Here is a 57,671-nt window from a genome sequence, read left to right on the forward strand (position 1 = left end):
GTTAAACACAGTTGCCTATAAATTGGGTGCAATGATAAATTATTTGCCTGTTTGTTGCTCGTGCGGGGTGTTTGGGGGGATACCAGCGTTCGGTTCCCTGGGCAAATGTAAAGGCGACGCTCCGTTCGGTGTTTTATGCCTTGATTAGCCAGCATAGATTAGTAAACAATAGCCAAGTGGGAATATATACTTTGCCAATTTAGTCGGAATTAGAATAATGTACGAAGCTGAACTCATTAAAAAACAATGGAGAGGCTTGGAAAACCCCTGATCTTGCCTTCCGGCAAATAATACCAAGATCGCCAGACCAGCTATAATAATCCCTATAGTTACTTCCTTTAAACCGTTTCTGAATATCATAAAATCTATTTAAAATGCAAATATAAAGGCGACGTTCAATGTTCGGTTCGCTATTCGGTAAAAATCAACTAATAGAAACATATGGTTTCCCGTCAGCGTCCAGGAAAATGTTTACTTCATAATCTGCAACAGCAGATATGTGTACATCCTGCGCCTTCAATTCCTTCAGAATTTCCTTTAAGTTATCTATCAGATGCATCTGGTCAGAGGTAAATATAGCAGATTGATCACTCATAAGGTTTTAAGTTCAAAGGTAACAAAATGATCCAGTTAATGTAATCTCTGCTTCCTGCTTTTTATTAATCTTTTAATGAATGATTTTATCAGATGAATAATGAAACAGCATTTCTTGTTACTTCAGGATTTAGATACGAGCAGCAGAAGGGAAGTAAAATCCGTTCTCCGGAAATCTTTAATAAACGAGATACTTTCACATGTTTCAATGAAGCTATATTAGCTTTAAACAAGATTCCAGATTACTACTTCAGTGCTGCATTGGCTACTCAATTTCAACTGGATAAATCACTGGATTATGCCGCAGTTCATGACAGTGATGGTGTAATAAATGTAACGAAGATTTATTTGGGATATGCCAGCAATAGAGAGCCGGGTGTATATGTTACTTTACACGGTATATCTCCTGAAGAATATAACAAAGCTGCCGGAGATGATCTAGCTAAATATCCATTTTTACAAGTTGGAACTACCATCGCCTATAAGGTGATGTCTTATGAGCAAATGGAAAAGGAAATTTTGTCCTTCCGGCAAACTCAACGTAATCCAAGATATGTACGGTCTACAAATGGACAGAGACGCAATATGAGATAGTATTTAACTTATAGTCCGAAAAGGAAATGGGCAATGCGGGAGCGCAACCCATCAGCGATAGGACTATTGCGGGAATAACCCACAGACCGCCTTCAATTTTTGGGGCGGTTTGCCTTTTGATGACGATAGCTGTAGCCTATTTTTGCTTTCTTGTTCACCATTTTTTCTCCGCGAATGTACGACCTGCCTTTCCGTTCTCAACAAGGGCTTTCGCGGCGATATACTCACTGCGTTCCGCTATTTATAGCTTGCGCACGATCACCTGATATACGGCTCCCACTAAACAAGGTTGGGATGTGGCCCCCGTAATATGACTAAATTTAAACTAACTTTGGCGGCGCTATCAACCAAATAAATGCCACTTCTTTACGCTACATACAAAGAGGAAATAAAGCCATTGGTCGAGAAATTACCAGAGGAAAAGCTGCTTTTTGCCGCTGTCTGGACAGCGGATTATCTTGATAGGCAGTACGGAATCTACTTCAATCACATTGGGCATAAAGAAGAAAGAGACGTATTGCAAAATGCAATTGCATTTTTATGGAATGTCGTTGATGATGCCGCTGCAATCAACCTCACTGAACAACGAAGGCATTTGAAATTGGTACGGAATATTGATATTGATAACCTCGATTTTGCTATACCTGATCAATGCGGCATTTTAAAAATAATGGAGGCAACTGAAAGTGCCCTCGTTTTTGTAAAAAATAAGAATGTCAATAATGTAGTAGACATCGGCTGGCATCCGATCGAAGTGCTCAATTCAGTAAAAGATAGCGTCATCCCCTGGTACGAAACCCCGCCAAATTACGAGATAGATGATCCCTTTTTTAAGGAAGAACTGACTGCTCAAATGAGGTTGTATAGTTTCCTCAATTCCAATGAACCCGTTAGCAGCGCTGAGAAGAAAATCTTTAGACTTTGATACATAACCGATACTTGAACCTATACGCTGGTATAGGTTATTCTAAATAGGGATGCTGATAATAGCGTCGTCCTTTTCCATTAGCAAGCGCCTCTGATAATTTGTAATAACTCCTATTGCCGCCTCACACGAGGCGGCTTTTTTATTGGTCCCGTGCCGCAAGCGTCACTGGGTCTCTAATCATTTTCAAAAGAAAAGAGAAAAAAGAAAACAAAAGTACGGGGTGGGCTAACGAAAAACAAGGCCGGGGTCCCGCAAGAAATATTACCTCCCCAGAGCCTTGCCGGCTCCGGAAAGGTAATATTTCATGCCCCCAACCTTGTTTTTCGTTAGCCCACCCCGGAGAGATAAGCTTTCTTTTTCTCTTTTTTCTTTTGAAAATGATCACGCCAAAAAAACACACAAATGAAACATCCTGAAAAATCAAATGCGCCGCTGCCATTAGCAAAGATCATGGCTACATCCTGGGCAATTCAAGCCGAAACGCATGTATCACGCAGCCGCGCGTTGTGCTATGCCTGGGGCATCTTCCTCAATGAAAATGTCATGCTTTACCGCTTGGTTTCAAAGCACAGCACCCGTGCCAAACCCCAAGTTTCTACAAGCAACCTCACACTTTTTATTTAATCACGTTTAACCCTGGCGTATGCCGCCGCCAGTCAAAAATAAACGGCTATTATATGGCAGATAATATAAATTTTAATCAAATCACAGGAAAACACGCTTTTTACTCTGTACGTCAAAAGGCATGGCACGAAAAAGGTTACATAGCGGATAAGTATCAACGTAGTGGGGATGTACTGGAAGCCTCACAACTCAATTTTGAAGTAGCTAAACGGCCTTTGATAACCTACGATACTATCGGAGAGGAACCAAATGAATTAATTGTACCAGATGTTAAAGTGCCTGACTTTTTCGCTACTGTGCGCACCGATACAAATCAGCCGCTTGGTGTGGTAGGAAGTGGTTACGAGGTAATCCAGAATATTGATGCATTTAGCTTTTTTGATTGCATCGCGGGACCTGAGAATATCTACTACGAAACAGCAGGTGCATTAGGCAAAGGTGAGCGTATTTTTATTACTGCTAAATTACCCTCTTATATTACTGTTGCGGGGATAGATACAATGGAAAACTATCTATTCCTTACTACATCACACGACGGCAGCGGCTCAATTGTGGCTGCGTTTACTCCCGTGCGTATCGTGTGTAACAATACCTTAAACGCAGCTTTAGGCAATTGTTCAAATAAAATTAAAATACGGCATACCGCTAATGCAAAGGACAGGTTAAAAGAAGCACACCGCGTAATGGGTATGGTAAACAAATGTACACCTGCCATCTCTGACACTTTTAACCACTGGGCAAAAATTAGTATAACAGACCAGCAGGTAAAGGAATTGATTACGCTTGCCTTAGCACCTAACCAGGAGACAATTACCAATATTAAAAAAGGCGAGTGGGAAGAAGTAAGTACCCGGTTTAAAAATCAACTGGGAGACGCTTTTTCTTATGCATTCGGTAGTGATACGCAATTGATAGAATCAACAAAAGGTAAGTTATTTGGGGCTTACAATGCAGTTACCGGCTACTTTCAAAATGTCGCAAAGTATGATAATCCTTCCGACCAGGTTAACGCCATTTTATACGGAGGTACAGCCGAAAAGAAAGCCCAAAAAGCATTTAATCTGTGTGAATCATTCGCGCAGTATGGCGCTGATGCACTGCAATTTAATTAACCCCATAACCGGGGGCATAGCCCCCGGTTAATTCCAATATCATATAAATCGTTCCCAATGGCTAAACATGCCTTATACGTCATCGTTAGGGTGATGGTAGACTCCGCATTGCCTGACAAAAAGCAGATTATTAACCAATTCGAAAAACAAAGCGAAGAAATCAGTTTTCCCGGTTCGCCAGACATAGAAATCCTAAATGTCAGGTGGATAGATACCTGGCCGAAAGATCCGGCATCCGGGGAGCCTTGGACATTGTAAACAATTTAATCACTATAAAAAATATTATTATGAAACACAATTTTGAACAACGCAAGCAGAACCGCATTGATAATGCTATTGAACAATCTGAAAAGAATACCCGTTTGTCGGTGCAGCAATATAATGAAGCGGATAAAATAGCATCATTTATTCCAATGGGCCAGCCGATTTTGATAGGGCATCATTCAGAAAAAAGGCACCGCCGCGACCTGGATCGAATACACAATTTACACGGCCAGTCCATTAAATCAACTGAAAAGGCCGCCTATTATGCTGATAAGGCAAAAACCATTGAAAGCAACACCGCTATTTTCTCCGATGATCCGCAGGCGCTGGATAAACTTCGTACAAAATTAAAGGAGTATGAAGACCTGCAAACCTATATGAAGGCTGTTAATAAGTGCATCAAAAAGAAGGATAAAGAAGCATTTTTAAAGTTACCCGGAAGCAGTGAAGAGAAATGGATCGATTTAAATACTCCAGATTGTTGTAAACAAATAGGTTTCCCTCATTACAAATTGACAAATAACGGTGCCGAAATTAGAAGATTGAAAGCACGTATTAAGCAATTAGAGAACGTGGAGAAATGGGAATCTTCCGAATCAGAACACAATGGCGTTACACTTAGAATAAACGTGGAAGCCAACCGCGTACAATTGTTATTCCCAGGTAAACCGGAAGAAAAAATCAGATCTATTTTAAAATCCCATTGTTTTCGTTGGACACCTTCAGAAAAGGCTTGGCAGCGGCATTTAAACGGTTCCGGCATCTACGCCGCAAAATCTGCTTTGCGTGACATTGCTAATAAAACGCTTCCACAAAAAGAAGAACCTGCACAGGGGGACGTATTGCCAGACAGTCAGGATTGAAATAGCACATATATATACCGGCCCATGCGGGCCGGTATATAACCAGATGTAAACCTTAAAACCGGCAGCGTTCCCGGTCACCCCCTGAGCGCACCTTTTTTATGGCTTGGAGTATATCAATATCACCGGATGGCTGGAATGATATATATGATGCATGTCACGCCAGTGAAAAGCATTTTTTATTAGATGCTATCAATGAAACTGCCTCACAAAAGGGATTTCCTGGTATATCAGACGCCGCTGCGGAAGAAATTGCACAGGAAGCATTGGCTAATCTGGTCTTTCAGATTATCCAGGAAACGGATACGTGTGATAACGGCGGCGGCAAATATTGGATTGATCCCAAAGGATTTTATAAAATAGATTTATCAGAAAGCGGAAAGAGTGAATCAGCTTACTAAGTGAGCTATCTCACAGGCATGGTGTGAAATCAGCTTTTAGATTTATTTTTTACAACTAGTTGTTAACCGTTATCCTGACGGAAATAATCAGGTACATCATTTATGAAGCCTCTAATTATTGGTGAATATTACACCGTTATAGATAAACTATTACCCAATTATAAAACCCGTCGTTGGCATATGAAAGTTACCGGATACAATGTTGATTTGTCCTGCTTTGAAATAAAGAGCAGTTTAGCGGGAGACTCGATTTATTTAGCCAATGGGCAGCATTTTAAAAACTCCTTAATCATAGAAGGGACAGAGTTCCCATTTAAAACTGAAATTGATTTTGGTATTTCCGCTATTCAGCCAGTTTATTTCTTTATCACTACAGATTACGAGGGGTTAAGGTCTATACTCTTAGAAAAATGTATTAGCCTTTCCAATGACCTGTTAATGCGCATTTATTATCGGCCGTACCTTCCTTCAGATCGCAGACTTTGGTGGTTTGCCCCTTTTGAACGTCTATTTTAACAGTTCCCAGGCAAAGGCTGCAAATGCTGAAACCCATTAGCCCCGGCCAGCGGGCCGGGGATTACTTTCTTTGAATCCGCAAAGAAAGTAACAAAGAAACGGCATTCGCTCGTTTCCATTCTTTTTCAACACTCATTACACATCACATCCCTGCTGAGGGAATAAATGATTATTGTTATGTCCAGTATTGATAATATTCAATCTACTATAGTGCCTATTACCGAAAGCGGTAATTATAATCTTCATGATTATGATAAATATATAGTCGCGTTTTCGGGCGGCAAAGATTCTACAGCCTGTTTTTTATACTTGTTGGATCAAGGTATCCCATTGTCTAAAATTGAATTATGGCACCATGACATTGACGGACGGGAACAGACGTTAATGGATTGGGAGGTTACACCAGCTTATTGCCGGGCGTTTGCGGAAGCATTCAACGTCCCGATTTATTTTTCCTGGAAGCAAGGTGGATTTAGGAGGGAAATGTTACGGGAGAACGCTTTAACGGCTCCGGTTAATTTCGAATGTCCAGACGGCAGCATTCAAACAACTGGCGGCAAAACCGGCAAACCTAATACAAGGTTACGTTTCCCGCAGGTTACACCTGATTTATCATTGCGCTGGTGTTCTTCTTACCTTAAAATTGATGTTGGCGTTAAGGCATTGGTAAACCAGAATAGATTTAACGGGAAACGTACACTATTTATATCCGGTGAACGGGGAGAGGAAAGCCCTGCCAGGGCAAAATATAAAATGTGGGAAACTGACAAAGCGGATTGCCGTTATCGTGAGACATTCTCTAAAACTGTAACCCATACTAGCAACGGAATGGCCCAAACCAAAGTGCGTAGAATCATAAGAGGCAAAAAACACCGACATGTCGATAGGTACAGGCCCATTTTAAACTGGAAAGAAAAACAGGTGTGGGATATTATCAAAGCACATAGAGTACGGGTACATCCTTGTTATTACCTTGGGTACTCTCGTTGCTCCTGTAAGTTCTGCATTTTTGGCAATCCTGATCAATTTGCAACCAGCTATAGAATAAGCCCCGATCAAGGTAATGCCCTGATGGCTTATGAAGAACAGTTTGGGGTGACCATGAAACGAAATACCACGCTGGCTGCTTGTATTGATTCTGGAAAACCATTTGTCAACCTTGATGATGAAAATGTCATAGTTGCAACCTCTTATACTTATGATCTGCCTGTTAGAATGAGCCAGAGCGAACATTGGTTGCTACCTGTTGGAGCATATAAAAGAGGTTGTTCAGAAAGGTAATGGCATTTGTTACAAACGCCGCAGTATCGCTATCCTGGCGATACTGCGCTGGCAGCGGCTGCAAATGTATCAGCCTTACTTTCTTTGACATCCGCAAAGAAAGTAACAAAGAAACGGTGGTAACAGGATATTGAACATCTTTCCCAAAATCGGCCATTAAGACCCCAATACGTCGTTGGTGGTTATATCAATTATAAGATTAAGTTGAAGTCAATTCCAAGATGACGTATTTCGGCTTAATCGTTTATACCACAGAGTGAATGTGCTTTATTGTTTCTTGGGAATAGGTAATTCCCTCTATATTAATCTGATTTTCTTCTTTCATTTTTGGGATAATTGGTCTATTGAAACCAGTATATACAGGTGGTTAAGTTAGGTGAGATCTTTCATTAAGGGAAAATGACTCTTTGGTTGTGTATAGGGATTTTACAGGATTCTATTACGTTAAACACTGTTTTGATGTGATAAATAATTTTAATATGAAATCGAAATTAAATCGTAGTCATTTGTCATTAATGATTGTTTTGAATCAATGTCGTTAACCTCGGATTAACTATTTAGGAATAAAAAATTGTATTACTTTCAAAAAGTTTTTATCGAATCTGTACCTAAAGGATCAACCCCCTATATGAAGTTAATCTCATTCATCCCGATTGCCTTTGTGCTACTTCCATGCCTTGTTAGTGCTCAGGACAGTATAAAGAACCAAATTAGATACGTAAGATATGTTGAACAATCAACAGGGGCTTACGAAAAAAAGATAAGCCAATATTCCCAAAAGATGCTAAGGAAATTTAGCAGGCAAGAACGAAAGATTAAAAACAAACTTGTGAAATTGGACCACCAAAAGGCAAAAGAGCTTTTTGCGAGCGACGTTCAGTCCTATTCAAATGCCGTAAAAAGTAAAGTGTATTCCAAAATTCCTTTTAGCGGTCATCTGGATACCGCGCAATTATCCCTGCAATTTTTGCAAAAAAATGGCTTTGCAAATCAGTATCTGGATCAGGCCCGGAAAAACCAGGAGGCGCTACAAGGTAAGCTAAAAGTTACCGAGGATATTCAAGCCTATATACAGAGTAGAAAGCGGCAACTTCAAGAACAATTAATACAGTATACGCAGTTCTCTAAAAACCTGCAAAGTCTAAGTAAACAAGCCTATTACTATAAGGAGCAGTTAGCGGAATATAAATCAACTTATGAGAACCCCTCTAAGATTGAAAGGAAGGCCCTTAGTGAACTCAAGAAACTACCTGCCTATAATGAATTCGTTAAAAATAATTCCATTGTTGGCAGCTTATTTAATCTAGGTGAAGATTACAACAACACCCGTTCCCTCGAAGGTTTACAGGTTAGAACGCAGGTGGAAGAAATAGTCCAGACCCGTGTAGGTACTGATCCTAATGCCCGTGCGGCTATAAGTCAACAGCTGGAACAGGCGAAAGACAAGCTATCGGAATTAAAGAATAAGTATCCGGAACTAAATAGCGCCGCAGAAATGCCGGATTTTAAACCTAATCCAATGAAAACAAAGCCCTTCCTGAAACGCCTGGAATTCGGCGGAAATATTCAATTTCAAAAGAATAGTTCCTATTACCCTACAATAACTGATATAGCCGGTCAGGTTGGGTATAAGTTTAATAAAAATGGAAGCATTGGAATAGGTATTAGTTACAAACTTGGTTTGGGAAGTGGTTGGAACCACATTGCGTTTTCTCACCAGGGAATCGGCCTTCGATCCTATATAGACCATCGAATTAAAGGCAGTTTCTACGTAACCGGGGGCTATGAAAAGAACTACTTCCAGCCCTTTTCCCATGTGTCTGAACTTTATCGTTCACATCACTGGACTGAAAGTGCGCTTTTGGGGATTTCTAAAAAGTACAAGATTAACGCTAAAATGAAGGGCAACCTTCAGTTATTATATGATTTTATCCCGCAAGACAAATCCAAAACCAATCACCTTAAAGTCCGTCTAGGCTATAATTTTTAAATGTTATATCTATGAAGTTAATTCCATTATCATTGATCTTATCGATGTTGGTCTCCGTGTGTTTAGCCCAAACCAGTGCGCCGCCCGTCGATTTAATCAATGTCAAAACTGTATCTCCGGAAGTTGCATCGATTGGCAAGTTTGGCAATATTCCTGTTTCCCTGACGACCGGTGTTCCCGAAATATCAATTCCAATTTACACCGTTGAAATAGCGGGAATTGTTTTACCTGTTTCATTAAATTATCATAGTTCAGGCATACGTGTGGACGAAGTTTCCAGTAGCGTCGGGATAGGATGGGCTTTAACTGGAACAGGAATGATTTCCAGAAATGTAATTGGTTTGCCAGATGAAACGCCGACCAATGGTTATATAAATGCCCCGGCAGCAAATGATGTTGTAATGGCTGGAAGTGGCAGTTCAACTTACAGACAATATCTGTTTAATGTTCACAGCAATCTTGCTGATGCTGAACCGGATGTATTTCAGTATAGCTTTTTGGGACAAGCTGGAAAGTTCATATTCAGGCATGATGGCAGCGTAATGCAAATACCGGCTTCCAATAACGTTATTCAATTTACTGGGGGAAACTTTGTTATAACCGACGTAAACGGCATTAAATATATATTCGATCAGAAGCAATCAGCAAGTAGTACTCAGGATAATGTAGCTTATACCAGTGAATGGATGCTAACGAAATTAATAGCCGCCAATTCAATTGATACTGTCTTTTTTACTTATGAAACTACCTGTAATACGTCCTATAGCCAAATAGTTAACGGAACCTTTACCATTGGAATGACAGATGGCAGCTGCGGTATGCAAGACGCCGGAGGAAATAGTTATGCCACATTTTCTGCAAGCCTTGGTACACAAGCTAAAGATTACTATCAGACTATAACTCATAATGAGTCATATATTAAAGAAATAAAATGGAGAGGTGGTAAGATTTCTTTTACCAACGTATGTGATAGACAAGATGTTAGAGGTTCTGGAGAAAGGATGTCTGAGATCGGCGTTTTTGCTGAAAAAAATGGGGTTTACACACAGATAAAGCGCTGGAAAATGAATCAAAGTTATTTTTTCAGTAACCCATATTCAACTACCGTCTCAGACGTGAAATTATATAGACTTAGACTGGATTCTGTTTCAATGCTGTCTGTTGGTTCGACAGCCCAACCATCTGTTTACCGAATGGAGTATGACACAGGAATGATGGCTCCAAGGGAAAGTTTTGCGATGGATCGATGGGGTTTTAATAATGGTAAGTTTAGCCAGAGTGGTACAATGGCTATACAATCAACTATTTACAATATGAATTACTACTCTTTTGGTAGTGCCAATAGAGAAATCGATTCTTCGGCTATGCTGGCTTGTACTTTGAAGAAGATACAATATCCTACCAAAGGTACTAGTGTATTTGATTATGAGCCACATCGTTATAAAACTAACCTGACTTCTAAAAGCCCACAAACGGCAAGTTGTTTTGTTACAGGAGGTGTCCAGGTTTCAAATACTACCACCTTTGCGGTCAGTTCCAGTGCCACCTATTTTACCTGTACGCCTTATATCTCAAAAACGAATACTAGCCAGGGATTTACGGATCGCCCGCGTATCATAATTAAGGATGTGGCTACAGGAGATACAGTATTTAGCAGGATTGAGACACCGGCTTCATTAGGCAATGAAGGAACAGCCTACAATCCTGGGATCATAGCGATTTCATTGCAACCAAGCCATACGTATAAAATTGATATAAATATTTACACAACCAATAGTAGCGTTAATGCAAGTGTTATGCTAAACTGGGTGGATACGACTTCCGCGATTCCCGATGTAAAGAAAGGAGGGGGGCTTCGTGTAAAACAGATTACCAATTATGATTTGAGTGGCCGGTTTTTAAATAGGCAAACTTATGAATACGGAGATAGTGGTATTGGCGTAATTCTTACACCTCAGTATTATCAGGATATAAATTTCGAAAAAATTGTTAGCAAGGTTGGTTGTACTGGTGGTACAATGGACCCGGCTTGTGTTGACTTTTCCGAGGAAAACCCATCTTTTAATCCTGTCGGATATTCTTATATTTTCCACTCTAATAGTATTTACCCCACTACTCAATACACCGGTAGTCCGGTTTTATATAGGAAAGTCACAAAATATGAAGTCGATTCAGTAGGTATTCCTAATGGGAAACGGGTTTTGTATTATGATATATATCAGGACGGTTCCACGATTTCCAATAATGGAGTTAGTGATCCGCTGCCTTCGGAATATTTTGTAAATGGGATCTATCTTATTTCTAATAACTGGAAAAATGGCTATCAGACCGGAGAGGATATATATAAATATATTGGTGGAAGTTATGTCCTTCAATCCAGAAAGAGAATTTCCTACCAGATAGCTAAGGCTGATCAACAGTATGTTTTGAAGATAAAACCGCGCTATAGGTCAAGCGGTTGTGAAAGCGCCCTTTCGTATGAAGCAAGTTGTTATGCCGTTCCCATTACCTCGGGAATAATGCTGCCGACGATTGTTTCAGATAGCATTTTTGATGATGCGGGTAATTTTTTCTCAAAGATTGAAGCTATGGACTTTAATAGCAACCTTTTGATCAATTCGCGTCAGAGAGTTGAAAGTAATGGGGATACCCTTCTGGAAACTGTTCAATACCCTAGTGAACTTGCGGCCTCCGGAAATGTGTTTCAGAAGATGGTTACTAGAAATATACTTAGCCCTAAGATCAAAGAACAGAAATCAATAAATGGTAAAAACGTAACAACCATCTTGCGAAATTATGTTGATTATTTTGGTGATTCTAAGTTGTTTCTGCCATTGAATACTGAAGTGAAGATCGGGAATTATTCATCTGAAGTGAGGGCTAGATTTAACTATTTTGACCAATTTGGAAATGTTGCTCAACAGCAAAAAGACAGTGACGTTTTCAACTCTGTAATTTGGGACTATCGTTCAACACTTCCTATTGCGAAAGTGTCTAATGCTGCGGTAGCAGACATTGCCTATACTAGTTTTGAAGCTGATGGAAGTGGATCATGGACCGGTGTAATCTCCGCCAATATTACAAGCGGGGTCGGTATAACTGGTACGAATACCTATTCATTAACGACAGCTGGATTGACCAAAACAGGGTTAACTTCTTCTTTATCCTACGTTGTGTCATATTGGAGTAAAAACGGGCCATATACTGTAGCTGGAACAAGCCCCGTTGTAACTGGAAGATCGGTGGTAAGAGCTGGTAATTCCTGGACTTATTATGAACATTTGGTAACAGGTGTTACGTCGATCAAAGTTGCTGGTACGGGAGCAATAGATGAATTAAGATTATTTCCAACTACGGCACAAATGGAAACCTTCTGTTATGCTCCTGGAATCGGGATTATTTCAAGAACCGATTCAAAAGGGTTGACTGCCTATTATGAATATGATGGGTTAGGCCGCCTTCAGATTGTCCGGGATCAGGACAATAATATTCTTCAAACATTCGACTACAACTTCAAACAATAATAACCCCACCTATGAATAGACAACTATATAGCAAATCTTTATTTTGCTTACTTATACTCATAGTTTTTTCTATATCTGTTGTAGCTCAACGGGGTAACATTTCTCCTTCTACACAGAGCATATTCAGCGGAGGCACGGCGTCAATAATAAGCATAGGAGGACCAGACATATCCGGATATAGTTATAAATGGCAACGATCATCTAACAATGTTGATTTTTATGTCATTTCCGGTGAAACTTCAACCTCATATAATCCTAGCGGAGCCACTCAAACCTGGTATTACAGGGTATATTTCACCAGTAATAGCAACGGGAGTACAGATGTTAGCCCCGTAGCTTCTGTGTTGGTGGCCAATCATTTGGCTGCTGGTACGACTTATCCGTCTTCATCGACCATTAACTACAATACGAGTCCCGGTCAGCTCTCTAATAGTGGTGTTACAGGGGGGATTGGTACGCTGCAATACCAATGGCAACAAAGTAGTGATGGAGCGTCTTTTACTGATATATCAGGGGCAACAGCTGTTAATTATACTCCTTCAGCCTTGACAGCGACTACTTATTATCGGTTAAAGGCTGTAAAGGGGACGGAAACGGTATATAGCAATATCAGCCAGATAACGGTGTATCCGCAGTTGATCTCAGGTAGTTTGTCTCCGTCCAGCCAAAACATTAATTATAACACGGCTTTTGATACCCTGCGATATTCCGTGCCAACCGGCGGCAATGGCAGTTATTCTATTGTTTGGCAATACTCATATAATAACTCCACCTGGACTACCATGAATGGTACTATCGGTCTTATGAAATGGACTGCCGGGCAGGCCACTCAAACGACATATTTCCGTGTCTGGACAAGTAGTAACGGGGTAGATGTTTACAGTAATTCTGTAGTTGTTAATGTTTATCCGCAATTGGTATCTGGATCTGTTTCTGCTGCAACTTCCAATGTAAACTATAATACAGCTACTACGCTTTCAGCTACCAGCCCATCAGGCGGGAATAGTACATTTTCTTATCAATGGCAGATTTCATCGGATAATAGTTCCTGGAGTAATGTGAGTGGTGCCAATGCGCTAACTTATGTCACTCCCAATCTGACAGCAACCAGGTACTATAGGATAGTTACGACGAGTAACGGAGTCTCTGTTACGAGCAACACGGTATCTGTAAATGTTTACCCTCAACTAACAGCCGTTTTGTCATGGGCTGGTAACTATATAAATTACAATACATCGCCGGGTTCAATTACCAACACAGTAAGCGGTGGTAATGGCTCATATAGCTATCAATGGCAGAAATCAACTGATAATGCTACCTGGCAGAATATCAGCGGAGCAACCGCCCAAAACTACTCTCCCGGTGCTATGACAAGTACCAGCTATTTTAGAGTGAATGTCACAAGTAACGGTGTAAATGTTGCCAGTAATTCCATTTTGATAAATGTATATCCCGCTCTAACTCCGGGGACTCTGTCTTTTGCAACAAGTGATATAATTGTAGGCTCTTCCCCCGGTCAGATAACTGGTACAGCAGCTACGGGCGGAAACGGCACCTATTCTTATCAGTGGTATAGTTCAACTGATGGAGGAACGACATGGGTGACTATTAGTGGTGCCACCTCGTTAAATTATACCCCACCTGCTCTTGGTGTGTCTACTACTTTTAGGAGAACCGTTTTAAGTAATGGAGCATCCTCTAACTCCAATACGGCTTCCTTCTATGTTTATGATGCTATCGTTCCAGCAGATCTTAAGCCCGATACCATTGTGTATAGCACTGGTCTTAGTTTAACATCGAATGCGCCACAGGGAGGAACTGGCGTCTATAGTTACAATTGGCAGTCATCGAATGATGCTATAACCTGGGGAAATATAACGAGTGCATCTTCTTTATCTTATCAAGTCCCCGAAATTACAGCTAAGACCTTCTATAGATTGAAAATTATAAGTTCCAGTTTCACGGCATACAGTGATACGGTTTGCGTTTATATGCCGCTTAATTCAGGAACCATCGGTTTAAATACAGCTGTTATAGCATCGGGAGGAAGTGTGTCGTTATCAAGTCTACTTGCGGCTAATGGTGGATTGTGCAGTAACTATAGTTACCAGTATCAAAGCTCCCAGGATAACCTTGCATGGTCAAACATCGCCTCAACGACGATCAATAATATTACTAAGGTGACTTGGTTCAGGCGATTGGTCCAGTGTGGTAATTCGATCATTGCGTCTAATGTGGTTAGGGTGAAAATAAAGGATTTAACAGATACGTTCAGCCCAGATACGACGACCGCCGCCGTTGCTGGTTCCCAAACGACCGCTGTTATTCCTTCTTATACTGGATATAATTCAGCCAATATGAATTATGAAAAGACAAGAACCATCATCAAGCCAGGAGTAACAGACTTAGCAACTGCCAGCGGCTTATCCAATCCCAATGATGTTTTACAGACTACTAAATTTTTTGATGGCCTTGGAAATCTGATTCAAACAGTTGAGAAACAGTCAACTTCAAATCTTACAGATTTTGTATCGATTAGTGTTTATGATGCTTATGGACGGGAAAATCGTAAGTTTTTACCTTATACTGATAATTTGACTTCAGGCGACTTTAGGACCGATGCTAACTCTAAGCAATCTGTCTATTATAAAAACTTACTAGGCACAAGGGAAGACTATTTTTATAGTGATACTGTTTACGAGAACTCTCCACTTAATCGGATAATCAAATCAACAGCACCCGGACGAAGTTGGACTGGTAATGGAATCGGCAGGAAAAGTGGCTATAGGGCAAATACGGTCTATGACTCCGTGCTGATTTGGAGGATCGATCCGGACAGCGCATCCTTACCATTGCAGAAAGGGTTTTACAAACCAGGAACTTTAATAGTTAGTGAATTTATCGATGAGAACGACAATTCTGTTGTTGAATTCAAAGATAGGTCCGGAAAGCTCATACTTACTAAAGAACTGGTCTCAGATCACCTTAATGCTGGATTAAATGGGTGGAATTGCACCTATCAAATCTACGATTATCTTGATAGGCTTAGGTTTGTCGTTCCTTCAAAGGCTGTTGAATTGATAAAAGGTAACTGGACCGTTACCCTGGCTATTGCAAATGATCTTTGCTACCAGTATCGATATGACATGAGAAGTCGGCCAGCGGTGAAGAAGTTCCCGGGAGCAGATTCTGTGTCAATAATATATGATAAAAGAGATAGGAAAATTGCATTTAGGGATGGCAATTTAAGACAAATCGGTTTATGGAAACTCTACTATTATGATACCCAAAACCGGGAGGTTTTGCAGGCACTGGTAAATTCACAACTTTCTAGACAGGCGTTATCAGATTCAATTTCAAGCTATGCGTTTAATCCAGTTAACCCAGTTCCATTTATTGATACTACAATAATAAGTAAACAGGTATATACCTTCTACGATGGATATGCTTTTCAGGGAGCAGCAGCATATGTCGTATCTGACCTATCTAAACCTCAGGGAGGATCGAATCTGTATGTTGAAAGTCTTCCCAGTGCTAGTAGTAAAATGACCAGAGGGCTTGTTACAGGGTATCGTGAGCAAATAGATTATGATGGTCAGTTTGTAATGACAACCAACTATTATAATGAAAGAGCCAGGAAAATACAAACCATTAGAGACAATACCCAGGGAGGTAAAGACATACTGTACAATCTGTTTAATTTTAAAGGGGAACTAATTTCAACTTATCTAAAGCACACGAACCCCAAAAGTACTGCTACGCCTCAGGTTACTTTACTTACTATGTACCATCGGGATAGAATAGGGAGAATTGATACAGTTAGAAAACAGGTAAATGATGATCCTATATACTCCAAGGTGTTATCAATCAGTAGTTACAATGAGTTGGAACAGATTATTCAAAAACGGCTGGGTGTTTCTGGAAGCGGACAACTTGAGACGCAAAATTATGAATATAATGTACGTGGCTGGTTACGAGGTATAAATAGGTCATTCGTAAACTCTGCTTCAAGTACCTCTAATTGGTTTGGTCAGGAAATCAGTTATGATTATGGATTTGATGGAGTTCAGCTCAATGGTAATATGGCAGGGCAGAAATGGAAAGGGCGCGGCGATAGAATCAGTCGGTCTTATGGATACAACTATGATAATCTCAATCGGCTGTTGCTGGCAAATTTTAACCAGCAAAATCCTGGGGCCAGTATTTGGACGAAGGATAAAGTGGACTTTACGACAAGCAGTCTGAGTTATGATGCAATGGGGAACCTGCTAAGTATGAAACAAATGGGTATGAATGGTGTGACAATCCAGCCGGTGGATAGTTTAAGGTATGGGTACTTATCCAACGGGAATAAACTGAGATTTGTTACTGATAAGTATAACAATCCTCGAAGTAAACTTGGTGACTTTAAAGAGATTGTTAGTGACACAACGCAGGATTACTATTATAATGGATCAGGAAGTTTATCAAAGGATAAGAATAAAAACATTGATACTATTCTTTACAACCATAATAATAAGGTGTCCGCCGTATGGGTTAAAAACAAAGGGAAAATCTTCTTCCAATATCGAGGTGGGGATGAAAAGGTATCAAAACTAATATCAGATACTTCAAGCGGTGGTAAATATCAGTGGATTCATTATATTGGAGATTTCGTTTACGAGGCAGGAGCAGATGGAGTAGATACACTTAAGTCCATTGAAACTGAAGAAGGACGTATTCGACCCATTTACAAAACAGGAAGTGCCGTCGGTTATACCTTTGATTACTATATTAAAGATAACCAGGGTAATATTAGGGTTGTGCTTGGTACTAAATCTGATACTGCTGTTTATGCAGCGACAATGGAAACAAGTGCGTCGAGTTTTGAAAATGCGTTATTTTCAAATATTGATAATACTCGATTTGCAAAGCCTTCGTACTATCCCACGGACAACACCACTAATCCTAACGATTATGTTAGTAAATTAAATACAAATAGTAACAAAATCGGTCCTTCCCTGGTTTTGCGTGTGATGGCAGGAGACACCATTTCTATAGCATGTAAGGCACTGTATAAAGATAATAGTGCAAGTACATCTGCCTCTACGTCTTCAGCAATGGTTAGCTCAATCTTATCCGCGTTTTCAGGTGGAGGTATTGTTGATGGGGTTCATAATGGTACTGGTGCAACAGCTCCTATTTCAATCTTAACACCAAGCATATATGATAATCTTAAAGCAAAAGATCCAACAGAGAATTTATCCGATAAGCCAAAGGCTTATTTGAATTTCGCCTTGTTCGATGACCAGTTTAATTTAGTTGACGAGAACAGTGGGGTTAGGCAGGTTAAGGGCGTAAAGGATTCCTTGAATTCACTGATTGTCGGTAAGACAGCAATTGCCAAAACCGGCTTTATTTACATCTATCTTTCAAACGAAAGCGCCCAGGATGTTCTTTTTGATAATCTAATCGTATCACATATAAGTGGTCCTCTCTTAGAAGAAACTCATTACTATCCACACGGAGGAACCCTTGTAGGGATTAGCTCAAAAGCGTTGAAAAGTAATTCCTATTTTGAGAATAAGCGGAGGTACAATGGTAAGGAATTGCAATTTAATGAGATGAAGGATGGAAGTGGAACTGAATGGTATGACTTCGGGTCAAGAATGTATGAATATCAAATTGGCAGGTGGAATGTTTTGGACCCTAAAATTGAGAAGTTCTATAGTTATAGTCCTTATGTCTATAATTATAACAATCCTATCAATAATTTAGATCCCAACGGTGAAGAGGCTTATACCCTTGTAGGATCAGCCGCTCAAACGGCATTCAGAATGATGCAAATGATAATGGGAGGTGCACCAATTCTTGGAATGCGCATACATTTTGTTTTTGAATCTAAGACACCAAATATTTACCATAACACTGTTGAGGCAATAAAAATGGGAAAGCCTTATCTATTAACTTGGGACTCTGATGGAGATGCAAAAAGACGTACCTTGGCTTTAAGACATTACAATGGTCCTGATCCAATAAAAGATGTTGAATCGTTAGATGAATATCCATTTGCGAGTTCCGAAGAAGGAGGATTTTATTTAGGTTCTTACGCTCGTGTTCAAGCCGTACCTAAGGGAGAAAATTTGTCACAAGGGGCTAGCCTTGCAGCATTACGTTTAAAGAAAGGAGATAAAGTCTTAGTCATACCTATTAGTAGAAATGGTGAGGTTCCTAAAGCATTCCAGAGCGTTTTAGAAAATGATGATAAATTGGATGTGCTTCTTGGTTTTATTCAAATATTAAGTATATTGGCACAGGAGGTTACGATACCACCAATTCCGAGCTCACTACAGCCATATCCCATGCCAGCACTTAATCCTGGACCTTTAAATTTATAAATAAATGAATGTAATAGAATCTTTAAACAGATTGCTAAATCTACTGGAAAAGTTTAACCACCCTATAGTTAATTTGCTTTCTCCTGGCTTAACTAGGGAGGGAGTAATCCAAAAGCTGAACTTCTTAGATAGGGATATACCAGAAATTATTATAGACCTCTTTGAATGGAGGCAAGGAGTGAATTATTCTGATGAGAAACGTCCATATATGGTCAATAATCTTTGGCCAATGGGTACTTTTTATTCACTGGATGATTGTATCAGTTCTTACAAAAGTCGTTTGGGTGCGAATGTTGATCCTAAATATTTTCCAATCTTTTCCAACATTGGGGGTGATTATTGGTGTTTAAATATGGATGACGGTTACAATAGTTTTGTTTATTTATTCGCACCGCAACTTACCTTGTCATCTGAGCCTATGTCCCAATATGATTCGCTGGAAAAGTTTGTGGAATCAGTTATAGCTGCGCTTAATGAAGGAATATATTCCTATGATGATGGCGAGTGGATAATTAGTGATAACTACTTTCAATTTTTCAAAGAACTTAATCCTAATTCCGATTATTGGGATAGGTCTAAAAGAGAAAATGACGAGGATGATTTTGACGAATTTGATCCAGAGGATCTCAGTGATGATGATTATTGATAGTAGATTGTCTTTTTTAACTACAAGTTAAAAAATAGGATGCCTACGGCCTTTTGGCCGTTAATTTCTACACTACTTCGATAAACGTTAAAGAAAAGCTAGGCATGAAACAAGTCTAGCTTTTCTTGTTATTAATTGATAATCAAATTTTTTACTTCGGCTAGTTAAACATACAGGTAAATAAATTCATATTTTCTAATTCGAAAGTTATATCGCTACAACCTCAGCAATTACAATATAAGGTCCTACAGAGAAAGTCATTTAACATCCTACACATTCCGGTCATAGTAAGTATTCTTCCTATTAATTCGACTTCCATCGTCTCACCTTGTTAGATACAACGCTGACTGTTTTCCACAAGACGTTTAATTCACATGCAATCCTCTGAATTGATTTTTGGAGGCAGTTTGATATTTGGAATAGATCTATTTTAGGTATTGTTATTCAGTTAGTTGTGTAACAAATTAGGTTACTTAAAACTTGGGAACGGCTGTTGAATTTTGTATATTTGATGATCTTACATGGAGAGCAACACGGCAAAGGACGTGTTATGTCGGAAAAAAGGTTATTACCTCGTGAGGGTGAGTTGGAAATGATTGATAGGATAGCGGCAATAGTGGCCCAGAAATTATTATCGCAACAAGATGAACAAAAGGCACAGTTATATTTAGAACAGGCACAACGAAATTACAGCTCTAATATTCCAACCACCTTAGCAGCAGCCAATAAAGCAGAACGTATTATCAACAGTGCTCAGTATCAAGAGCGTGAGGGACTGAAAAAGCGGATTATGAAAATTGCCAGGAGTTTGGGGTTTACAGCCGAGTACGCTAATACTTGTGATGACGTAATGGGCATTGATGTTACCTTGGAAAGATTCGGCTTATGTATAGCCTGCTTTATTTTTAATTGTGGTAGCTTATCATGTGATTCCACGGTAATCGAAAAATGTATTCATTCAAACTTTGATCATATATTAATTTGTACTCCCGGTAAAGTTTCAATAGAATTACTTCACGAAAAATTGGGTGGACTTATAAGCAAGGTTGCAATCATTGCTATCGACGGGCTGCCTGAATTACTAAGAAATATCAGTCTGCCAAATTTTAGAACTGAGATGGATTTTAAAGGCCGGAAAGTGCTTGTTGAATACAACAGAATATCAAAGGATGAAAGTGATCTTAAGAGTAATACTATTATGCGTGTGCTTTCAAATTCTATAATGAAAAAGGGAGCATAGAATAGATTACTTCCATTGTAACAACTTAAAATAAAATAAATAATTAATATTTATTGGCAAGAATACTAATTAATGGTGTAATCATATTAAATACATCTATTAGTTTTTTGTCAAAAAAATTAGAGACGTATGGAAGAAAAAAAATCTGTTGGAATATGGATTCGTGTTAGCACGGAAGATCAAGCGAGGGGTGATTCTCCTGAACACCATGAGGAACGTGCTCGTATGTATTGCAAGTTGAATGGTTGGGATGTTGTGACTGTGTATCATTTGGAGGCTGTTTCGGGAAAGTCGGTCATTGATCAACCTGAGGCTTTACGAATGATGAAAGACGTTAAGGAAGGTAGAATCCAAGCCTTGGTTTTTTCTAAACTTGCCCGGCTGGCTCGTAACACCAGAGAGCTTTTATCATTTGCTGATTATTTTAATGAACACAAGGCCGATCTAGTTTCTTTACAGGAAAAAATTGATACCGGCACGCCAGCGGGCAGATTATTCTATACCATTATTGCGGCGATGGCACAATGGGAGAGAGAAGAAATTGCCAGTCGCGTGGCTGCGTCAGTTCCTGTAAGGGCCAAATTAGGCAAGCCATTAGGCGGAGTTGCGCCATTTGGGTACACTTGGGGCGATGATCCCAGCAAAAAACAGTTGTCTATTGATGAAAATGAAGCCCCCATAAGAAAGTTAATGTATGAAATCTTCTCAAGAACTAAGCGAAAGAAAGCTACAGCTAAACAACTGAATGAGCTAGGTTATCGTACCAGAAAGGGAGAAAGATTTTCAGATACAACCATAGATAGATTGCTGAAAGATCCAATAGCGAAGGGGATTAGAAGGGCTAACTACACCAAAAGTAGGGGTGATAATAAAACATGGGATCTGAAACCTACCTCTGAATGGGTTCTTACCGAATGTCCAAGTATTGTATCTGAAGAACTATGGGAGGAATGTAACGCCATTTTGGAGCAGCAATATAAGAAACGAAATAAGCCGGGCAGACAGGCTAAATTTCTGCTTAGTGGTATTATGCAATGCACATGCCATGCGAAAATGTATGTCTATCATGGCGTAGATACCTATCACTGTAGAAAATGTAAGAATAAAATTTCAGTTCGTGACATTGATTATGTGTTCGAAGTGCAGCTAAAGAACTTTTTGTTTACCGATTTAGAGATCGATGTTTATCAGAAGCAGACTGAAATGACAATCAATGAGAAGGCTAATCTTTTAAATGCTGCTCAAGTTGAAATTGAGGATTTGACAGTGCGAACCACAGAATTGCTCAATATGAGATTAAAAAAGGAGATCTCACAAGAAGATTTTGTCAGGTTTTATGAACCAGACAATACCCGTTTAAAGGGGTTACAGCGACACACAGCAGAACTTCAGGGAGAAATCGACGCCTTGACTGTTCACCTTGCTTCTTCTCAAACTGTTCTTTCTGACGCTAAGGACTTATATAATAGATGGTCCGATCTCGAGTTTTCGGAAAAGCGGACTATTGTAGAGACTATTACCGATGAAATTATCGTTGGAAGTGACGACATACATATCAAATTGGCCTATCTGCCTAAACACACTTTTTTTGATGATAACGTAAAAAGGCAACGCAACCTCAGGGGTTCATACTGGCAACAAGCATAAAGGCGGCCGGGAATACCAGCGATGCGTTTGCGCGCGAAACAGCTATCTTCCGCTCTTCCATAGGCTGACGAAGTGTTTCCAATGCTGAACGTCTGAATTCCGGCAGTTCATCAAGAAAAAGAATGCCGTTATGTGCGAGGGATATTTCTCCCGGTTGTGGCTGACTGCCACCTCCGGCCAGCGCTTTATCGCTGATAGAATGATGAGGGGCGCGAAAAGGGCGCTGTTGTATCAGTGAAGTGTGCTTGCTTAGCTTTCCGGCTACACTATAGATCTTAGTAGTTTCCAGTGCCTCTTCCAGGAGCAGCGGTGGCAGTATGCCCGGCATACGCCTCGCCAGCATGGTCTTGCCTGCCCCCGGAGGGCCTATAAGTAATACATTATGTCCGCCGGCTGCAGCTATCTCCAGCGCTCTTTTAACCGGCTCCTGTCCCTTTACTTCACTAAGGTCCGCCGTTTCGCTCAATGCGGGAGGTAGCTGTAAAACCGGCACAGGAGAAACAGGTGTTAGTGTTATGATTCCGCGAAAGAACTGAATCACCTGTTGCAGGGTTTTCACTCCAAAAACATTGATCCCTGCGACTATTGCCGCCTCCTCCGCATTTGCTGCAGGCAGTATCAATCCCTTAAAACCTTCGGCCTTCGCCTGCAACGCCATAGATAATGCTCCTTTAACGGGCTGTATACATCCGTCAAGACTTAGCTCACCCATAATAACATAATCAGCAAGAACAGCCTCTTCTGCAGGTTTCGCAGCGCCGGCCATCCTTTCCATGCCAGCCAGTTGCTCTACGCCTGCCATTTGTGCCGCGTTTACCATCTTCTCCGTGCCTGTTACTTGCTTAGGGCCTGCAACCGTCTTTTCTGCGTCTACCATTTGCTTTACGCCTGCCATTTGTGCCGCGTTTGCGATCTTCTCTGTGCCTGTAACTGCTGCCTCTCTGCCCGCCACCTTCTCTGCATTTCCCAGCTGTTCTGTAGCTCCCAGTATGCCAATGGCAATAGGTAAGTCGAAAGCGCTGCCGCTTTTCCTGATATTCGCCGGGGCCATGTTAACGATAAGTTTGGTGCGCGGCATATACAAACCATTGTTCTTAATGGCGCTTTCTATCCGCTGGAGACTTTCTTTTACTGCATTGTCGGGAAGACCTACTATAAAATACTTTAAGCCGGCGCTTACATTTACTTCTATAGTAATGGTGGTGGCGTCTACGCCGTAAACGGCGCTTCCATAGGTTTTTACGAGCATAGGTAGCAACTTTATAGTGTGAACTCTACTTTACACTATAAATATAAACCCGTTTTTCTGCTTTTACCGCTGGCGGGCTAACCATATACCCCTTATACAATAAATAAAATATGATAACTGTGCCACCAGGAAGGCTAAACGAATTGGAAAGAGTAGGCGTTGTCTTTGGGTTTCTTTTGCTATAAGATTCTCCAATTCTAAGGCTGTCAGGGAGCCGAATGGTAAAGTTTCCGGAAGTATAAGTCTGGGAAACAGTACTAATACAATTCCAGGTATTGTCAATAATAAATAAGCAACAAAGATTCCCCAGTCTGTTTTAGTAGCAGGCTGCCTCGAAAGCCAATATCCGGTAAGGGCAAATAACGCTACTACTGCTACCAATTGAATGCTGGCTAAAGGTTTAGGCGAAGCTGCGGTGATATGCCAGCCAGGAACCGAAGAGCTTATCAAACCGAAGAATACCGGCAACATAAACAGCGATACTACCAGTACCATTACCAAAGGGATATAGGGCGCTTTCATAATGAAATAGATAACAGAATGGTGGATGTAGGGGATAATGTAGTTGATTTACAGCTTTTCAAGCATCGCAACCACCCCTTCCTTGCGGAGAATGAGGAAACCCAGCCGGTCGTTGCTGATACCTTCTTTTAGCTGGTAATTGAATACCAGCTGGTCGTCCTGCACCTGGGTCTCGAAATAGCGGAACTGGATATTGGGATATTTTTCCAATGCTTCGCCTATTTCGTAAAGGTGCGTGGAAAGAATAAACAGGGCGTTCTTCATTTTACGCAGGCCTTCTATTACGGCGGTACTGCATTTCATGGCATCCTGTACATTGGTGCCTTTGAACAGCTCGTCGATGAGTATGAGCCATTTTTTGCCATCATTGATCTTCTCGATCGTTTTGCGGATCCGCTGTACTTCGTTGAAGAAATAACTCTCGCCCTTGATAATATTATCTACTACCTGTATGTTGCTGAGCAGCCCATCGAACGTACTCAGTTTCATGGAAGAGGCGGGTACGCCCATGCCAATATGAGCCAGGTAAACCGATACGCCCACGGCTTTAATGAAAGTGCTTTTGCCGGCCATATTGGCGCCTGTGAGAAACAGGAAGTTCTGGTCCTGTACAAGCGAAACATTGTACGCAACAGGTGTTTCCAGCAATGGATGGTAAAGATCTGTCGCCGAAATGGTGGGCACCTCACTGTCGATGAAGGCGGGAAAGCTGTATTTGTATTCAAGACAGGCGCCGGAGAGACTGCTATAGGCATCCAGCTTGCTGTAAATATCTATCAGCTCCCTGGCCTGATTTTTAAAATAATGGCGCAGGTAACGCGCTAAATAAAGAACGCGGGCAGGGGCCAGGTCGCGCTTAGTGCCAAGCGCCGTCATGGTCTGTACCATTTCGGAGTTCAGCAGTTCCTTTATCCTGTTCAGGGTCTTTTCCAGGATAGGAGGGTTGTCTTCGCCGGAAAGCAGCTGCGCCAGCTGTTGCATCCCCTGCACAAAGTCGATAAAGTGTCGGACCGAATAACGCACCAGCGCATAATCCGGTCCGTTAAATAACTTGTAAAGAAAACTGTTGGTAACGTTGGCATGGGCAGGTATATCATTCACCGCAGTTTCATAGAAACGCTCTATCACCATAATGGTACCATTAGAGATGATAGGCGGCCAGTTGTTATAAACCTGCATCAGCTTTTGCAACAATAGCTGCGTTTCCCTGATCTCGTTTATATCATGCAGGGGATGTTGCAGTAAGACCCTTAACCACTCTTTTCCGCCGATAGAACGGGTAAAATCAAGATGGTGAAAAACCGATAACTCCTCTTCTGAATGAAACAGCGAAAGGTCCTGGATAGTGGTTTTATCTGCCTGCATATCGTTTGTATTGGATTGGGGGGAATGGTTATATGTTAGCGATCGAATCTCAACCGCATACCCTTATTAGATTCATCGAATATACCATTTCCATAAACCAAATGACCATTTATAAAAGTATGTGTCACCGAAGCCGGGAACCGGAATCCTTCAAGCGGGCTCCATCCGCACTGGTACAATATATTTCCTTTTGACACTTCGTAAGGCTGGTTCATATTCACCAGAACCAGGTCGGCATAATAACCTTCCCTGATAAAGCCTCTTTTTTCGATCTGGTAGCAGATAGCTACGGCATGGCTCATTTTCTCCACTACCTTTTCGATGCTTATTTTTCCCTGTTGTACATAATGCAACATCATAAGCAGGGAGTGCTGTACAAGCGGCAATCCTGCATGCGACTGCTCATAAGCGCCACTTTTCTCTTCTATGGTATGCGGCGCATGATCGGTAGCGATAACGTCGAGCCGGTCGTTAAGCAGGCCATGCCATAAAGCCTCGCGGTTATGGGGGGCCTTAATGGCCGGGTTGCATTTTATTTTATTGCCCAGTTGTGCATAGTCGTCGCTGGTAAAATGCAGGTGGTGAACGCACACTTCTGCCGTGATCCGCTTTTCGGCCAGCGGTATCATATTAGTAAACAACTGTAGTTCTTTCGCGGTAGTGATATGCAGGATATGAAGCCTGGCATTATGCTTCTTGGCAAACTGGATGGCCCGGAAGGAGGATTCGAAACAGGCTTCTTCATCACGGATGACAGGGTGGTCAGACGGCTCCAGTTCACCCTTTTCGGCCTTCAGCTTTGCTGTATTGGCTTTGATGATAGCTTCGTCTTCACAGTGTGTGGCAATAAGCAGTTCACTGTTGCCAAATACCTTCTCCAGCATCAGCGGGCTGTCGACCAGCAGGTTGCCGGTAGAGGAACCCATGAATATTTTAACGCCGCATACCTCGTTCTTTTTTTCGTTGGTTCGCAGCACCTCATCAATATTATCATTGGAGGTTCCCATATAAAACGAGTAATTGGCAAGCGAAGTACGGGCGCCGATAGCATATTTATCTTCCAGCAATTCCTGAGTGAAAACAGGCGGTTTGGTATTAGGCATTTCCATAAAGCTGGTTACACCTCCCGCTACGGCTGCTTTCGCCTCGCTATAAATGGTTGCTTTATGTGTAAGCCCCGGTTCGCGGAAATGCACCTGGTCGTCAATTGCACCTGGCAGCAGATATTGCCCCGACCCGTCAATTTCCGTTACAGCTTCTTTTATGGCTATGGTACCGCCAACTTTCGCTATAATACCATCTTTAATATAAACATCACCCTCTACAATTGTATTGTCGGAAACAATCCGCGTATTCCTTATCAGATAATTCATATGGCAAAGTAAGGAATAGATGGTAGATGATAGAGGGCTGGTCGTAGAAAAAAAGCCGGGACCGGCAGAATAACGTGATGTTTCCGGAGGCTTATTGATAGGTTGTGCTAAGTTGTTTAGTAGAGTATAGGATGAGTAAACAATGAAGCCGGAAAAATGCTCCTGCTACCCTGCTTTATGCTAAAAAAGTTTATCACAAAAAGCCCGGTAAGGATGTTTAGTCTTCGAGGTTCAATGTAAAGAAGATCATTCTCGACTGCAGTTTATCGAATACGCTGGAGTACTTGAGGTTGGCATCGCGGCTGTGGATATTGGCGAGGCCGCTGCTGAACCGGATCTCAGGGGAAAGCGTTACAAAGCGCAGGTAAAAGTTAAAGCCTATGCCCACGTCAATGCCGTAATCATATTTCTTCAGTTTAACCAGGTTTTCGGCATTACGTGCGGCGGAGTTGCTGGCGAGGTCTATATCGTACTTCATACCTGCCAGCAGGTAAGTACGGAAATTGCCGATCCGGTCGGAGCTGAATTTAAAATGAAACGGGAAACTTACGATCGTAGAAGGCATCTGGCGGGTTTCAATTTCCTTTTCGCCAAATACGGTGTTGGGGTTTTTAAGCGTGTAGGTAAAGTATTTGGCGCCGCCGATGATAAGCTGCGGGTTGCCGCGTAATTCCCACCACTGGTTCAGGCGCAGGGTAGCCAGCAGGCCAAGGGCGATACCTCCTTTGGCGCCGGGTTCGGCCACAAGTATACTGTCGTTTGCCAGGAAATGAGGGTTCTTGGAAGTATGAATATAGGAGGTGTTATAAGCAAGGCTTATCCCGAAATAGTAATTGTAACTATCGTGATCGGGGCGGTTAAGTCCTTCTCTTATACGGGTTTGGGCATGTACCGCCAGGGTTGCCACCAATACCAATAAAATAGCAGTTAAGATACGAATCGGAAACAATACAGTCTTTTTTAGAGTCGCGGCCATTCACAAATATATGACGCGGATAACAAACGTGTTTTCCTGGGAAATATTGTGTTTCCCTGGCCTATATCGTCCTTTTCCTGCTATTTGCTTCCGCAGTAATAACAGCAGATGCCCATGGTAAGCGCTTTATAGTGAGTAGTGCTGTAACCTGCTTCGTTCATGATCCGGATCAGTTGTTCGCGCTCGGGAAATGCCTGCATCGAGTTGTTGAGATACTGGTAAGCGTCTTTGTTCCGTGCCAGCAGCTTGCCGATGCCTGGTGCAATGAAATTCATGTAGATATTGTACACGCCTTTGAAAAGAGGCTGCTTTGGACGTGAAAATTCGAGGATCACCAGTTTGCCGCCGGGTTTTAATACGCGATACATTTCTTTGAGGCCCTTTTCGAGGTTTTGAAAGTTGCGCACGCCAAAAGCAACTGTAATGGCATCAAAAGTATTGTCGGGGTAACTGATGGTTTCACTGTCGCCTTTATGAAGGGTGATGCCATTGGTGAGTCCCAGTTTCTCAATTTTCTGGCGGCCGTGTTCCAGCATACCTTCAGAAATATCGATACCCGTTATTTTATCGGGATGTAACTGGTGCCAGGTCATAATGGCTACATCTCCTGTTCCGGTGGCAACGTCAAGTATGTTTTTGGGTTTCAGGGGCGCCAGCTGCGCAATGGCCTTTTTACGCCAGGTTACATCTATACCCCCGCTTAAAAAGCGATTCATGAAGTCGTACCGCCCGGCAATGCTGTCGAACATGCTGGCCACCTGTTGCTTTTTCTCTTCTTCACTATTCTGGTACGGTACGATGTGGTCGTGTGCATATTTTGCCATAGTTTGCGAAGGTAAGATGTATCTGCTAATGGGGATTCGTATTTTGCAGGAAAGCTGTACACCCCTTATTTCAGGGTAGGCGGTAATTTGGAATTTGGGAGGGGATATTCGTAATTGCCCTGATTTTGAATTTGAAATTTTTATATTTGATGCTTGCGGAAGGTATTTTCGCAAACAATGGAACGGTTTTGGGCGGTTTTACCCCTTGATTAATACAATCACTAGTATAAAAAATAGGAATGCAAACAGGAGAAGATATTCGCCGCCTTAATGAACAAATACAACAGGCAGCAGGATTTGTTGAAGTACTGCGTGAAGAACTGGGTAAAGTGGTCGTAGGGCAGCAGTATATGGTTGACAGGCTTTTAATAGGGCTGCTCAGTAATGGCCACGTTCTGCTGGAAGGGGTTCCCGGACTTGCAAAAACGCTCACCATTAAATCGCTGGCCCAGGCCGTTGCCGCCAAGTTCAGCCGTATCCAGTTTACGCCCGATCTGTTACCTGCCGACGTTGTTGGTACTATGATCTATAACCAGCAAAGCCACGAATTTGTTGTGCGTAAAGGTCCTGTTTTCGCAAACTTTATTCTCGCGGATGAAATTAACCGTGCTCCCGCAAAAGTACAGAGCGCGCTGCTCGAAGCCATGCAGGAAAGGCAGGTGACCATTGGCGATAAAACCTACCAGCTCGACGATCCGTTTCTGGTACTTGCTACCCAAAACCCGCAGGAACAGGAAGGTACCTATCCGCTTCCCGAAGCGCAGGTGGATCGTTTCATGCTTAAAGTAGTGGTGGGTTATCCCGATAAAAAAGACGAACAAATGATCATCCGCCAGCAGGTACAGGGCATTAAAGGCCCTTCTGTAAATGCTGTGGTAAGGGTACATGAACTGCTCAAAGGCCGTGAGCTCACCAAGCAGGTGTACATGGATGAAAAAATTGAACAATACATTGTAGATATCGTATTCGCCACCCGTTTCCCCGATCAGTACGGACTGGCGAAAATGAAACGTTTCATCAGCTTCGGTGGTTCGCCCCGCGCCAGCATTTCACTGGCCCTGGCAGCCAAGGCGCATGCTTTTATGCAAAAACGTGGTTTTGTGATCCCCGATGATGTTAAAGCCATTTCTAAAGACGTGTTACGTCACCGCGTTGGTTTAACTTACGAAGCCGAAGCGGAAAATATTGCCTCAGAACAGATCGTTGAAGATATTATAAGAACTGTACAGGTGCCATGATGACTCCCCAGGATATCATAAGAAAAGTGCGCGAGCTCGAAATAAAAAGTAAGCGCCTGACAGACCATATGTTTGCAGGGGAGTACCATACTGCCTTCAAGGGCCGTGGTATGACCTTTAAAGAGGTACGTGAATACCAGGCCGGCGATGATCCGCGGTTTATAGACTGGAACGTATCGGCGCGTATGGGACATGCATTCAGCAAGGTGTTCGAGGAAGAAAGAGAGCTTACGATCTACCTGTTGGTTGATGTAAGCGCCAGCAGCCTGTTTGGTACTTTCAAACAAACAAAAATTGAACTGATCACTGCCATCTGTGCCGTACTTGCGTTCTCGGCCGTTGGCAACAACGATAAGGCCAGCCTGATTTCATTCAGCGATAAGGTAGATAAATACATGCCGCCTAAAAAGGGCCGCGACCATGTACTCCATATCATTGAAGAACTATTACGTTTTACCCCCAACGCTGCCAATACCCGGCTGCTGAAGGCCCTGGAATTCGTGACAAACGTGTCGAAACATAAAAGTATCATCTTCATCCTCAGCGATTTTGCCGATGCGGGTTACAAAGATGTTTTGAAAGTAGCAGCAAGGAGGCATGATATCATTGGCATACAGGTATATGACCGCCGCGACAAACAGCTGCCGCGTATGGGTTTGATACAGGTGCGCGATGCAGAGAATGGTGATATGGTTTGGCTCGATACCAATGATCTGGCAACCCGTACCTATTATAATGAGCAATTCCTGAAGATGAAAAATGAAGCAAAGACTGCTTTCCGCGATGCGGGATGCGACCTGCTTCAGATTGCTACAGGTGAAGACTATGTAAAAGCATTACAGGAATTTTTTATCAGACGCGCATGACACGAATGTATAAGATAACCCAAACCAATAGTGTACTGTCCGTTGTTTTTCACGTTGTGGTTTTTCTGCTGCTTGGCTCCGGCCTTGCAAAAGCACAGCGGGTAACTGCCGAATTCGACAGGGAAAAGATTGCGATTGGCCAGCAGGCGATCCTTCAGCTGAAACTCGAAGATTTCAACCCGCGTATCTTTTCGTTAGACGAATGGTTTGTGGTGCCTGATACTGTCAATAACCTGGAATGTATCAAGCGCGAAAAAATAGATACCATTATTATTGGTGGCTATGCTACTTACGTGCAGAAGTGTATGATCACTTCTTTCGATTCAGGTACCTGGCATATGCCCGAGTTACAGATTGCCATCCGTTCAAAAGACGATCTGAAACCGGTGATACTCACCACCAAGCCTTTGACGCTGGATGTGACGCCTGTAGATGTATCGGGTCTTAAAGACTATCACCCGCTGAAGGAGATCCAGGAAGTGAAGGTTTCCGGCGATCTGTGGCTGATCATTTTACTGGGTATCATAGCGCTTATCTCAGGATTTATATTACGCTGGTTTATAAGAATACGGAAAAGGGTACGTAAAAAAGCGGCCATCACCCGTATGCGTAAAAAAGGCCGTACGCCATTATATCGCGCCCTGCAGCAGCTGGCGGCGCTGAAAAAAGAGGTGCCGGTATTACAGCCAACAGCGCTGAAAGAGTACTATACCCAGATCGATGATATCTGTCGCGTATACCTGTCTGAGATGTACCTCATTCAAACCCTGCAGAAAACATCAGATGAAATAATGGTGACCCTGAAAAAGTACATTGCTTCCGATGGTGCGCGCAGGGAAATTCATACGATCCTCGAGCTCTGCGATTCCGTTAAGTTTGCCAAATACCAACCGATTTCTGTGGAAGAACAGGTGACAGCAGTAGATAAAGCCGCTGTTTGCCTGCAACAGATCAACAAAACATATAGGAAGAGAAAGCAAAATGTTAATTGATTGGCTACAAAATATAGAGTTCGCTTATAAGTGGGTCTTTGCCTTTCTTATACTATTGCCCATCGTAATATGGGAATATGTGCGCAGCAACCACAAACAGCAGGCGGCCATGATCATTACCACCACGCACTTCCTGCATGGCAAGGTAAGAAGCTGGAGAGCTACGTTGCGGCATGTACCTTTCATCCTTCGCTGTTTGTCGGTGGTATTGTTCATTTTTGCGCTGGCCCGCCCGCAAACGCGCTATTCCGAAAGTGAGGCTACGGGCGAAGGCATCGATATCATTCTTTGTTTTGATATCAGCGGTAGTATGACTGCCGATGACCTGCCGCCCAACCGCCTGGAATCGGCAAAAAGAGTGGCGAGGGATTTCGTAAAAGGCCGCCGCGGCGACCAGATTGGTATCACCATCTTCAGTAACCAGAGCTTTACACTTTGTCCCTTAACCATCGATCATAATACAGTATTGTCGCAGATCGCCAGTATCCAGCCTGGTTACCTCAAAGATGAAGGTACTGCCATTGGATCGGGCCTTGCAACCAGCGTAGACAGGCTCAGGGCAGGTAAGTCGAAGTCGAAAGTGGTGGTGTTATTAACTGACGGTGTTGATTTCGGCGGCACCATTCCGCCCAATATTGCCAAGGAAATGGCGCGTTTGTATAAAGTGAAAGTATATACCATTGGGGTAGGGGCCGAAAAAGAGGTGAATGAAGTCATCAGCTCGCCCCTGGGGCCTGTATCGCAGCACAAACGGCTCGAATACAACGAAAGCCTGTTGAAAGAACTGGCCCAGGCTACCGGCGGGCAATATTTCCATGCCCTGGACACCAGTTCGCTGCAGAAGATCTACAGCAGCATCAACCTGATGGAAAAGTCGCGTATACAGGTAACTTCATATGAGAAACATTCCGATAAGTATCGTCCCTTTTTGTTGGCGGCGCTGATAGCGCTGGTGCTGGAAGTGTTCATCCGTTATGCTGTATTTAAACGATTCCCTTAAAAATATGCAAATGCTGGCCGGTGCTTGCTATCTTGCAGTTATTGTGGTACATGTTGCCGCGTTCTTTTTATAAAAGGGAAGTCTGTGCATGCAGGGATTAATTTATAAATCTACAGGTAGCTGGTATATAGTGAGAGCCGATGACGGCAGGTTTTTTAACGCCCGTATAAAAGGAGTGTTCAAGATCGATGGATTAACGTCGACCAACCCGATTGCTGTTGGTGATGAGGTGGAAATGATACCGGAGAACGAAACTGAGAACACGGCTACTATCACTGCTATTTACGACCGGCGGAATTACATTGTGCGCAGCTCGCCCCACAATAAACACCAGCAGCATATTGTTGCCTCCAACCTGGATCAAAGCCTTTTGTTCGCCACATTACGTGAGCCCCGTACCTCTTCCGGTTTCATCGACCGTTTCCTGGTTTCGGCGGAAGCCTATCATATCCCTGCGATCATTGTATTCAATAAATGCGATCTCTACAGGAAAAAGGAAATGCAGCAGTACGAAGAGCTGCTGGAGCGGTATACCGCCATTGGTTACGGTGTCATGAAAGTTAGTATGCAAACCGGCGAAGGTTTGCCCGAATTGCAGGAGGTGTTAAAAGACAAGATCACCCTGCTCAGCGGGCATAGCGGCGTAGGCAAATCCACTTTTATCAATACGCTGTTTCCTGAAAAGAAGCTGAAAACACAGGAAGTAAGCGAATGGAGCGGAAAAGGGATGCATACCACCACTTTTGCGGAAATGTTTGATCTGTATTTCGGGGGGAAAGTCATAGACACACCGGGCATCAGGGAATTTGGGCTCACCAATATTTCAAGGCAGGAACTTTCGCATTACTTCCCGGAAATGCGCGAACTGTTACAGGATTGCCAGTTTAACAATTGTTTGCATATCAATGAACCGGGATGTGCTGTGAAAGAAGCCACAGAGAATGGTGATATCGCCATGGAACGGTATGTGAACTACTATGCCATGCTCGAAACCATCAGCGATAAAAAATACTGATCTAGCGTGCTCTTAGTGTAGACGCCAGTTCTTCTACTGCTTCATTCCCCCTGGTAGAATGCGGGATCAGTGAAATACCATTGTAGATATTATACTGCAGCGTAAGTTCGCGACCGCGATACCTGAAGTTCCAGTCGATATTGTCGGCCTCATCCGTTTTACCGGTAAAGCGCACCTTTTTGTGGTTGCTCAACTGTTGGGTAAAAGAATAGAACTGGTTTAAGGTGCCGGTTTCTTCGATTACCGCCGGCGTTGGTGTTGTTAGTGTGCTGTGATATTTAGTTTTCATAAGTGACCCCCTTTTTCTTATAGTGTCGTCAATATTTGCCAAGCCTGTACTTAGGCTCTTTTTTCAGTTTTTTCGTCGCTTTGGGGTCGTTGCTGATTGCACTTAGCCTCTCTGCTCCTACATTTCTCCCATTACTGGGACATCCATATTTCACTTTACAGGACACGAACGTAAGTGCAAAGATCATGCTAATAATAAGGGTAGCCCGCTTGTATGGTATTACCATTATGTGAAAATTTAAGCAGTTAGTTTTGGTTGAAAGCAGGCTACCCTGATATAATGACAACATTTTTTTCATTTCGCTGCATTGATATCAGAAAACCATGAAGAATATTTTAAATAATTGTTAGCAATGCGTTCTATCTCGCCGTGCGTCTTGTCTTTAGGAAGTTCCTTTACCTTTTTTGCCGGTACGCCTGCATAAATGCAGCCTGCTTCAACAATGGTTCCTTCCAGTACCACGGCGCCTGCGGCTATTATCGCATTAGGATGGACTTCGCACCGGTCCATGACGATGGCGCCCATTCCTACAAGCACGTTGTCATGTAAAGTACAACCGTGTACAATGGCATTATGTCCGATAGAGACATTGTTACCGATCACGGTTGGATGTTTTTCGTAGGTACAGTGGATCACCGCGCCGTCCTGTACATTTACCTTGTTGCCCATTTTTATGAAATGAACGTCGGCACGGACTACTGCATTAAACCAGAAGCTGCAGTCGTCACCGGCCTGGAGATCGCCTATAAGGGTGGCGTTGGGTGCTACAAAACAGTTGTTGCCGAGAGCGGGAGTTTTACCGAGAACCGGAATAATGGTGGCCATAATAATGAGGATAAATGATGAGGTTGTAAATGTAGGCTACCGGGAGCGAACAGCCGAAAAAAACCGAACTTCGCTGCCCCGGAATCATTACCGGATACCCCGTTTTTTAAAACGTTGTGAACAATGAACAACAGGCAATTATTTCTGCGGCATGTGGCTCAGACCTCGCCGGCGCCGATAGCGCTTGAGATGGTAAGGGCGGAAGGCATTTACCAGTACGATGCTGCCGGTAAAGCGTATATTGATCTTATCTCTGGTTTCAGCGTGTGCAATATTGGCCATAGTCATCCTAAGGTAGTGAAGGCAGTACAGGAGCAGGCGGCGGCCTATATGCATCTCATTGTGTATGGCGAATTCATAGAAACGCCGCAGGTGCATTATGCCAAAATGCTGGCGGACCTGCTGCCGGCCTCTCTCAGCAGCATCTATTTTGTGAATAGTGGCGCCGAAGCTACTGAAGGGGCCATGAAACTCGCCAAAAGGGTAACCGGCCGTTCACAGATCATTGCTTTCAATAATGCCTATCATGGCAGCACCCAGGGGGCATTGAGCGTTATGGGCAGTGAATACTGGCGCAATGCTTTCCGCCCGTTGTTACCTGGCGTACTGCACGAAAATTACAATACACAGGAAGCCCTGGACGCCATCACTGCCGAAACAGCCTGCGTCATTGCCGAAACGGTTCAGGCCGAAAGCGGCCTGAATAAGCCAAATGAAGCCTGGTTGCAGGCCCTGCGGTGCAAATGTACCGAAACGGGCGCCCTGCTCATTTTTGACGAAATACAGGCTGGTTTTGGCCGTACGGGCAGCCTCTGGGCCTTTGAACAATATGGAGTGGTTCCGGATATACTGCTGCTTGGTAAAGCCCTTGGAGGCGGCATGCCTCTTGGCGCGTTCATTTCGTCGAAGGAATTCATGGACCAGCTTATCCAGGACCCGGTATTGGGTCATATCACCACGTTTGGCGGTCATCCTGTGAGTTGCGCCGCAGGCAAAGCGGCCCTTGAAGTGCTGCTCGACGGCAACTTTACCGGTGAAGTACAGGCAAAGGAAAAGATCCTGCAGGAGCGTTTGCAGCACCCGGCTATCTTACAACTGCGCACTGCGGGCCTTTGGGCGGCTGTTGAATTCGACAGCTTTGAAACCAACCATAAAGTAATTAAACGTTGTATAGAAATGGGGATGGTTACAGACTGGTTCCTGTTCAACGCCAGCAGCATGCGTATAGCGCCGCCGCTTATAACAACTACGGAACAGATACACGAGATCTGCGACCGCGTTATTGCGGCCGTCAGTGACCTATAGAAAATGCTGTCACTTATGCATCGATGGCCGGAAATCAATCCCGGAGACTGATGATTACCGTGTTGCCGGGCGATTACCCTGTGATAGGCGATTACCCTGTGATGGGCGATTACCCTGTGATGGGCGATTACCCTGTGATAGGGAAACGAAGTGCCGGGAGCAGGATTATCCGTGCACTTCGTTTCCCGGCTCGTTTTCTTTCATCGCCTGGTATTCGGACGGCGTCATTTTCATCTGGCTTTTAAACACTTTTGTAAAGTAATTGGGAGACGCGAAGCCCAGCTCATAGGCGATCTCATTTATGGAGAGCCCCTTTTTTTCAAGTAGTTCCCTGGCCTTTTCAATCTTAACCGACCGTATGAATTCAACAGGTGTTTTACCGGTATACTCCAGTACTTTATTATAAAGGGATGCCCTGCTCATAAACAGGTGGCTGCTGAGCGATTCTACCGATAGCTCAGGATTGTCGAGGTTCTGGTAGATATGCGATAGCATTTCCTGCAGGAACTTGTCTTTCAGAGACGTGGTTTCTGTTTCCGGAAGTGCAACGATGACCTGTTTGGAGTAGGTTTCCCTAAAGGATTGATTGAGGAGCAGTATGTTGTTTATTTTGGCATGGAGCACCGCAAAGTCGAACGGCTTTGTCATGTAGTCGATCGCGCCTGTTTCAAGTCCGTCCAACGCTCCCGCAGGGGTATTTGCTGCCGTAAGTAATATTACGGGAATATGGCGTGTTCTTTTGTCGGCTTTTAGTTTCTGCACCAGTTCATGGCCGTTCATAACAGGCATCTGTATATCGCAAACAATAATATCGGGGTGATGAAACAACGTTCGTTGCCATCCTTCTTTGCCATTGGCTGCTTCAAACACGCGGTATTCTTCGTGCAGTCCTTCTCTCAGGTAGCAGCGGAAATCATCTTCATCATCGATGATCAGGATGGATGGCTTGCTATCCTGTAAAGGCTGCTTCCCGTGTTCGGCCAAACCGGCATTGGTGTCGGCTTCCCCTGGTTTATCAACAAGCTGAAGGGGTAACCGGAAGCTGAAATTGCTGCCTGCTCCTTCGCGGCTTTCAACGATGATAGTGCCTCCATGCAGTTCTACAAACTCTTTGGTGATAGATAACCCGATGCCGCTGCCATGATTGATCACCTGCGCATCTGTTGCATGCTGAAAAAAGCTATCGAACACATGGGGCAGGGCCTGTTGCGGAATACCTATTCCCGAGTCCATTACAGATACGATAACCGTCGTAAAACCCGGCCTGGCGTTCTCCGGTTCTTCGCGGATGTTAACGGAGATGTTGCCGTTTTCAGGAGTAAATTTGAACGCGTTAGATAACAAATTAAACAACACCCTTTCCAGCTTGTTGCTATCGAAAAGAACTGCTGGCAATGAAGCGGCGGCATGGCATCCGAAGCCGATCTTTTTTTGCCGGGCAAGATCGCTGAAGGAATCGCATATTTCCTGGACGAATGACACAAAATCTCCTTCACTTACATGCAGTTTCAGTTCTCCTTCTTCCATCTGCCGGAAATCCAGCAATTGGTTTACCAGGTTGAGCAGCCGTCTCGAATTGCGGCGGATCAGGTTCAGCTGAATGCTGGAAAATTGTTCAGTAGCCTGCTTCAGCAGCGTATCTACCGGCCCATTGATCAGCGATATGGGCGTCCGGAACTCATGGCTTAAGTTGGTAAGGAATTTTATTTTCAGCTGGTCGAGCTTGTGGAGGTATTCCGCTTCTTTCTGTTGTCTTTCTATCAATTGTTTTGCTTCCTTTCGTTCCTGTTCCAAAGCAAACTGCATCCGGAGTTTCTGAATACCCCTGTGACGCAGGTACAATATAATACCTACTATAATGAGCAGGTAAACCAGGTATGCGTAAATTGTGCGGTAGAAGGGAGGGATCACCGTTACTGCAATGGAAACGCCATCGTTATTCCATACGCCATCGTTATTGCAGGCCCTTACCCTGAAAGTATAGTTGCCCGGCGGCACATTGGCATAGTAGGCGCTATGATCTTTGCCTGCGCTAACCCATGTTTTATCGAACCCTTCCAGCTGGTATTCATACCTGTTGGCTTCGGGGACAGTATAACTTAGTGCTTCAAAACCTATTGCAAAAGTCTGCTTGTACTTAAGCCTGATGTGTTTGGCGACCTGTATAGAGCTGTCGATGATGGCGCCGGAACTATTAACGGGTTCGTTATCGGCTTTCAGGCTGGTTAATACCACGCGGGGAGGAGTGGTATTGGTTTTCAGCGTACCGGGGTTAAAATGATTAAAGCCATTCTGACCTCCGAAAAATATTTCGCCATCAGCCAGCATAATGCCGGAGCCGGGCAGAAAGGCGCCTACCTGCAGACCGTTATTTTGCGTAAAGTTTTTAAAATTCCTGCTGACGGGATCGTAACAACTCAGCCCGCTATTGGTGCTTATCCATATTTTTCCCTGCTGGTCTTCTATAATGGTATGAATGGTGGCATTGGCAAGCCCGTTTTTTTCATTCAGCACTTCAAACCGGTTGCTTCCTTTTCTTAACATACCTATTCCATTGCCACCTGTGCCTGCCCATATATTGCCGTGACTGTCTTCCATCAACGATACCACATAATCGCTCGGAAGACCGCTGTCGGATTTCCTGTAAAAGGTAGATCGTTGCGATGCGGGATCAAAGACCGATAACCCGGAACCGAAACTACCGATCCAGATCCGCCCGTCACGGGCTTCTTTTAAACAGCGGATATAATTACTGGGGGGAACGGAAGCCGCTGTATTATCGGGGTCGTACAGGTGTTTAACAACTTCGTTACCTCCCGGTTTTATAATGTTGATACCGCCTCCATTGGTGCCTACCCAGGTATTACCCTGTGCATCTTCCTGTATACAGAAGATGTCATTACTGTTGAGATCACTGCTTTGTGTCCCTTTTTCATAATGCCGGCAACTTCCTGTTGCAGGATTATAATGATAGAGTCCGTTCGAGAAAGTGCCTGCCCATATGGTGCTACCGCTTCCCGGTGCAAGGGCAAGGATGGCTAAACCATGTTTATCGTTCTTATTGATAACAGGCAGTTGAATGGCATCGAGCAGGCCTGTATTGCGGTGATATAACTGCAGGCCGCCGCCATCGGACCCAAGCAGTACATCGTTTTTATGGCTTACAAAAGAAGTGACCTGCCGCGAACGAAGACCTTTGGGATCGAAGGCGTTATATTCCTTGCTATTGAAGTTGTTGGCATTTTCATTAAACATATTGAGCCCGCCCCTGAAAGTGCCTATCCAGTATAATCCGTTCCTGCCAATTGAAATGGAACGGATAGACATGCTGCTGATACTGGCGGAATTTCGTTCATCGGGCTGAAGATTCACCAGTTTGCCTGTTGTTATATCTAATATATCGAGCCCCCTGTCGGTACCTATCCACAGCCGGTTACGGTTATCGGCGGCAATAGTTGAAATAAAATCATTACTGATGCGGTAGAGTGGGTTGTTTGCGCTGTAGTTCCGGAATTCTTTTTCTCCGGGCAGCGCCATGGCAAGTCCATTGTCGGTAGCAAGCCAGATATTACCCTGTTTGTCTTCCACTATTTTATTGACGCCATTATCGGGAAGGCTTGTGCTGTTGCCCGGCTGGTGTGTAAAATGCTGCAACCGGTTTGCGGCGGGATCGAAAAAAAACAAACCCGTTGTTGTGCCTACCCATGCCCGGTGTTTACTATCCTCGAGAAAGCAGAGGCTTACCTTTTTGTCGACTGCTTTTCGCAGGCGTTCATATTTCGTGTTTTCGACAAGCTGCCTGGTTGCAGGGTTAATGGTATTCAGCGCACCAAAGCTTGTGATCCATACTAAATTATCGGAGCTGCCTTTAATGGAATTGACTACCGCGCTAATATAAATAGGTCCTGTTGCCTTATAATTAAAAACGGAATCCTTGCCCCGGTCGTAATAACAAAGTCCGCCGCCATTGGTTCCAATCCAGATACGACCATCCCTGCCTTCATAAAGCGAGGTAACGTGGTTCACACCCAGGTCGTTATTATTGCCGGGTATGTGCCGGTAGATCCTGAAATTGATGCCGTCGAACCTGTTGAGCCCGTCTTCGGTGGCCAGCCATAGAAATCCGTAGCTATCCTGCAGTATATCATATACAGTGGGCGATGATAGTCCCTGGCTGGTAGTATGCTTTGTAAAAAGCCAGGGTGATTGCTGACCGGCAGCAATGTTGCATAAATGGATCGATATTATCAGCAGGCTGATTCCGGCAATTTTGAATGCGTTCATATGGCAAGAAAACAGGTAGTTTCTAAGTGATGGTAAACGCCAGTTTACAACAACGGATCATTGGATGGCGATATGCAAGCTTTTATTGTGATAACTGCAATATCATAACTTCCTGTGATTTTTCCAACCGTTATCTATAATTTTTACAACGGCGTTGTTGGTATTCAACTTATTGGATTTCAAGTTGTTGTGTGCTGTTGTGCTGTATTGTTTTTTCTTTTAGACATTATTACCCTTTTTTTCCCGATTTGTATAACAAGGGGGGAAAATGCTTCTGATAAATTTGTTCATTCTAAAAAACGAATTGCCAGATAAACCTGTATTGCTTATGAAATCGGAACGATGCTTGCCAACGGACCTTTGCTGTTCAATTCCTATTAGTGTTGTTATAACATTTATTGAAAAGCTTATTTCCCGCTTTTTTTATTAACTGTTGCATTTGTGTTTAGCGTGCGGCAGTATTTCATTTTTTCATTTTGAGATGCTCTTCCCGGAGCGTCAAGAGAATTGCTTTGCCTTATTCAAATTATTTAAATCAAAAAGCTCAACATGATTCCTTTTATCAAACCGGGGAAATGGTTGTTGCTGGTAGTCATCCTCATCAATGCTGCCTTCTTCAGTTTCCCTGCTGCAGCCCAGGAGCCCCGTACTGTGCGGGGATTGGTAGTGGATGTCCGGAACAGTCCTGTAGAAAATGTATCTGTCCGGGTCAAAACAACCAATATCAGTACTAAAACAGATGTAGAGGGTAAATTTTCTTTACGGGTTCCCGGTGGAAAAAAGATCCTGATCCTGGATTATATAGGAAAGGCTTCCCAGGAAATCAATATCGGACAACAAGATAATATTGTCATCACTTTAAAAGACAGTACAGCTGACCTGGATGAAGTGGTAGTAGTAGGTTATGGAAAACAGAAAAAAGAAAGTGTAGTTGCCGCTGTTGCCCAAACAACGGGGAAAGTATTGGAACGCGCCGGAGGCGTATCGAGCATTGGTGCGGCGCTTACCGGTAATGTTCCGGGCCTTATCACGGCGGGAAGTACCGGTTTGCCGGGACAGGAAGATCCTCAAATCCTCATCCGAGGCCGAAGCACGTGGAATAATTCTGAACCGCTGATCCTTGTGGATGGTGTGGAAAGACCCATGAACAGCGTTGACATCGGTTCTGTTGAAACCGTTTCTGTATTGAAAGACGCTTCTGCTACTGCCGTATTCGGCTCCAGGGGTGGTAATGGCGTTATCATTATTACCACCAAACGGGGGCAGGCCGGCAAGGCATCCATAAGAGGTACTGTGAACACCATTGTGAAGGCGCCTTCGAAACTGCCGGGGAAATATGATTCCTATGATGCGTTACGAATAAAGAATGAAGCTATAGAATATGAGCTCGCGCAGAAGCCTGAATCATGGGCCGATTATATTCCCATGGATATATTAAATAAATACAGGTATCCGGCCAACCTGGCGGAATCGGAACGTTATCCCAATGTAGACTGGGTAAAAGCGCTTTTTAAAGACTATGCAACTTCCAACAACGTCAACATCAATGTAAGTGGTGGTACCAAGCTGGTGAAATATTTTACCAGCGCCGATTTTCTTCACGAAGGCGACTTATTTAAAACCTACAACAACAATCGCGGTTATAATCCTGGGTTTGGTTTTAACAGGCTGAATATGAGAAGTAACCTCGACTTTCAGCTTACGCCTTCTACATTGTTCAAGGTAAACCTTTCCGGGTCGTACGGTGTTCAGAAAGCGCCCTGGGGATTCACCGGAAGTGAATACGGCGCCTGGATCGACGCTTACACGGCAGCGCCGGACCTCTTCATGCCGGTATATGCCGACGGATCATGGGGGTATTATGGCCCCAACCCGGCACGGGCAGAAAACTCTGCCAGGAACCTGGCGATAGGCGGCGTTCAGTACAACACTACCGCACGCGTTACTACCGACTTTACGCTGGAACAAAATTTAGATAAATTGCTGAAAGGTCTCCGCTTCAACGGAACCATTTCACTAGACAATACATTCGTTGAAAACGGTCGCGGTATCAATGACCTCTATAACGATGCGCAGCGTAAATGGATAGATCCGGCAACGGGTATGGCTATTTATAGAAATGCCTTCGATGGTATTTCCAATTTCGATTTCCAGGAAGGTATCAAGTGGACACCTGCGGCAGGAAGCATTGCATCCAATTACAGGCGCTTGTTTTACCAGCTTCAGTTGAACTATTCAAAGACCATTGCGCAAAAGCACAGGATCTCGGCGATGGGCCTGCTCAACCGCAACGTAAACGCCACGAACAGCGTACTGCCTTCTTACCGGGAAGACTGGGTGTTCCGGACCACCTATAATTACGACAACCGTTATACTATTGAATATAATGGCGCCTACAACGGCTCTGACCAGTTTGCGCCGGAGAACCGTTTTGCGTTCTTTTCTTCAGGTGGTGTAAACTGGCTGATCTCGAATGAGCAGTTTATGAAACGGCTTCGTTTTATCAATCAGTTGAAACTACGTGCGTCAGTTGGTCAAACAGGTTCCGACAATGTGGGTGGTCAGCGTTTTCTTTATCTCACCCAGTGGGCTTATGGTGGTCAGTCGAGGATGGGCACAACAGGAGAGGCTGCCGAGTCGAGCCCTTATACCTGGTATCGCGAGGCTACGGTAGGTAATCCTAATATCCAGTGGGAGCAGGCGCAGAAGCTGAACATAGGAACCGATTTTGAATTGTTCAATGGTTTCCTGTCGGGAAAATTTGATGTCTTCCGTGACAAGCGTACTAAAATTCTGCTTGCGGGCAGTGACAGGGCGATTCCTGGTTACTACGGCACTTCCGCTCCCGTGGCGAACCTCGGCAGAGTGACAACGAAGGGATATGAAATTGAATTGCATTTCAAACAGCCGTTGGGTAAAAATGCTCATTTCTGGGCCGATCTCAACATGACCCATACGCAGAATAAAATCCTTGAAAAAGATGAAGCGCAATTGCTGCCGGATTATCGTAAACAGTTAGGAAAGGAAATAGGACAGACCTACTCTTATGTAAGCCGCGGCTACTATAACACCTGGGATGAATTATATGGCAGCGCCCAGTACAATACGAATGATAACCAGAAGCTTCCGGGCAACTATTACCTGGTAGACTATAATGGCGACGGCGTTATCAACGACAATGATAATATTCCGTATGGTTACTCCTCCTGGCCGCAGAATACCTACAATGCTACGATAGGTTTCGATTGGAAAGGTTTCAGCATGTTCGTTCAGTTCTATGCTGTTAATAATGCTACCAGGCAGGTGGTGTTCGGCAGCCTGGGTTCACAGAATCATACCGTGTATAATGAAGGCGTTTACTGGAGCAAGGACAATAATAATGCAGACCTTCCCATGCTGCGCTGGCTTACTACGCCGCCGGGTTATTTCAGGGGCACCCAGTATATGTACGATGCCTCCTATGTACGGTTAAAGAACGCAGAGATATCGTACACTTTCGGCAGCGGGTTCATTAATAAGCTGGGGTTGTCGAACCTGAGATTATACCTGAATGGAAACAACCTGCTTACCTGGAGTAAGATGCCTGACGACCGGGAATCGAATTTCGCCGGAACAGGATGGGCTTCACAGGGGGCTTATCCCACCGTTAAACGTTATAACCTGGGTGTCAATATTTATTTTTAAACGCTTTGCCATGAAACGATTTATAAAGATCCTGCTTGCCTCGGGTTTGTTTGCAACCTTAGCAGGCACGGTATCCTGCAAAAAATTCCTCGACAGGGAACAGTCCTCTATAGTTTCGGAGAAGGATGCCTATAAAAACTTTACCAACTTTCAGGGGTTTACAGAGGAACTGTACCAATGTATTCCCGATTTCACCAACCGGTACTGGACGAATTCCTGGAACTGGGGTGAAGATGAGATCCAGTCTACGGCCCTTGATTTTCATTATGTCGTTAAAATAGATAACGGCGATTTCTGGGGCTGGCAGTCGCAGTTCGACGGATGGGGCGCCGGATGGATGGATAAGAGTGGCTGGTCTACCAATGACGATCGTTTTGCAAAAGGATTATGGCCACTGAGCTGGTATGGGATCCGTAAAGCAAATATGGGATTGGAAAACCTGGACAAACTTACCGATGCAACGCAGGAAGAACGTAACCTTATAAAAGGCCAACTCCTGTTCTTCAGAGGGTGGTTCCATTTTATGCTGGTACAGTATTTTGGAGGACTGCCTTACATCGACAAAGTATTGCCGGGAGATCAGAAGCTTACACTGCCCCGTTTAAAATATCAGGAATGTGCAGATAAAGCTGCTGCCGATTTTCGTGCTGCGGCAGATGTATTACCTGTAGACTGGGATAATACAACTACCGGGAAACGTACCCTGGGAAAAAACAAACTTCGCATCAACAAGATCATGGCATTGGCCTACCTTGGTAAAAACTATCTCTGGGCTGGTAGTCCTTTAATGAACTATGAGTCTACAGGCAGTGACTCCTATAATACCGAATACTGCAAGAAAGCTGCAGCTGCTTTTGCGGAAATGCTGAAGCTTTGTGAGAATGGAGATGCGCCTTACAAGCTGCTGGAGTTTTCGAAGTACTTCAATAACTTCTATACCATAGGCCAGGATTGGGCAATGCCGGGTGGTACGGAAGCTATATTCCGTGGTCCTTATTTTGGCGCCAATGGTTCGAACTGGGGTACCAGTAAGCAATATCAGCCTTCACCGGTGATAGAAGGTGGTGATGTAAAATTCCTGCCCACGGCCAACTATGTCGATTACTATGGAATGGCGAATGGTTTACCCATAGAAGATATTACAAAAGCAGACGCGGAATCGGGATACGACCCGCAATATCCCTGGAAAGGCCGTGATCCGCGCTTTTACAACGATATCGTATATGATGGCGTAAAATGTGTGCAGGGCACTATCACCGCCAGTGATGCACCCACACCCGGCGCACAGGATTCGGTACGTTATGCCAACCTCGCTACAAATGGCCTTTACAGGAACATTAGTACAGGTAGCCGCACCGGTTATTTGCTTTACAAGTTTATTCCCCGCACTGCCAACAGGTATGACAATGGGTACGACTATAGCCGGGCATTGAATATTCATTTGCCCTATATGCGCCTGGCCGATGTTTACCTGATGTATGCAGAGGCAGTAAGTGAAGGATATGGCAGTCCCTCGGCAAAAGATCCCTCTTACGGCAAGACGGCGGTTGACGCTATTAACTTTATCCGCGACCGTGCTGGTGTAGGTCACGTGGCTGCACGTTTTGTGGCTTCTGCCAATGCTTTCCGTCCTGAATTAAGAAGGGAACGTGCGGTGGAATTGTCTTTTGAAGGACATCGTTTCAACGACCTGAGAAGATGGAGGCAGTTGATTCAAAGTCCGTATACACTCAAGAAATCCATAGAGTTCGATAGAGCAGGAACATTCGATAAAGAGCATCCTGAGGCGAACAGGGTTTTGAATATCCGTGAGCGCATTATCCTCGAAAGGAAATACAGTGAAAAGCATTACTGGCTGCCGCTTAAAAATGCAGATGCCAATATGTACCTGGAGTTTGCCCAAAACCCCGGCTGGTGATGATCCTTCAATACACAAAATAATTAAGATGAAAGATTTAGTTATAAAGATCTGTCTGCTGCTCTCTGTTGCCTTGGCAGAGCTGCCTGCGGTATTGCATGCGCAAACTGCAGGTAACAGAAGCGATTCGCTGGTGAAACAGGAGCCTGTATACAGCATTGAAAATACCGGATGGCAACTAGCCTTCCGCAAAGTAAAACCCAACGATTTACCTGCCGATGTAGCTGCTGTGAATGTGCGCGAACTGATGAATAAGAACTATATGACCTATACGCTGGAAGGTGTAGAGGCATTTACACCCGGATATAATGGCAATAGCCTCTGGGGTATGGGTAGTTATTTGTTGCTTATAGATGGTGTGCCCAGGCAGGCAGATAATGTAATGCCTGCTGAAATTGAGCAGATCACATTTCTGAAGGGCGTAAACGCGGTGGCTTTATACGGTAGCCGTGCGGCAAAAGGGGTAGTGCTTATTACTACTAAGAGGGGAGAGGCTGGCGATAGCAGGATAAATGTGCGTGTGAACAGCGGTATGCAGGTTCCCAAAAGATATCCCCGTTACCTGGGATCGGCTGAGTATATGACCCTGTATAACGAAGCGCGGCAAAACGACGGACTTGATAAGCTTTACAGCGATGAAACCATTTATCATTTCGCTTCAGGCTCCAATCCTTATCGTTATCCCAATGTAGATTATTATGCTTCTGATTACCTGAAGAAAATGTATAACAGAAGCGATGTGATCGCTGAAATAACAGGCGGCAACGAAAAGGCAAAATATTATACAAATATTGGCTATCAAACCTCGGGAGGGTTGCTGAATTTTGGCGAGGCGGTAAAGAACAATCGTTCCAACCGGTTTAATGTAAGGGGGAATATTGATATCAATATCAATAAATATATCACCTGCAACGTAGACGCCAATGCTATATTCTATTCTGGTAAAGGTGTGAATGCCGACTACTGGAGCAGCGCCGCAACACTCAGACCCTATCGTTTTTCTCCGTTACTGCCATTGAACCTGATTGAGCCCGATGATTCTGTTTCGCAACTGCTGGTGCAGAACAGTAATAATATCATAGACGGGAAATACCTGCTGGGTGGAACGCAGCTGGATCAGAGCAATCCTTTTGCCGTCATTTATTCCGGCGGTCATAATCAGTATACCAGCCGCCAGTTTCAATTCAGGACAGGCATAGGCGCCGACCTTACCAAGGTACTGAAAGGCCTTTCTTTCCAGGCAAATATGGCTGTAGATTATGCTACATCTTACAGCCTTTCCTATAATAATTCATTTGCAACCTATGCGCCTTCATGGGTGAATTACGATGGCTCCGATCTTATCGGTACGCTTACCAAATATGGACAGGATGCAAAGTCGGGTGTGCAAAATGCAAGCAATACCTGGTACAGGCAAACGATTGCAGTGAGCGGCCAGCTCAATTATAATAATTCTTTTAAAGAAAAGCATCATGTATCTGCAGCAATACTGGTGAACGGCTTTCAACAGTCCGAATCTGCAGTATACCACCGGGTAAGTAATGCCAACTTAGGCTTCCAGGCCGATTATAATTTCCGGAACCGTTATTATGCGAATTTCAGCGCAGCACTTATTCATTCGGCCAAATTACCTGAAGCCAACCGCAGGGCTTTTTCTCCCACGGTTTCCCTTGGATGGCGGTTGAGTCAGGAGCAATTCCTGGCACATGTAAGCTGGATAGACGAGCTGAAACTGACGGCTTCGGCTGGTATTCTGCATTCCGATCTGGATATCAGTGATTACTATCTGTACCAGGGTTATTATACCAGCCAGGGAGCCTGGGTGGGATGGAAAGATGGCACCGGTGTTCAATCAACAGATTCCAGGCGGGGAGACAATCCCAATATGGTTTTCCCGAAAAGAGAGGAAATCAGCATTGGGGCAGACGGTACTTTTTTTCAAAGATCGCTCAGGATAAACGGTTCGTTCTTTTTGAATAAAATAACCGGCAACATTGTACAGGCATCAGTTCTCTTCCCCTCTTATTTTTCTACCGGCTGGCCGGTGTCTTCTTTCATTCCTTATGTTAATTATAACGATGATAAACGTGTTGGTTTCGATTTCGGGATGAGTTATACAAAACGCATAGGGGCAGTGAACTGGACGCTGGGTGTAAACGGTATGTATTATAAAACGGTTGCTACAAAAAGAGCCGAAGTATGGGAAAATGATTACCAGAACCGTAAGGGGCAACCGCTGGATGCGATATGGGGTTTGCAGAGCCTTGGCTTTTTCAAAGACCAAAACGATATCAGCAGTTCACCTGCGCAGTCTTTTGGCCAGGTGAAGCCTGGTGATATTAAATATAAAGACCAGAACGGTGATGGCATTATTGATACCCGGGATGAGGTGTTCCTGGGCCGCGGGGGCTGGTTTGGGGCTCCGCTCAACCTGGGCATCAATTTTACTGCGCAATGGAAGAAGCTGACTGTTTTTGTGCTGGGCACCGGTGGTTTTGGTGCACGCGGTATGAAGAACAATTCTTATTTCTGGGTTGACGGTGAGGATAAATATTCCGAAGTGGTACGTGGCCGCTGGACCGAAGCCACCAAGAACACGGCTACTTATCCCCGTTTGACTACGTTCAGCAGCGACAACAATTTCAGGTCTTCCGATTTCTGGATGTACAAGGCTAATCGCTTCGATCTGGCCAAAGTACAGGTAAGTTATGACCTCTCTTCAGTCATCGGTCAAAACAAATGGATGAAGGAGCTGGGTGTATACGTGGCAGGTTATAACCTGCTCACCATTTCTGCCGAACGTGAACTGATGGAAATGAATATAGGCGCCGCGCCGCAGACAAGGTTGTTCAACCTGGGCGTGAAAGCTTTATTCTGATAAGTAAAACTGACTTTAAATCATTGCTATATGAAAAAAATAGTATTCGTTTTAGCTGTCTGGGCAATGGTCTCTACGGGCTGTAAGGATCTTATAGAACCGGCCATAGAGAATAACAGGACCCTCGACTCTGCTGCTTATGTACCCGGTGATGCACGTTTTCCTTACGGCATTTTATTGAACGGCTATAACCGTTTACCTACAAACGGCTTTTCCTTTAACGATGTAGCTACCGACGATGCCGTGAGCAACGATAAGAATAACAACTTTCTTAAAATGGCCAATGGGCAATGGACGGCTAATAACAACCCGATTGATCAGTGGACGAACAGTTATGCTGCCATTCAGTACCTGAACATCATGCTGGGAGAAATTGACAAGGTAAAATGGACGGCAGATGAAAAAGTAAGCAAATTGTTCGCCACGCGTTTCAAAGGAGAAGCGTATGGGCTAAGAGCATTGTTTTTCTTTTACCTGCTGCGTTCGCATGCCGGTGTGGCTGAGGGAGGGCAGTTATTGGGTGTTCCCCTTGTATTAGATCCGCAGGGCACTACGTCTAACTTTAATCTTCCGCGCGCCAGCTTTGAAGACTGCATGAAACAGATCTATAGTGATCTCGAAAAAGCAGAAAGCCTCTTACCGCTCGATTTCGAAGACATTGCCAATGCTTCGCAAATCCCGGCAAAATACGGGAGCATAGGGCGGGAAGACTACAACAGGGTGTTTGGCTCTGCATTCCGGGGCTTTTTAACGGCACGTATTGCTATGGCAATAAAGGCAAAAGCTGCGCTTCTGGCGGCCAGTCCGGCTTATGCTTCCGGAAATACCACTACCTGGGCCAATGCTGCCGATAATGCCGCCAGGGTGCTTAACCTGAAAGGAGGTATATCGGGGCTCGCATCGAACGGCGCTACCTGGTACACGAATACTGCCGAAATTGATGCATTGGCAGATGGCGCCAATCCGCCCGAAATACTCTGGCGTACCAACTGGGGGCTTAACCGTGATCTTGAACAGGCTAATTTTCCGCCTACACTTTTTGGTAGTGGACGTATTAATCCTACTCAGAATCTGGTGGATGCTTTTCCTATGGCCAATGGTTACCCTATAACTGATGCGGCAAGCGGCTATAATGCCGCCAAACCATACGATAACCGCGACCCGCGCCTTAAAGCTTTTGTGCTGGTGAACGGAGCAACCGCAGGACCTTCCGGTACTGCTATTAATACAGCTGCCGATGGCACCACCAATGACGCGCTTAACAAAGTGGAAAGCTCTACGCGTACAGGTTATTACCTGCGTAAACTGCTCAGGCAGGATGTGAACCTGAATCCCAATTCTCCCAACAACCAGAAACACTATACGCCTCACATCCGCTATACCGAGCTCTTCCTTATTTATGCCGAAGCTGCCAACGAGGCCTGGGGGCCTTTAGGTACCGGTAGTAACAGTTACTCGGCTTACGATGTAATTAAAGCAATACGCCGCAGGGCCGGAGTGGGTACGAATGGCGACCCCTACCTGGAAGCAGCTGCCGGAAACAAAGAATCCATGAGGGCATTGATCCGCAATGAACGGCGGCTGGAGCTCTCTTTCGAAGGGTTCCGTTTCTGGGACCTCCGCAGATGGAAGGCGGCTTTAAATGAACAGGCAAAAGGAGTTAGTATCCGCAACAATGTGCCTGCTGTTATTGCTGTGGAAGAAAGACTGTTCCAGCCTTTTATGAATTATGGTCCCATCCCCTATGGTGAAGTGCTTAAGTTCAGTGCGCTTGAACAAAACTCCGGATGGAGATAGGGGATTTATTTATAAAAAATGAAAATAGTAACGATGAAAAAAATAACTGTTATACTATCTCTCCTGTTGGTTGCGCTTACTTCGTGCAACAAAGACAGGGAGTTCCCGGACTACGACTACCAGACAGTTTATTTTGCATACCAGTATCCTGTACGCACTATTACGCTGGGAGAGGACCTCACTGTTAATACTGATCTCGACAATGCACATAAATGCAAAGTTTTTGCGGCAACCGGTGGTGTCTATTATAGCAAACATGATGTGAACATAACGGTTGCTGTAGACAAAACGTTGCTCGGCAACGGCATGTTGTTCGATGCCAATCATGGAGGAGGGGATATATTGCCTTTGCCGGATAAATATTTTACACTGGCTTCTAATACCATCACGATACCCAAAGGCGAATTGGCCGGAGGGGTAGAAGTGCAGCTTACGGATGCCTTTTTTGATGACCCTCTGGCTATTGGAAATAACTATGTGTTGCCCCTGAAAATAACAGGTGTAGCCGGTGCCGATTCGGTTTTGTCAGGTAGAGACTTCGTGCTCTATGCCATCAGATATGTAAATACCTGGCATGGTAATTACCTGCGTCGTGGTAAAGACATAGTTACAGGAAGTCTGAATCAGACTGTGGTCAGGCATAAACAATATGTGGAGCAGGACGAGGTCAATAAAATCACTACCCGTTCATTGAAGCAGGGAGAGTTGCCGGTTGTTTTTAAAGATAAGGATGGCGCCAACATCAATTGCACCCTCTTGCTCAGCTTCAACGATAATGGTAATTGTACGGTGTCGTCTGCTACTACGGGTATCACTGCTTCGGGGAGCGGCTCTTTCGTGAAAAAAGGAGAGAAGAATAGTTGGGGCGCCAAAGACCGCGATGCCATTTATCTTAATTATCAGGTGGACTTGCCCGGTATGCATGTGGCTACTACAGATACCTTGGTTGCCAGGGATCGTGCCGTTACCATGGATACTTTTTCTCCCAGGAATAAATAATGCTATCTCAATTTTAATAGCAGTCATATGAATAATATCTATAAAATTATTGCAGGTTGCGCCGTCATGATAGTCGTCTCCTGTACCAAATACCGCGCGCTGGAATATTCCGTTGATATGCCGGAAACCGTAGCGCTCCAGGAGGACATTGATTCCTATCCTGCATTGAAAACTTATATCAACAGAACCAAACATCCCAATTTCAAATTAGGAACAGCGCTGGGGTTGTCGGATTACGTCAATAAAGGCGTTATGTTCCGGCTTGCCAACAGGAATTTTGATGAGTTTGCCCTTGGGTGGGAGATGAAACATATGGCAGTTGTGCAGGCTGACGGCAGCTTGTCGCTGGACAATGTCAGTAAATTACTTTCTGTAGCTTCTGCTGCCGGCGTGAGCGTATATGGTCATACCCTGTGCTGGCATGCCAACCAGAATGCGAAATATTTGAACAGTCTTATCGAGCCTGTGATTATACCGGGGCAAACAACGCCTACATGGGACCTGGTGGCCGGCGCTGATTTTGAAACGGATGATGCATCGGCCTATGAGGCGAATGCGAACGCCAAATTATCGTTTACAGCATCCGGACAGGGTGCCGGCGGTAAAGGAAGAGCGTTGAAGATAACCAACGATGCCGTACGTACCAATGAATGGGATGCACAGTTCTTTATCAAATTTTCTCCTGCGGTAAAAGTTGGAGAGCAATATACCCTTAGCATGGATGTTAGATCCGATGCGGCAGCATCGTTCAGCACCCAGGCCCATACAGTTCCTTATACCTATAAGTACTGGGATTTCTTTGGCAGCATTTCATCAGGTACAAGCTGGACTACTTACACCAAACAGATAACGGTTACTGCCGATATGGCCGGGAGTGGCGCCATTGCATTCAATCTCGGGAAAACTGCTACCAATTATTACTTCGATAATGTGACGCTTAAAAAGTATAATGAAAAAGGCGGCGGCGATGCCGGGTACGCTTTTACATTCACCAACCCTACGGCCAGCAATTTCTGGGACGCACAGGTAGCATACGATCTTCCTGCGCTTGACAATAACAAAGAATACACGCTCCGGTTTGCTGCGAAGGCTAATAAAGCAGGAACTATCAGGGCCGAATTGCAGTCTTCTGCCGACTATTCATCGAATAGTTTTGGGACGGTGAGTTTAACGCAGGCATGGCAGGAGTTTGAGCTCAAGACCACCACTACCAAAAACGACCGGAATCGTTTTGTAATCAGTTTCGGTGATTTTGCCGGAAAAGTATCTATCGACAATGTAACGCTTACGCCGGCAGGCAGTGTTGTGAGTGTAATACCTAACGGAGGTTTTGAAAATGGCGCCAATGGCTGGGCAGGATGGGGTAATAACTCTTCGCGCGGGCTTTCGGCTTTGGGAGAAGGCTATGGAGGCGCTAAAGACCAGATCATTGAAAAAACTGCTGCGGAAAAAGATGCTATCATCACTGCAGCCCTTGAACATTGGATTGCTGGCATGCTTGGCGTCAGCAAAAATTATGTAAAAGCATGGGATGTGGTGAACGAACCTATGGACGATGGAAAGCCTTATGAATTGAAAACCGGCATAGGTAGAACCAAAATTGCCGAGGATGAATTCTTCTGGCAGGATTATATGGGCAAAGACTATGCGGTGAAAGCGCTTCAGCTGGCGCGTAAATATGGTAATACCACTGATCTGCATTTTATCAATGACTATAACCTCGAATACAATCTTGATAAATGTAAAGGCATCATAGCGTATGTGAATTACCTGGAAGGCAAAGGCGCAAAAGTAAATGGCATCGGTACGCAGATGCATATTGATATCAACACCAGCAAAACAAATATCACCGAAATGTTTAAGCTGCTGGCTGCTACCGGAAAGCTGGTTAAAATATCGGAGCTTGACATTGGTCTGGGAGGTGTGAAAACTGCCGATGCAACACAGGCGCAATACCAGGCACAGGCCGAAATGTACAAGTATGTTATTGATGAATATTTCAAAAACGTACCGGCAGCACAGCGTTATGGCATTACACTGTGGAGCCCGCTGGATAGCCCGGCTTCTTCCAGTTGGAGGGCTGGTGAACCCATCGGCATCTGGACGGAAGGATATGTAAGAAAGCTGGCTTATTCTTATGTAGCCCGCGCGCTGGAGGAAAACGCTAAATAAGCCTGTAGGCAATGGCTTATATGTTTAGTGCTGCTGATCCACCGGAAGGAAAATGGCAGTTGATTTCAAGGGCGCGTCATTTTCATGACGCGTCAGTTTTTTTTGATGACCGGCTTATGTGTTTTGTGACAATTGTATTGCAGCGCTAAAGCCCGGGATGAGCGTGAAAGGCAAGCCATGCTGTTACAACTGCCAGATGTTGTTTGGTGAAGCGGAGAGCCTGATGGTATCTCCTTTCCGGGCGGTTCCGGTATCGCAGTGAACCAGTAATTGAAGATCGCCTGTAGTAATATCCAGTTCTTCGTAATTGCCGAAGAAGCGTACCTGCTGTACGATTGCAGGCCATCCGTCGCCGGTTATTTTGAGGTGTACGGGACGAATCATATAATGTGTTTTTGTTTCCTGCGCAGGTGGCAACCCGGGTAAGGCGGTGTGGACAGGCAACAGGTTGTATTTACCGAATAAGCCTGCTACATAGGTATCGGCGGGCTGATGGAATAGTTGCTGCGGAGTACCCTGTTGTACAATAGCGCCTGCCCTTAATACAATAAGTTCATCGGCCCAGGATAAGGTATCCTGCGGATCGTGCGATACCAGTATTCCGGTGATGCCGAGCTGCTCGCCCACATCGTGCAACACTGTTTTAAGCAGGTTTTTATGAATCATATCGAGGTTCGAAAAAGGCTCATCCAATAATAACAGGCGTGGCGCGTTAACCAGCAGGCGCGCCAGCGCTATCCGTTGTTTTTCTCCGCCGGATAACTGGTCTGTCCGGCGCTCCAGTAAATGATCGATACGGCATATTTCATACACCGTAGCTGCCTCTGCCTCACTAAGCTCATTGGCATAACTTAATACCTGTTCTACCGTAAGAAAGTTTGCCAGTTCGAAATGCTGCGAAAGATAAGCGATACCGGGATGGCCGGGAATCAGCTTTTCATCGGGGATCTTTTTAAGACGGGTACCTTCGAACCTGATCTCTCCCGTGTCAGATGATATCCAGCCGGCAATCATTTTCAGTAGCGTGCTTTTCCCCGAGCCCGTTTCGCCTGCAATAGCCAGTTTCCTGAATCGGGGTAAATCGAAACTCAGCGGCTCTAATTCAAATGTCTTCCCTGCTTTTTTACTAACACCGGATACCTCTAGAAAATTCATACCCAAAAATAAACAGAGAACCCCACATTTCATTCTGGTGAGAATTTTGCAGCTGAATATCTAAAAAACAGACCTATGATTGAAATATTAACCGACGTGCCCGCGAATGTCGCCGGGTTTAGAGCCGTAGGAGAAGTGACTAAAGAAGATTTTAAAACCGTAGTAATGCCGGTAGTTGACCAGGTCGTGATCAAATATGGAGAACTTAATTATCTGATGATCATAGATTCTCCCTTGAAAGACTGGACGGCAGGCGCCTGGATGCAGGATCTCTCGCTGGGTCTCCAGGAACTTACCAAATGGAACCGCGTAGCTATAGTCTCCGATTCTGAAGCATTGGGCACGTTTACCGACATATTCAGCGTATTGGTACCCGGCGAATTCCGTGGCTTTTTGATCGAAGAACTGCCCCAGGCTGTTCGCTGGACCGCTACAGGTGAATAACATTTGTTACCTTGCTGCTTACCATCAATTGGCGGCTTATGCAAGACTTCGATGCACAGCTTACCATTTTAAAGCAACAGCTTAAAAAGTTGCAACTGGAACAGCTTCAGCTACAGGTGTCGATTACGGAACTGGAAAGACAGTGGAACGCATCGGGGCAGTCGGCTACACCCATAATGCCTGCTGCCTCTGAAACTCCTGCTGTTCCCCAAACTGTCCTGCCTCGTGCCAGGAATAGGACGGGTAAGTTTTCTTCAGGCCAGTCCCTGGAAGATTTCATTGGAACCAATATTATCAGCAAAGTAGGTATCCTTATTACCATCATAGGCATCTTCATCGGTGCCAAATATGCGATAGACAAAGACCTCGTAAGCCCCGCTGTACGTATGGCGGGAGGTTATGTTGCTGCATTGCTGCTGGTAGCAACAGGGCTCTGGCTGAAACAAAAATATACGCAGTTCAGTGCCGTGTTGGTCGGTGGTGGCGTCGCCGTTGTATATTTTATTACTTATTCGGCATTTGGTTTTTACCATCTCTTTTCACAGCCCCTTGCGTTTGTATTGATGCTGGTTACTACTATAGCAGCGGTAGCATTGGCATGTTGGTACGATCAGCAGGTAATTGCGTTGTTGGGACAGGTGGCTGCCTATGCAATACCGCTTCTGCTTAGCGATGGTAGTGGTAATATTCTCGTACTCTTTACGTATACGGCAGTGATAAATGCGGGTATCCTGGTGCTCTCTTTCCGCAGGGAATGGAAACTGCTTTACAGGATTGCTTTCATCATTACATGGGCGCTCTATCTATTCTGGGTGGTTACCCGCGATGTGAAAGGGACTCCCCTGGCAGCAGGACTTGGCTTTCTGACGATTCAGTTCATTACTTTTTATGTGACCTTCCTGGCCTATAAAATATTCAGAAAGGCATTGTACGAACGATCAGAAATGATAGTGCTGCTCGCAAATGCATTGCTCTATTTTATATTGGGCTACGCAGTAACTGGTCATTTCTTTGAGGAGGCCGGCAGCTTGGCTGCTTTTACAATGCTAAATGCCGTCTTTCATTTCATAGTAGGGTATTTTATTTACAAAGCAGACCTGGCCGATAAAAGCGTAAAAGAATTTATTGTAGGCCTGGGGCTGTTATTCCTTTCGATAGCTATTCCTGTAAAACTCGATGGTGGCTGGGTAACGCTGCTGTGGTCGTTGGAAGCTGTTATGTTGGCTGTGGTCGCCATTCGTACAAATCGCCGTTTATATTTCGATATGGCGATACCCGTAATGCTGGTGGCGGTAATTAGCCTGTTCCATGATCTCTTTTGGGCAAATGCGCTGCTCTGGGAAAGATATATGGCAATGACAGGTATTGCGCTGGCTTGTGTGGCGCTTGAAAGAAGTACCAGGAAATTGGTGGTCCGCAGCGATGTGAAATCTTTGCTGGTACTCGCTTTTCAACTACTCCTGCTCGTTTGTATATGTAACGAATACCTCTACTGGCTAACACGCTCAGGCGCACGGAACCAATATAAACTCGGCCTGAGTGTTATCTGGGGTTTATATGCATTAGCAATTCTTTTTCTGGGACTTACTTATGATAAAAAAAACTGGAGGATTTGGGCAATCTTTATTTTCACCTGTACGATATTGAAACTCTTTATATACGATCTCTCGGCTTTATCTACGATCGCCAAAACGATCGTAATGACTTTCACAGGCATTATCCTCCTGGTAGCCTCATTTCTTTATAATAAATACAAAAATGTGCTGATGCCGAAAGAGCCTGAAAATGAACAGGGGCTTTAGTTTGGGCTGAACAAAATGAACAGTGTTTTGTCTGGGGCGTTAATTATTTTGCACTATTGCTAAATCTTTTCCGTTCCCGTTGTATGAAGCAAAAATTA

41 protein-coding genes (1 of these 41 running past the window's edge) are annotated in these 57,671 nt (G+C 44.1%); 30 read left to right on the top strand and 11 right to left on the bottom strand.

Annotated features, from left to right (window positions below):
- Positions 1-424: 424 nt before the first annotated feature.
- Complete coding sequence (locus tag ESB13_RS23840) at positions 425-595, bottom strand: hypothetical protein (RefSeq protein WP_164974286.1); 171 nt, start codon at positions 593-595, stop codon at positions 425-427.
- A 92-nt stretch (positions 596-687) separates the two neighbouring features.
- Here ESB13_RS23840 and ESB13_RS19630 point away from each other — a divergent pair, with 92 nt between their 5' ends.
- From ESB13_RS19630 to ESB13_RS19700, 15 genes are all read left to right on the top strand, one after another.
- Complete coding sequence (locus ESB13_RS19630) at positions 688-1,188, top strand: hypothetical protein (RefSeq protein WP_129005405.1); 501 nt, start codon at positions 688-690, stop codon at positions 1,186-1,188.
- Positions 1,189-1,543: 355 nt separating this feature from the next.
- Positions 1,544-2,113: a hypothetical protein gene (locus ESB13_RS19635; RefSeq protein ID WP_129005406.1), complete on the top strand. Its 570-nt coding sequence runs from the start codon at positions 1,544-1,546 to the stop codon at positions 2,111-2,113.
- 405 nt (positions 2,114-2,518) lie between these two features.
- Complete coding sequence (locus ESB13_RS19640; protein ID WP_129005407.1) at positions 2,519-2,740, top strand: hypothetical protein; 222 nt, start codon at positions 2,519-2,521, stop codon at positions 2,738-2,740.
- A 53-nt stretch (positions 2,741-2,793) separates the two neighbouring features.
- Positions 2,794-3,852 (top strand): DUF932 domain-containing protein, encoded by a 1,059-nt coding sequence (locus ESB13_RS19645; RefSeq protein ID WP_129005408.1) that lies wholly within the window; start codon positions 2,794-2,796, stop codon positions 3,850-3,852.
- Between the two features lie 57 nt (positions 3,853-3,909).
- Positions 3,910-4,110 (top strand): hypothetical protein, encoded by a 201-nt coding sequence (locus ESB13_RS19650; protein ID WP_129005409.1) that lies wholly within the window; start codon positions 3,910-3,912, stop codon positions 4,108-4,110.
- Between the two features lie 29 nt (positions 4,111-4,139).
- Positions 4,140-4,979: a DUF3560 domain-containing protein gene (locus ESB13_RS19655; RefSeq protein WP_129005410.1), complete on the top strand. Its 840-nt coding sequence runs from the start codon at positions 4,140-4,142 to the stop codon at positions 4,977-4,979.
- A 101-nt stretch (positions 4,980-5,080) separates the two neighbouring features.
- A complete protein-coding gene (locus ESB13_RS19660; RefSeq protein ID WP_129005411.1) occupies positions 5,081-5,380 on the top strand; it encodes a hypothetical protein in 300 nt (99 codons plus the stop codon).
- Positions 5,381-5,482: 102 nt separating this feature from the next.
- The gene (locus tag ESB13_RS19665; RefSeq protein WP_129005412.1) at positions 5,483-5,896 is read left to right on the top strand and encodes a hypothetical protein; all 414 of its coding nucleotides are present in this window, start codon (positions 5,483-5,485) and stop codon (positions 5,894-5,896) included.
- A 177-nt stretch (positions 5,897-6,073) separates the two neighbouring features.
- Positions 6,074-7,177 carry a phosphoadenosine phosphosulfate reductase domain-containing protein gene (locus ESB13_RS19670; RefSeq protein ID WP_129005413.1) on the top strand — a complete coding sequence of 368 codons (1,104 nt, stop codon included), beginning with the start codon at positions 6,074-6,076 and terminating at the stop codon, positions 7,175-7,177.
- 628 nt (positions 7,178-7,805) lie between these two features.
- The gene (locus ESB13_RS19675; RefSeq protein WP_129005414.1) at positions 7,806-9,167 is read left to right on the top strand and encodes a hypothetical protein; all 1,362 of its coding nucleotides are present in this window, start codon (positions 7,806-7,808) and stop codon (positions 9,165-9,167) included.
- An 11-nt stretch (positions 9,168-9,178) separates the two neighbouring features.
- On the top strand, positions 9,179-12,691 hold the full coding sequence (locus tag ESB13_RS19680) for a hypothetical protein (RefSeq protein WP_129005415.1): 3,513 nt from the start codon (positions 9,179-9,181) through the stop codon (positions 12,689-12,691).
- Positions 12,692-12,702: 11 nt separating this feature from the next.
- Complete coding sequence (locus tag ESB13_RS19685) at positions 12,703-19,068, top strand: DUF6443 domain-containing protein (protein WP_129005416.1); 6,366 nt, start codon at positions 12,703-12,705, stop codon at positions 19,066-19,068.
- Positions 19,069-19,072: 4 nt separating this feature from the next.
- Positions 19,073-19,714 carry an SMI1/KNR4 family protein gene (locus ESB13_RS19690; protein WP_129005417.1) on the top strand — a complete coding sequence of 214 codons (642 nt, stop codon included), beginning with the start codon at positions 19,073-19,075 and terminating at the stop codon, positions 19,712-19,714.
- Positions 19,715-20,207: 493 nt separating this feature from the next.
- The gene (locus ESB13_RS19695; RefSeq protein WP_129005418.1) at positions 20,208-20,954 is read left to right on the top strand and encodes a hypothetical protein; all 747 of its coding nucleotides are present in this window, start codon (positions 20,208-20,210) and stop codon (positions 20,952-20,954) included.
- A 129-nt stretch (positions 20,955-21,083) separates the two neighbouring features.
- Positions 21,084-22,601, top strand: a complete 1,518-nt coding sequence (locus ESB13_RS19700) for a recombinase family protein (protein WP_129005419.1) — start codon at positions 21,084-21,086, stop codon at positions 22,599-22,601.
- Here ESB13_RS19700 and ESB13_RS19705 read toward each other — a convergent pair.
- From ESB13_RS19705 to ubiE, 6 genes are all read right to left on the bottom strand, one after another.
- Positions 22,573-23,850: an ATP-binding protein gene (locus ESB13_RS19705; protein WP_246022635.1), complete on the bottom strand. Its 1,278-nt coding sequence runs from the start codon at positions 23,848-23,850 to the stop codon at positions 22,573-22,575. The two genes, ESB13_RS19700 and ESB13_RS19705, sit on opposite strands and share 29 nt — an antisense overlap.
- A 63-nt stretch (positions 23,851-23,913) precedes the next feature.
- Positions 23,914-24,372, bottom strand: coding sequence for a hypothetical protein (locus tag ESB13_RS19715; protein WP_129005420.1), 459 nt, complete (start codon positions 24,370-24,372; stop codon positions 23,914-23,916).
- A 48-nt stretch (positions 24,373-24,420) separates the two neighbouring features.
- Positions 24,421-25,737, bottom strand: a complete 1,317-nt coding sequence (locus ESB13_RS19720) for a MutS-related protein (RefSeq protein WP_129005421.1) — start codon at positions 25,735-25,737, stop codon at positions 24,421-24,423.
- Positions 25,738-25,772: 35 nt separating this feature from the next.
- Positions 25,773-27,110 carry a dihydroorotase gene (locus ESB13_RS19725; RefSeq protein WP_129005422.1) on the bottom strand — a complete coding sequence of 446 codons (1,338 nt, stop codon included), beginning with the start codon at positions 27,108-27,110 and terminating at the stop codon, positions 25,773-25,775.
- Positions 27,111-27,327: 217 nt separating this feature from the next.
- Entirely contained in the window at positions 27,328-28,086 is a 759-nt protein-coding gene (porT, locus tag ESB13_RS19730) for a type IX secretion/gliding motility protein PorT/SprT (protein ID WP_129005423.1), read from the bottom strand.
- Between the two features lie 80 nt (positions 28,087-28,166).
- Positions 28,167-28,910, bottom strand: coding sequence for a bifunctional demethylmenaquinone methyltransferase/2-methoxy-6-polyprenyl-1,4-benzoquinol methylase UbiE (gene ubiE, locus ESB13_RS19735; RefSeq protein WP_129005424.1), 744 nt, complete (start codon positions 28,908-28,910; stop codon positions 28,167-28,169).
- Positions 28,911-29,149: 239 nt separating this feature from the next.
- Here ubiE and ESB13_RS19740 point away from each other — a divergent pair, with 239 nt between their 5' ends.
- The 5 genes from ESB13_RS19740 to rsgA all read left to right on the top strand — a co-directional run bounded on the left by ESB13_RS19740 (position 29,150) and on the right by rsgA (position 34,021).
- Positions 29,150-30,148 (top strand): AAA family ATPase, encoded by a 999-nt coding sequence (locus ESB13_RS19740; protein ID WP_129005425.1) that lies wholly within the window; start codon positions 29,150-29,152, stop codon positions 30,146-30,148.
- Entirely contained in the window at positions 30,145-31,014 is an 870-nt protein-coding gene (locus ESB13_RS19745) for a DUF58 domain-containing protein (protein ID WP_246022636.1), read from the top strand. Before ESB13_RS19740 ends, ESB13_RS19745 begins: the two co-directional genes overlap by 4 nt.
- Positions 31,011-32,006, top strand: a complete 996-nt coding sequence (locus ESB13_RS19750) for a hypothetical protein (RefSeq protein ID WP_129005426.1) — start codon at positions 31,011-31,013, stop codon at positions 32,004-32,006. Before ESB13_RS19745 ends, ESB13_RS19750 begins: the two co-directional genes overlap by 4 nt.
- Positions 31,996-33,006, top strand: coding sequence for a vWA domain-containing protein (locus ESB13_RS19755; protein ID WP_129005427.1), 1,011 nt, complete (start codon positions 31,996-31,998; stop codon positions 33,004-33,006). The genes ESB13_RS19750 and ESB13_RS19755 overlap by 11 nt, the downstream gene beginning before the upstream one ends.
- A gap of 88 nt (positions 33,007-33,094) precedes the next feature.
- Entirely contained in the window at positions 33,095-34,021 is a 927-nt protein-coding gene (gene rsgA / locus ESB13_RS19760) for a ribosome small subunit-dependent GTPase A (RefSeq protein WP_129005428.1), read from the top strand.
- Between the two features lies 1 nt (position 34,022).
- Here rsgA and ESB13_RS19765 read toward each other — a convergent pair whose 3' ends face one another.
- Complete coding sequence (locus ESB13_RS19765) at positions 34,023-34,310, bottom strand: DUF3630 family protein (protein WP_129005429.1); 288 nt, start codon at positions 34,308-34,310, stop codon at positions 34,023-34,025.
- Positions 34,311-34,604: 294 nt separating this feature from the next.
- Positions 34,605-35,135, bottom strand: coding sequence for a gamma carbonic anhydrase family protein (locus tag ESB13_RS19770; RefSeq protein ID WP_129005430.1), 531 nt, complete (start codon positions 35,133-35,135; stop codon positions 34,605-34,607).
- A gap of 123 nt (positions 35,136-35,258) precedes the next feature.
- Between ESB13_RS19770 and ESB13_RS19775 the strand changes: the two genes are divergently transcribed.
- A complete protein-coding gene (locus ESB13_RS19775; RefSeq protein ID WP_129005431.1) occupies positions 35,259-36,440 on the top strand; it encodes an aspartate aminotransferase family protein in 1,182 nt (393 codons plus the stop codon).
- 165 nt (positions 36,441-36,605) lie between these two features.
- Here ESB13_RS19775 and ESB13_RS19780 read toward each other — a convergent pair whose 3' ends face one another.
- Positions 36,606-40,724 carry a two-component regulator propeller domain-containing protein gene (locus ESB13_RS19780; RefSeq protein WP_129005432.1) on the bottom strand — a complete coding sequence of 1,373 codons (4,119 nt, stop codon included), beginning with the start codon at positions 40,722-40,724 and terminating at the stop codon, positions 36,606-36,608.
- 549 nt (positions 40,725-41,273) lie between these two features.
- Between ESB13_RS19780 and ESB13_RS19785 the strand changes: the two genes are divergently transcribed.
- Genes ESB13_RS19785 through ESB13_RS19810 form a run of 6 tightly spaced genes read left to right on the top strand, consistent with a single transcriptional unit; the run spans position 41,274 to position 54,172 of the window.
- The gene (locus tag ESB13_RS19785) at positions 41,274-44,408 is read left to right on the top strand and encodes a SusC/RagA family TonB-linked outer membrane protein (protein WP_129005433.1); all 3,135 of its coding nucleotides are present in this window, start codon (positions 41,274-41,276) and stop codon (positions 44,406-44,408) included.
- Between the two features lie 10 nt (positions 44,409-44,418).
- Positions 44,419-46,326 (top strand): RagB/SusD family nutrient uptake outer membrane protein, encoded by a 1,908-nt coding sequence (locus ESB13_RS19790; protein ID WP_129005434.1) that lies wholly within the window; start codon positions 44,419-44,421, stop codon positions 46,324-46,326.
- A gap of 28 nt (positions 46,327-46,354) precedes the next feature.
- The gene (locus ESB13_RS19795) at positions 46,355-49,204 is read left to right on the top strand and encodes a SusC/RagA family TonB-linked outer membrane protein (RefSeq protein ID WP_129005435.1); all 2,850 of its coding nucleotides are present in this window, start codon (positions 46,355-46,357) and stop codon (positions 49,202-49,204) included.
- 30 nt (positions 49,205-49,234) lie between these two features.
- Positions 49,235-51,001, top strand: coding sequence for a RagB/SusD family nutrient uptake outer membrane protein (locus tag ESB13_RS19800; RefSeq protein ID WP_129005436.1), 1,767 nt, complete (start codon positions 49,235-49,237; stop codon positions 50,999-51,001).
- 33 nt (positions 51,002-51,034) lie between these two features.
- Positions 51,035-52,000 carry a DUF5627 domain-containing protein gene (locus tag ESB13_RS19805; RefSeq protein WP_129005437.1) on the top strand — a complete coding sequence of 322 codons (966 nt, stop codon included), beginning with the start codon at positions 51,035-51,037 and terminating at the stop codon, positions 51,998-52,000.
- A gap of 27 nt (positions 52,001-52,027) precedes the next feature.
- On the top strand, positions 52,028-54,172 hold the full coding sequence (locus tag ESB13_RS19810) for an endo-1,4-beta-xylanase (protein ID WP_129005438.1): 2,145 nt from the start codon (positions 52,028-52,030) through the stop codon (positions 54,170-54,172).
- A gap of 183 nt (positions 54,173-54,355) precedes the next feature.
- On the opposite strand, the gene ESB13_RS19815 is transcribed toward ESB13_RS19810, so the two are convergent.
- Positions 54,356-55,327, bottom strand: coding sequence for an ABC transporter ATP-binding protein (locus ESB13_RS19815; protein WP_129005439.1), 972 nt, complete (start codon positions 55,325-55,327; stop codon positions 54,356-54,358).
- A gap of 75 nt (positions 55,328-55,402) precedes the next feature.
- Here ESB13_RS19815 and ESB13_RS19820 point away from each other — a divergent pair, with 75 nt between their 5' ends.
- The 3 genes from ESB13_RS19820 to ESB13_RS19830 form a co-directional block, all read left to right on the top strand.
- Positions 55,403-55,771 (top strand): SpoIIAA family protein, encoded by a 369-nt coding sequence (locus ESB13_RS19820; RefSeq protein WP_129005440.1) that lies wholly within the window; start codon positions 55,403-55,405, stop codon positions 55,769-55,771.
- Between the two features lie 38 nt (positions 55,772-55,809).
- Positions 55,810-57,573 carry a DUF2339 domain-containing protein gene (locus ESB13_RS19825; RefSeq protein ID WP_129005441.1) on the top strand — a complete coding sequence of 588 codons (1,764 nt, stop codon included), beginning with the start codon at positions 55,810-55,812 and terminating at the stop codon, positions 57,571-57,573.
- Between the two features lie 83 nt (positions 57,574-57,656).
- Positions 57,657-57,671, top strand: the beginning of a protein-coding gene (locus ESB13_RS19830; protein ID WP_129005442.1) for a response regulator. Its footprint extends 405 nt past the window's final position; 15 of the gene's 420 nt are visible here — the first part of the coding sequence; it begins with the start codon at positions 57,657-57,659; the stop codon falls past the right edge of the window.

It is taken from the genome of Filimonas effusa (assembly GCF_004118675.1).
Lineage (GTDB): Bacteria > Bacteroidota > Bacteroidia > Chitinophagales > Chitinophagaceae > Filimonas > Filimonas effusa.

Excerpts from the sequence above, each read along its gene's own strand:
- ESB13_RS19805 (WP_129005437.1), top strand. The coding sequence starts at position 51,035 with ATGAAAAAAATAACTGTTATACTATCTCTCCTGTTGGTTGCGCTTACT.
- ESB13_RS19755 (WP_129005427.1), top strand. The coding sequence starts at position 31,996 with ATGTTAATTGATTGGCTACAAAATATAGAGTTCGCTTATAAGTGGGTC.
- ESB13_RS19665 (WP_129005412.1), top strand. The coding sequence starts at position 5,483 with ATGAAGCCTCTAATTATTGGTGAATATTACACCGTTATAGATAAACTA.
- ESB13_RS19800 (WP_129005436.1), top strand. The coding sequence starts at position 49,235 with ATGAAAAAAATAGTATTCGTTTTAGCTGTCTGGGCAATGGTCTCTACG.
- ESB13_RS19815 (WP_129005439.1), bottom strand. The coding sequence starts at position 55,327 with ATGAATTTTCTAGAGGTATCCGGTGTTAGTAAAAAAGCAGGGAAGACA.
- ESB13_RS19775 (WP_129005431.1), top strand. The coding sequence starts at position 35,259 with ATGAACAACAGGCAATTATTTCTGCGGCATGTGGCTCAGACCTCGCCG.
- ESB13_RS19655 (WP_129005410.1), top strand. The coding sequence starts at position 4,140 with ATGAAACACAATTTTGAACAACGCAAGCAGAACCGCATTGATAATGCT.
- porT (WP_129005423.1), bottom strand. The coding sequence starts at position 28,086 with ATGGCCGCGACTCTAAAAAAGACTGTATTGTTTCCGATTCGTATCTTA.
- ESB13_RS19715 (WP_129005420.1), bottom strand. The coding sequence starts at position 24,372 with ATGAAAGCGCCCTATATCCCTTTGGTAATGGTACTGGTAGTATCGCTG.
- ESB13_RS19635 (WP_129005406.1), top strand. The coding sequence starts at position 1,544 with ATGCCACTTCTTTACGCTACATACAAAGAGGAAATAAAGCCATTGGTC.
- ESB13_RS19810 (WP_129005438.1), top strand. The coding sequence starts at position 52,028 with ATGAATAATATCTATAAAATTATTGCAGGTTGCGCCGTCATGATAGTC.
- ESB13_RS19690 (WP_129005417.1), top strand. The coding sequence starts at position 19,073 with ATGAATGTAATAGAATCTTTAAACAGATTGCTAAATCTACTGGAAAAG.
- ESB13_RS19675 (WP_129005414.1), top strand. The coding sequence starts at position 7,806 with ATGAAGTTAATCTCATTCATCCCGATTGCCTTTGTGCTACTTCCATGC.
- ESB13_RS19680 (WP_129005415.1), top strand. The coding sequence starts at position 9,179 with ATGAAGTTAATTCCATTATCATTGATCTTATCGATGTTGGTCTCCGTG.
- ESB13_RS19765 (WP_129005429.1), bottom strand. The coding sequence starts at position 34,310 with ATGAAAACTAAATATCACAGCACACTAACAACACCAACGCCGGCGGTA.
- ESB13_RS19825 (WP_129005441.1), top strand. The coding sequence starts at position 55,810 with ATGCAAGACTTCGATGCACAGCTTACCATTTTAAAGCAACAGCTTAAA.
- ESB13_RS19705 (WP_246022635.1), bottom strand. The coding sequence starts at position 23,850 with ATGCTCGTAAAAACCTATGGAAGCGCCGTTTACGGCGTAGACGCCACC.
- ESB13_RS19650 (WP_129005409.1), top strand. The coding sequence starts at position 3,910 with ATGGCTAAACATGCCTTATACGTCATCGTTAGGGTGATGGTAGACTCC.
- ESB13_RS19685 (WP_129005416.1), top strand. The coding sequence starts at position 12,703 with ATGAATAGACAACTATATAGCAAATCTTTATTTTGCTTACTTATACTC.
- ESB13_RS19790 (WP_129005434.1), top strand. The coding sequence starts at position 44,419 with ATGAAACGATTTATAAAGATCCTGCTTGCCTCGGGTTTGTTTGCAACC.
- ESB13_RS19660 (WP_129005411.1), top strand. The coding sequence starts at position 5,081 with ATGGCTTGGAGTATATCAATATCACCGGATGGCTGGAATGATATATAT.
- ESB13_RS19820 (WP_129005440.1), top strand. The coding sequence starts at position 55,403 with ATGATTGAAATATTAACCGACGTGCCCGCGAATGTCGCCGGGTTTAGA.
- ESB13_RS19780 (WP_129005432.1), bottom strand. The coding sequence starts at position 40,724 with ATGAACGCATTCAAAATTGCCGGAATCAGCCTGCTGATAATATCGATC.
- ESB13_RS19740 (WP_129005425.1), top strand. The coding sequence starts at position 29,150 with ATGCAAACAGGAGAAGATATTCGCCGCCTTAATGAACAAATACAACAG.
- ESB13_RS23840 (WP_164974286.1), bottom strand. The coding sequence starts at position 595 with ATGAGTGATCAATCTGCTATATTTACCTCTGACCAGATGCATCTGATA.
- ESB13_RS19645 (WP_129005408.1), top strand. The coding sequence starts at position 2,794 with ATGGCAGATAATATAAATTTTAATCAAATCACAGGAAAACACGCTTTT.
- ESB13_RS19770 (WP_129005430.1), bottom strand. The coding sequence starts at position 35,135 with ATGGCCACCATTATTCCGGTTCTCGGTAAAACTCCCGCTCTCGGCAAC.
- ESB13_RS19725 (WP_129005422.1), bottom strand. The coding sequence starts at position 27,110 with ATGAATTATCTGATAAGGAATACGCGGATTGTTTCCGACAATACAATT.
- ubiE (WP_129005424.1), bottom strand. The coding sequence starts at position 28,910 with ATGGCAAAATATGCACACGACCACATCGTACCGTACCAGAATAGTGAA.
- ESB13_RS19785 (WP_129005433.1), top strand. The coding sequence starts at position 41,274 with ATGATTCCTTTTATCAAACCGGGGAAATGGTTGTTGCTGGTAGTCATC.
- ESB13_RS19700 (WP_129005419.1), top strand. The coding sequence starts at position 21,084 with ATGGAAGAAAAAAAATCTGTTGGAATATGGATTCGTGTTAGCACGGAA.
- ESB13_RS19720 (WP_129005421.1), bottom strand. The coding sequence starts at position 25,737 with ATGCAGGCAGATAAAACCACTATCCAGGACCTTTCGCTGTTTCATTCA.
- ESB13_RS19630 (WP_129005405.1), top strand. The coding sequence starts at position 688 with ATGAATAATGAAACAGCATTTCTTGTTACTTCAGGATTTAGATACGAG.
- ESB13_RS19795 (WP_129005435.1), top strand. The coding sequence starts at position 46,355 with ATGAAAGATTTAGTTATAAAGATCTGTCTGCTGCTCTCTGTTGCCTTG.
- rsgA (WP_129005428.1), top strand. The coding sequence starts at position 33,095 with ATGCAGGGATTAATTTATAAATCTACAGGTAGCTGGTATATAGTGAGA.
- ESB13_RS19750 (WP_129005426.1), top strand. The coding sequence starts at position 31,011 with ATGACACGAATGTATAAGATAACCCAAACCAATAGTGTACTGTCCGTT.
- ESB13_RS19745 (WP_246022636.1), top strand. The coding sequence starts at position 30,145 with ATGATGACTCCCCAGGATATCATAAGAAAAGTGCGCGAGCTCGAAATA.
- ESB13_RS19640 (WP_129005407.1), top strand. The coding sequence starts at position 2,519 with ATGAAACATCCTGAAAAATCAAATGCGCCGCTGCCATTAGCAAAGATC.
- ESB13_RS19670 (WP_129005413.1), top strand. The coding sequence starts at position 6,074 with ATGTCCAGTATTGATAATATTCAATCTACTATAGTGCCTATTACCGAA.